Here is a 57671-nt window from a genome sequence, read left to right as displayed (position 1 = left end):
CTGGCCGGACGGATAGTGGAGATAGACCAGGGGATCGGGCCACTGGTCAAGCGGATTGGAGACGCGTGAGCCAAAGCGGAATTTGCGCGGACCGGATTGTCCCTGGATCGAAAACGAAGAAGGACATCCCTCAAACGGATCAGTACAACTGAAACCACTGGCACACGCCTGGGGAATCACCAACAGTCTGCCGGAGGTTACCGTCGCGTTTTCTGTGACCAGGGTCGCGGTGACATAGCCGGAAGGTTCATTGGGGTGTGTCCCACCTAACAGCAGCACGGTTGCGCCCGGCCTTCCGCTTTCGAAGAAATAGATCGGCGTATCGCCGGAGGTCCCCTTCAGGTTCGCGAAATAATCACTCAACATCCCGATGCGAGACAAGCTTTCGGCGGGGCGGATCAGGTCCGGCTCCCTCTGCGCCAGGAAATCAAACGATGCCGCCGTTGCCAGCACTGCGGCGCAGAGCAGGAAGAACACGGCGGATAAGATCTGCTTCCGGGTGATCGGCGATCCGCTGGTCACTTGATCAGCAGGACCCGTAACACGAACGGAATCAGAATCATCGCGTACGCGGCTTGTCGTTTCCATGAGCGCTCCGAAAATATCTCTGTCAGAATGACCACAATCAAATAGACGATGATCGCTATATGTATCCAAAACAACATCAGTATGTCCCCCGACTGACCAGATCCATAACGGCGGCGATCTTCTCAGCGAAGATCACGATCAACAGGCCGACCGTTGCGGCCGCGGCCATCGGAATCAAACTCTGCTTCAGAATGGCGAATGGATTCTTCTCGCCGACGATCTGACCGGCATAGGCGCAGAGAAGCGTAGGGGGGGGCATCAGATCGCCCAGGGCAGCCATCAACGCCAGACCGGCGGTCACGACGATCGCATTCTTTGCCACGAAAACAAAGACCAGCGGTACGCCGATCACCGAGGCAGATGCGTAGGCTGATCCCATGAACGGCATGATCAGCACCGCCAGATACTTGAACTGCTCGGGAAGGTAGAGTGCGCTGGTCGCCAGATATCCGCGCACGCCGGTCAAGGTCATGATCTGAAGGAACATCCCCACTCCCACCAGAATTGCCATGACCGGCATGGCGGAACGAATCCCCTCACGGGAGACGGTCAGGAAATTGAATTTCTTGCCGGTGCCAAATGCGGTCAAGGCGCCGACCATAAATGCGAGCGGAACCCCAAGGTGCGGTATTTTGGCGGGAAAGATCCGTTCGATCACCAGATAACCGACCACGACAACCAGCGGAATAAACAGCTTCCACCCATACTGTGCGTACACCGGCTGGGTAAGCTGAGCCAGTACAGTCTTGATATCAAAATCCTTTAGGTAGCGGTAGCGATAGAAGATCGCCAGGGCGATCGCGAGCGGGAAAGTTGCCAGCATCAGCGGGATCTCGAATCCGATATAGGGCATATCCACGCCGCCGCCGATGATCATGACGGGAATGCAAATAGGCGGGGCAACTTCGCCGAGGACCGCCGCCATGGCGATGAGCGAACCAACCGCAATGCGAGGCATCCCCATCGCGAGCAGACCCGGCGCCACCAGAGCACCCGTGGTCAAAATGCAGGCCGACGACAATCCAGTGAGCATCCCTGGGAACATGACGAAGAATGTGACGACGATCATCAGAAGCGTCGGCCAGCGATAGAGTGATTTGATCAATCCATAGTTGATCGTTCCGAGCGCTCCGGTTGCAGCGACCACCCGCATATAGACCATCGCCGTCGCAATGATCAATATCGCTTCGAGAAAGCCGAATGACCCTTCAACCAGATGCCGGACCGGAAGTCCTTCTCCTCCCACCAACCCACCGACCACTGCTCCCAGCATGAGTGAGATCCCGGCGGGGAGCTTAAAGGCAAAGACCCCGATGGCAAATGTCGCCAGCATCGACAGCAATATGATCAGCTCAAAACTCACTCGGGGTCTTTCTCCGTTTATTCTCGCTCAGTCGCTTAGAATTTCACTTCCAGTTCAGTCATGAAACGGGTTTTGCCGACCCGGTCCTCCGACCAACTGAGCAGACCGCTTTCGTTCAAGTCGCGATCCTCACCGTTGGCGTAGTTCTTGGCGAAACGGAACTGGATCCGCGCCTGTGGGGAAACTTCGTAGTAGAAATTGAGCGCCAGTTCATCATCCATGGTGTTGTAGTCGTCGTTGTCGACATACTCACCGACCATGACATACTGGAGCTGAATTCTCAGTTTGGGGATCTGCCGCGGAACCACATACGCACGAGTATACCAGATGCGGCTTCCTTCGTAGTTGCGACCATCGTACGGGTAATCACCGCCGGCGGCGCCATCCACATATCCGGCTCGACTTCCCCAATAAAAACTGGGATACTCCGGCGAGAATATCTCAACTTTGTCTTTGGTGTCGGCATCATCCCCCTGGTAGGACGCATAGCGCGTCTCAACCTTGACTGAACGGAATGGTCCAACTGACCATCGGTAACCGACACCCGCCATATATCCCATGCCCCCTTTTTCCGGTAGTCCTTCGAGCGTGTGGAATTTCTGGCCAGCCATTTCGGCGAAATAGGTCAGGTGATTGGTCATGAAGTTGCCGCTGATACCGCCGCCAAAGATATTATGGTCATTGAAATCGCCACGCAGCCGATTGTAAACACCGTACCCCATCAGGGTATGATTGCCGAATGCGCGCGACAGGCGAGCGATATACAACTGGTCGCTTCCGGGATCGGGGTACAGTCCACTCGCACTGACAGTCTGGCTGGTGATGGCGCCAAATACCGACAGCGCATACGAGCGATACGCCATATCAAAGCGCACTCCGTCGAATTTGTCGAAATATTCGACTGACTCACCCTGCACCAATCCCTCGCCGAGAGGGAATTGCTGGCGTCCGGCGCGAACCCGCGCGACATCAAACACCAGAAAGTTCGGCGCAGTCAATTCCGCGAATAGCTGACTGATGCCATACTGCATCTTGCCGGTTCCGGCGATATTACGCACCGGGGACAGCGCGTTGCTTTCAGTAAAGACCGCCATCTCGGAAAAGACCGTGGTCAGTTTGTTGACCGGGAAGGTATTCCGAATGCGGGCCCGATAACGCATGTAGTTTTCGGTGCCGCGATTATCCATCGACTCCGAGAATCCATCGCTGTAGAGGCGGACCCGGAAGTCCCCCTCAGTCGTGATCTGTTGAGCGGAAATTCCGCTGGCGGCCAGCAAGAGCAGACCGGCGATCAGGTATCGGACAGACAGTTTATATTGCCAGTTCATGGTCACACCTTACTCCTGCGTAAATGTCAGGCCTGACGGTTGGGCGGCATCGCGATAAGGAACTTCGTAAGTGCGAAGAACCGTACCAGTGGTGGTCACCTGGAAAAGGTAATCGTACACTCCGGTGCTGTTGGCGATCCAGAAGTTGATGCCATCCCAGGCCATGCCGGTGGCAAATCGATTACTCGTTGTCCCGCCCGGTGGGATCGGCACGGCAAACTGAGCCGTCCAGGTCGCATTTCCAAAGTCATACACATAGATCGAATCAAGGTCGCGATCATTGCAGTAGAGGTTGCCATCGGCAAAGACGATACCGCGCGCCTCAATCCCGGGAGTCGCGATCGAATCCAGCTTTGCACCGGTGGCCGAGTTCAGCTTGTAGATCTTGGCCGCAGTACTGTTGCAGGCCCAGAGATCCGAACCATTAAAGGCCAGATCGCGGATCACATCACTGCCGGTGATCGGCGCCGCGATCGTGTTGGACGAGGTCAGCGATGCACCCGACGTATTGAGTTGATAGATGGCGTCATCGGTTCCGCCTGCGCTCATCCAGACTGCCGCACCATCAAAAGCCAGCCCCTGGGCCGAACCACCCGGTGCCAGTCCAAGCGTGCTCCAGCGGGCAACGATTGCGGTATCGCTGATTCGTATCTTGAAGAGCGAATCGGTTTCCGCATCGCACAACCAGAGGAATCCGGCCAGCGGATCGATACTCAGGATGGTGAAGAGCCCGGTTCCGATCGCCACTTGTCCATCCGGGTTGGTGACAGTAACATCGCGGGGGCCGAATACGGCATCATCAGCAATCTCAATATCCACATGAATTGTCGAGCTGTTGACGAAGCTGACCGTCTGGATGACAATCCCCTCGCCCAAGTCAACATCGAGTCCGGCTCCCGGCATAAAGTAGTTGCCGGTGATAGAGACCGTTAGCACACCACCGCGCGCTCCGGTATTTGGGGCTACCCCAAGAACAACTGGCGCCTGGGCAATGCGAATATCTTTGTTGGCCCACACCAATGGGCCGGGAGAGGTGAAAGGAAGTTCAATGCGATTGAGCAGTGCGCCGGTGTAATCCAGTTGAAAGAGGTAATCTCCCAGACTGCTCGAATTGATCAGCCAGAAGTCCCGCCCATCAAAGGTAAGACCGACCGGAAAAATGTAACTTTCACCTGCCGGTGGAAGAGGCGCGGTGAATGCGCCAAGGAAAGTCTTCTTGACTGGAAGAAAGGCGTAGATCGAGTCAAGCGTGACGTCGGAAATATAGAATCCCGGTTCGGCCCCGGAACCGTAGACATCGCCGTTCGGTCCAACATAGCCGAGTCCACGCGGTTCAGGACCAGGGAGCGGGTATTCTTCGATGATCGCTCCATCAGTTGGATTCAATTTATAGAGGGTAGGCGGGATCAGGTAGGTTTCCGATCCGCTATTGATCGCCCAAAGATTGCTGCCATCCCAGGCCAGATCGCGGATCGTCCCGCGAGCCGTAGGCGGGGCATCAAATGAATTCAGCACGACCAGACTGTCGCTGCTCGCATCGAGCCGGAAGATCATGTCGGTCGAACCAGCCACCGAAACCCAGAGATTATCGCCATCAAAGGTGATACCCTGGAAACTGGTGGCGGCGGCCAGAGGGGTGAGCGGCCAGGATTTCAGCACGCGAAGGTTGTGGTCCAACATCTTGAGCGTGTAATCCGTGTTATCGAGACAATAAAAATAGCCGCCCAACTCGGTGATCCCGACTGCGTCGTCACCATCGTCCACGAACAATCTGTCGCACGACGAAACCGACAACAGGGCGACAATTGCCAACCCAAGCATGGTCAGCCGATAAACTACTGAACTCCTATTCAATCCTGCCCTCCAATCGGGTCACATTGCGGAGCGGTCTGTGTAGGTCACACGGGGTGACCGCATCCGGGTTTTACTCGTTCCATGGCCGTCAAAGTCAGACGTTTGTCGGACGGTCCTTCCAGAGTAGACACAATCCGCGTGCCAAAGTGGCGAAACGACCGGTTATGCCCGTAAGCGCAATTAAGGAGTGTGGATATCCCTGTCCAGATATCATTGCATCTGCCGGAAAATGTGCTATATTAGCCCACACGGACGTGCTATTAAAGCCCGACTTTTCGACTTGAAACGGTCCCTCTCTCCACTGGACCAGCGACTTCCGGAGTAGGCATGAATGTTGTTGAGACTGAATTCGTCGACCGCGCCGGGGAAGCAGGGAAGCAGTGCCCCCCTGGCCGTCGTACATTGAACGGCAAACAGTTATGAGCTTTTTTCGGATCCACAGACGTTCTTTGGTTGTAGCCTCGATATTTCTGGGGTTGATCGGGGCTATTCTGGTAGCCACACATTTCTCGCTGGAGAAATGGCGAAATGACATTATCCGATCCAATACATCACTGGCAGTCGTTGTGGCAGAACAACTTCATGGCGCATCGACAGCTACCCTGGACAGTCTGGTCCAATCCGGGCTGTTTGATTCACCGCTCCAGTCTCTGCGGGACAAGCAGGAACTCGACAATAGACTTAAGATGCTGTCTGACAGTATCTTCACTCCGGTAGATGGGATGGAGGGGGGCTTCTATCTCACAGCTTTTGAAGAGTTCTTCGGCTATTCGTACCCGACCTCTCCCCCTCCGATTCCGGTCTACGGGCCGCCTCCGCGATCCTATGCATTGATCAAAAACCAGGTCCAGGAGACGATTGCCGACGGTCGCGGCAAAGTTGATCTGCTGCAATTTGATCCGGCCATTTTCCCGTTGGCGACGGAGCCGATCGAGGTCCAGGGGAAGATCGTGGCAGTGGTCTGGGCGCGAACGCATATCGAACGTGAATTTCCAACCGCCAAGCTCCGCGAAGTCATCAACATAGGCGCACTGGTGGCGTTGCTGGGATTCAGCGTGGCGCTGGTGATCTCGGTGACGCAATATCGTGAAATTCAGCGGATGCGCCGCGACCTCGAACGCGTGCAACATGGCGACGCTGAAACGATCGAAGAAGGAAAAGGGACGCTTGGTGTGATCGCCAGTGCGATCAACATCATGCTTCACACGATGCGACTGGACAACTCCCGTCGTGAACAGTTGGAACGGGAATTGCATCATAAGGAAAAGATGGCATCGCTCGGACGGGTAATCGCAGGTGTGGCGCACGAGGTCAAAACACCGCTCGCGATCATCAAAACGCGGATCCAGATGTGGCAACATTCGCTGCGAGAGCTGTCCGTGACGGATAAAGAGCGAAATGTCATCTCCGATGATTCGCTGCAACTGGTGGTGACCGAAGTGGACCGGCTGGCAGAGCTGGTGAAACGATTGCTCGTTTTCTCCAAACCGCAGCCGCTTAAGATGGAGATGACCGACATCACGTCGGTTCTGCACCAGACGATCGCTTTGCTGGATATGCGCGGTGGGAATCAACAGGTTTCGATGGTCACCGAATTTGCGGAGGATCTCCCCCCGATCCGGGCTGACCGGAGCGCCCTGCAACAGGTTTTTATGAATGTGCTGATGAACTCATATGAAGCGATCCAGGGAGCCGGGAGCATAACAGTGACGACCCGGCATGATGTGGCGCGAAAACTCTGTTGCGTGATGATCCGCGATACCGGAAGCGGCATCCCGGATGAATTAAAGACCAAGGTCTTCGATCCATTCGTGACGACCAAGAAAAAAGGATTTGGACTAGGCCTGTCAATCTCGTACGAGATCGTGGTTTCGCACGGTGGCACGATCCACCTGCACCCGGAAGAGACGGGCGGGACAGTCTGCGTGATCGAGTTTCCGACTCAAACAACAAGGGATTTAAAACATGAGAAGGGCTAAACAGATACTGATCGTCGATGACGAAGTCTCGATGCGCAAAAACCTGGTCGACCTGCTGTCGAGCCGGGGTTATAGTGTGCTCGAGGCTGGCGATGGTCCGGAAGCGCTGAAGCATGTTGCCGATCACCGCTTCGATCTGATCCTGCTCGATCTCAATCTCCCCGGTATGGACGGTATCACTGTTTTGGGCGAGATCCGGAATTCCCAACCCGATCTCCCGGTTATCATCTTCACAGCCTACGGCACCAGCGAACGAGCGATCCGGGCTATGAAGGCCGGAGCATATGACTACATGGAGAAACCGTTTGAGCTGGATGAATTCATGCTGATCGTCCAGCGCGCGGCCGAATATTCCGAATTGCTTTCGGAGGTCCGGGAATTGCGAAGCAAGGTCTCTACGATCACGGATAAATCAAGCGTCCAGATCATCGGCAGCAGCGCGCCGATGAAAGATATCTTCAAGCTGATCGGCCGCGTGTCGGCGACGGATGCCACCGTCTTGATCCAGGGAGGAAGCGGCACCGGGAAGGAACTGATCGCTGACGCAATTCAGCGGCATTCGCTTCGGTCGGAAAAGCCATACGTCAAAGTACACTGCGGTGCGTTTTCGGAGAGCGTCCTGGAGAGCGAGATCTTCGGCCATGAAAAGGGAGCCTTCACCGGCGCAATCTCTCAACACCAGGGGAGATTCGAGTTGGCTGATGGCGGGACGATCTTCCTTGATGAGATCAACACGATGTCGCCGGCTCTGCAGGTTCGCCTCCTGCGCGTGCTGCAGGATAAAATGTTCTACCGGGTCGGCGGAGAAACTTCGGTCAGAGTGGATGTGCGCGTGATCGCGGCGGCCAACAGTGATGTCGGCGAAGAAGTCCGGAAAGGCCGGTTCCGCGAGGATCTCTTTTATCGCCTGAATGTAGTGCAACTCAATATCCCTCCGTTGGCGGAACGCCGCGAAGATATCCCCCTCCTGGTTCGACACTTCCTTCAGAAGTACAGCCCGGAACGGGACCTGGTGGTCACGGAGAAGGACTTGCAGACACTGCAATCGTACTCCTGGCCGGGAAATGTGCGTGAACTGGAAAACACGATCCAGAGCGCGATCGTGCTTGCCCGCGAGAATATGGTCTCCATCGGTCAGTTGCCGGCCCCCAGCCGGGGTGGAAATGCACAGCTACATCCGGAAAAGCAGCTCGAAAACGGGATGTCTTTGAAAGATATTCTGGCCAAAACAGAAGAGAATCTGATCCGCACAGCGCTGATCCGCACTAATTACAATCGCACCAAGGCGGCCGGCTATCTGGGGATCCACCGCCGATTGTTGTACACCAAAATGCAGGAGTACGGGATCTCGGAATAGACGTCACGCATTAGCTGCGTTACCATCTGCGGTCGACTCCGCAGCCCGCGATGGGCTTAGTCACTTCAGGACCATTCCTGCTCAACAACGCTTCTTCTCGTTGGCTCAGAGTTTTCTTGCCGCCTGCTCGCCAATCTTAGCGAAACCTCTACACTGGAGAAATAGACTGGCCGGTCGATAATGTATACTGCCGATAGGCCGCGCATCTTACGCAGCAAAGGAGCAGTATGAGGTTATCGTCAGTTAAGGTGAAGATTTCCGTCTTTGTGTGCATCAGCCTGTTAGTGGTATTCACTGTCATGGCTGTTCTGAACGGCCGGCAACAAGGCAAGGTGATCAAGACCATTTATGCCGGCAACCTGCAGGAACTCAATCAATCGCTGTCGAAGCAGATTGACCAGATCATGACTCACGGTGAAAACGAGAACCTGCAGCCCTTAGCTGAAGAATTCGTCGCGACCGGATCCCTAAGAGAACTGACGATCTTCGATTCCGACCGAACAGTGAAGCGATCGTCTGATCAAAATCAGGTGGGATCGAAGATGACCGACCCTATCTGGGAAGCCGTCACCATTGCCAAGCGCGATACCTCCATCTCTTCGACCATCGATGGAAGACCGGTGCTCGTCACCTACCACGTCTTTACCAATGAAATTGCCTGCACGCAATGCCATGACGCGGCAAATCAGGCCATACTTGGCGGCATGAAGATGGTCAAGTCAACCGAGGCGATTGCTGATGCCACCACCAGTGCTTTCCAGTCAGCAGCCGTGATCTCCATACTTGCACTGCTGGTCATAGTACCCTTCCTCCTGATCTACCTGAATCGCATGTTAGTGCCACTCCGAGAGAGCGTCGCCTTCACCGAACTCCTCGCCAAAGGTGATTTTTCGAAGGATGTCTCTAGTGCATCTCTCCAGAGAAAAGACGAATTCGGAGATCTTGCCCGCGGATTCAATGGAATGGTCAATAACACCCGGTCTCTGCTGCACGATCTCACGCAAGACGTCGAGACCGTAGCATCGGCCGCGACCGAACTTTCTGCGGTCAGTGCGCAGACATCCCAGTCAGTCCAGACGATGTCCGGAAAAGCGATTGCCGTGGCGGCAGCGGCTGAAGAATCCAGTGCGAACACAGTGTCGGTCGCCGCTAGCATGGAACAGGTGACTGTCAACCTGACGACAGTGGCGAGCGCAACCGAAGAGATGAGCGCGACGATCGGCGAGATCGCCACCAATTCCGAACGGGCCCGCGCTATCAGCAACGATGCCGGATCGCAGGCGGCCGCAGTCTCGCTGCTCATGCAGCAACTCGGCATGGCCGCCACAGAGATCGGCAAAGTAACGGGAATGATCACCGAAATCTCATCTCAGACCAACTTGTTGGCGCTGAATGCAACCATCGAATCCGCACGCGCCGGAGCTGCCGGAAAAGGATTCGCCGTCGTGGCCAACGAGATCAAAGAACTTGCTAAACAGACTGCTCTGGCTACCGAAGATATTAAAGCCAAGATCAATGGCGTGCAGGGCTCTGCCAGCAACGCCATTGTTGATATTGAGAAGATCACCGGGGTAATAGCCGAGGTGAACCAACTGGTTGCTTCCATCGCCACGGCGATTGAAGAACAAGCCACCGTGACCAGAGATGTTGCCGGAAATATCGCTCACGCGTCTGCGGGTGTGAAAGAGGTTAACGAACGAGTGGCCCAGACGGCACTGGTCTCCAGATCGACAGCTCAGGACATTGCGGCTGTCAATTCGGCGACTGGCGAAATTCGGTCGGGCGGCGAACAGGTTCGCACCAGCGCCAGCCAACTCTCATCGCTGTCTGAACAGCTTCGCGACCTGGTCGGCCAATTTAAGGTCTGATCGACTGATTATCAACTGGTCGCGGGTGAATCAGACCATGAGGTTTGGATAATAGCATTCCCGGCAGGTGGAGAGTCCATCAGTCGAATTGCCTGGAAGAAATTCATGTGCAAGCAAAATGCGATGCCTTCAGCTGTCTGATATCCCACTTACTCACCGCTTTCTGCCAATCATCTTTCGTTCCCCGTACGCCACCGGCAATTCATCCCATTTCGTCGTGTAATTGGGCGAGCGCAACTCCGCCTGCGAACGCCACCCCGCTTTGGTCCCGGTCGCCGCATAACTGATAGTCCCATACCCCAAATGCGAATTGATCTGATCGACCACATGGCTCAGCTTGTCCTGCCGCTCTTCTTCCTCTCCCGCAAAGATATCTTCTTGACGACTCCCCGCAGGGGTGAGCCGGCCGAGCGTTATCCCCCCTTTAGTATACTCCACACCCTCGCGGTAAAACTTCTCGAGTCCATTGACCGCCGCATGGATCAGATCGCTGTCCCGATCGGTCGCTACCGGCAAATTCATCGTGGAAGTGTTAGAGTCATCTGGCTCCTCTGACTTGTTCCGCACACTGCAATACACCGTCAGCCGCTGGGCCAGCGAGCCGTCACGTCGAAGTTCTCTTCCTGCCTGCGCCGCAAAAGTGGAGACCGCTTCTTTCAGTTCCTGTAGATCTGTCACCCGTTTGCCGAATGAACGCGAACAGGTGATCATCTTGCGCGGTGGATCCTCCCGTTTCAATGATAAGCAAGAGATCCCCTGCAACTCCTTCACCGTTCGCAATCCGGTGACCCCGGCCTTCTTCCCGAACCTATCTTGATCGATCTCCCGCAATTGAAGCGCTGTCATGATGCCGCGCGAACGCAGCCACTCGCCATGTTGCCTTCCTATCCCCCAGATATCATCAACTGGTATTCGCCCAAGAATCCGGTCGCGTTCTTCCGATGTACAGGCAACCAGATCAAAGCATCCGCCGGTCGATTTCTCCTTTTTCGCGTACTCCGCCGCCAATTTCGCCAATGTCTTAGTCTCCGCCACGCCAATGCCGACAGGGACACCCACCCACTGATAGACCGTCCGCCGCATCGTTCTGATCAGGGTATCAATTGCGGCGCTCTCCATCGGCGGGATCGCCATGAAAACTTCATCCACGGAGTACACTTCGACATCGGGGCAGAATTGCCTCAGCGTGTGTACGATGCGGCGGGAGAGATCGCGATACAGGGTGAAATTCGCGGACCGAAGGCTGACCTTGTGCTTGAGGATCACATCGCGGAATTGAAAGACCGGCGCCGCCATCTTGATCCCAAGCGCTTTCGCTTCATTGGATCGCGAAATGATCACGCCATCATTATTGGAAAGCACCAGGACCGGTCTCCCCTCAAGCTGCGGATCAAACACCCGTTCGCAGGAGACGAAGAAATTATTGCAGTCGATCAGGATATACCATGGATGCACCACCGCCGACAACTTCCCCCCCTGTCGGGTAGACTCCTTCTCCTTGTCAGATCTTATGAATGGCATAGGTGATCACGCCCCAAACGGCTGTCTCCGCACTCGCCAGCGGATTCCCCGGTTTTACGCTGGTTCCTCCCTGCCTTTGATCGCTCTCTAATTGACGATACGGGACTATCACCAGCGCGCCATCGATCACCGCCACAACCATACTGTCCGGCGATGGTGTCAGCGCCCGATCGACAATCAGGATATCATCATTGCGTATCGCCCCATGCTCCGGCGAGTCACCTTTGACACGGAGAAAGAAGGTCGCGCTCGGATGTGTCACCAGATGTTCGTTCAGATTGAGGTGCATCTGCGAACTCCAGTCCGTCCCGGCATGGAACGCAATGACATTCGGCAGATCGCCCTGTTTCGCGGAAGTTTGCGGTATCTTCTTGTTTTCCATTCTGTTGACCTCTTCACGCTATATAGCTTCCGGCGCACGCCGTCGCCATCACATTAATTGCGCGTCTGGTGCTGCCGTTTAAACTCCCTCAATATTGACCCCAATTGACATTCCTCTCGAATCAAGCTATTCATAGGTTGAAGAGACCGACAGAAGACCGACCCCTGCGTCTGTAGGAAACCATCTCGCACGTTAAAGGAGCACCGCGATCATGAAATGGCAAGGACGACGTGTTAGCAGTAATGTCGAGGATCGGCGACGGTTCGGTGGCAAAGGGATAGCCATGGGCGGCGGTCTGGGCGGGATCGTTATCGTTGTGCTCTATCTCATGCTCGGCGGAAACCCTGACCAGTTAATGCAGACTCTGCAACCCGGTGGCACTGAGATGTCGACCGGCGCAGAACAACCTCTGAGTGCCCAGCAGGAACAGGAAGGCCAGTTTGTCGGGGTCATTCTCGCCGAAACCGAGGATGTCTGGGGTCAGATTTTCGCCGCAAACGGTGAATCCTACCGCCAGCCGCGCCTGGTACTTTTCTCCAATCAGATTTCGTCTGCGTGTGGACATGCCGGAGCCTCGGCCGGACCCTTTTACTGCCCAACCGACGAGCGCGTATATATCGATCTGGAATTCTTTGCGCAGATGCAGGCGCAACTTGGCGCCCGCGGTGATTTTGCGCTCGCCTATGTGATAGCGCATGAAGTCGGCCATCATATCCAGAACCAGATGGGGACTATGCAACAGGTGCAGTCGCAGCGCGACCAGTTGAGCGAAGCTGAGTATAATCGCCTCTCCGTTCGGCTGGAGCTCCAGGCAGATTTCCTCGCCGGTGTTTGGGCGCATTACGCCGCGCGCACTGCGGGGCTGCTTGAGGAGGGGGATATCGAGGAAGGGATCAATGCTGCCTCCGCGGTCGGCGATGACCGCATCATGAAGCAGACGCAGGGGTATGTTGTGCCGGATGGGTTCACCCATGGAACCTCGGAGCAGCGGGTGCGCTGGTTCTTAAAGGGATATCAGTCGGGTGATGTTAGCCAGGGGGACACCTTCAGCGCGGCAAGCCTCTAAAGTGCCCCGACTTGACAAACATAGGTAATTTGGCTTCCTTTTGTCCAGTATCGCAATCACGCGACCATGCCCGACGAAAGGAGAGCTGACCATGCCAAACACTATCCGTCTTCACCGCGTCCTGCGTGCCACCCCCGAACGGGTCTATCGCGCATTTCTTGATCCCGATGCCATGGTCAAATGGCTCCCGCCGAACGGATTCACCGGCAAAGTCCACCATGTCGACGCCAAAGTCGGCGGCACCTACAAGATGTCCTTCACCAACTTCTCTACCGGAAGCAGTCATTCTTTCGGCGGAAAATATCTTGAGCTTGTCCCCAACGAACGGATCCGCAACACCGATATCTTTGATGATCCAAATCTCCCCGGTGAGATGATCACGACCGTGGTGTTGAAGCAGGTCTCGTGTGGCACTGAGGTTAATATCTCTCAGGAAGGGATCCCTGATATGATCCCGCCGGAGGCTTGTTATCTCGGCTGGCAGGAGTCACTGGTTCTGCTGGCGAAACTAGTCGAAGCGGAGATCCCTGACGGCGCTTGATGCCGGGATCACCCCCCAGTTCCATTCACTTACCTCGCTCACTAAAATAAAACCCGGAGACCGCTTATGCGGCCTCCGGGATATTGCGCGATACACGATACTTCAATTCAACTTAAGCGATTAGTCCAGATCAAAGCGATCGAGATTCATCACCTTGTTCCACGCCGCGACGAAGTCGTGAACGAACTTCTCTTTCGCGTCATCACAGGCATACACTTCGGCTAAAGCCCGCAACTGCGAGTTAGAGCCAAAAACCAGATCGACTCTGGTCCCGGTCCATTTGACCTTGCCGCTCTTCCGATCCTGTCCCTCGAACAGGTTTTCCGAAGTGGAAGACTTCTGCCACTGCGTATTCATGTCGAGGAGATTGACGAAGAAGTCGTTCGACAAAACTCCCGGCTTGGCGGTAAAGACGCCGTGCGGGGACTTCCCTGCATTGGCATTCAGCACACGCAGTCCACCGATAAGGACAGTCATTTCCGGAGCAGTCAATGTCAGCAAATTGGCGCGATCCAAGAGCAGTTCTTCCGCCGCCAATCCACGGCTTTCGCGAAGGTAGTTGCGGAATCCGTCGGCTTTCGGTTCGAGCACGGCGAATGATGCCACGTCGGTCTGTTCCTGCGAGGCATCCATGCGTCCCGGCACAAACGGTACCTTGACATCATAGCCGGCATCCTTTGCCGATTTTTCGACAGCGGCACATCCAGCCAGCACGATCAGGTCGGCCAGCGAGACCTTCTTTTTGCCGGTCTGCGCTTTGTTGAATTCCGCCTGGATAGTCTCCAGAGCCTGCAGCACTTTTGATAACTGCTGCGGCTGGTTGACTTCCCAGTTCTTCTGCGGCGCCAGACGGATGCGCGCGCCATTCGCGCCTCCCCGCATGTCCGAGCCACGGAAGGTCGAGGCTGAGGCCCAGGCCGTTGAAACCAGTTCAGCAACCGAAAGCCCCGATCCCATCACTTTACCTTTGAGAGTGGCAATATCCTGCTCGTTGATCAATTCATGATCCACCGCTGGGATTGGGTCCTGCCAGATCAATTCTTCCTTCGGTACTTCCGGACCAAGGTAGCGCGCACGCGGTCCCATATCGCGGTGCGTCAGCTTAAACCACGCCCGGGCGAATGCATCCGCAAACGCTTCGGGGTTCTTCTGGAAACGACGGGAGATCGGTTCATAGATCGGATCCATCCGCAGCGCAAGGTCCGCCGTCGTCATGATCGGCGCAGTTTTTTTCGATGGATCATGCGCCAGCGGCACCAGATTTTTTGCCGCCGGATCGGTGGGCACCCACTGGAATGCACCGGCCGGGCTCTTCTCCAGATTCCAGTCGTAGCGGAACAGCACCTCGAAATAGCTATAATCCCACTTGGTAGGAGTTGGTGTCCAGGCTCCCTCGATGCCGCTGGTGATCGTATCGCCACCTTTGCCGCTGGCGTAACTGCTCTTCCAGCCAAGCCCCTGCTCTTCGATACCTGCGGCTTCCGGCTCCGGACCAACCTGGGTCGCACTTGAGGCACCATGACATTTGCCGAAAGTATGTCCACCGGCCACCAGCGCGACTGTCTCTTCATCGTTCATCGCCATGCGAGCGAATGTTTCGCGGATATCCCGCCCGGAGGCGACCGCATTCGGTTCACCATTCGGACCCTCGGGATTGACGTATATCAGACCCATCTGGACTGCGGCAAGCGGGTTGTCGAGTTCTCGTTCGCCGGTGTAACGCTTATCGCCCAGCCACTCAGCTTCGGCACCCCAATAGATATCCTCTTCCGGCTCCCACACATCGGCACGACCGCCGGCAAATCCAAAGGTCTTAAAGCCCATCGACTCCAAAGCGCAGTTTCCGGCCAGGATCATCAGGTCGCCCCAAGAGAGCTTCTTGCCGTATTTTTGTTTGATCGGCCAGAGCAACCGACGCGCCTTGTCAAGATTGGCGTTGTCGGGCCAGCTATTCAGCGGCGCAAAACGCTGAGTGCCGGTCCCCGCACCACCGCGACCATCACCGATACGGTAGGTTCCCGCGCTGTGCCAGGCCATCCGGATAAACAGCGGGCCGTAATGACCGTAATCCGCCGGCCACCACTCCTGAGAATTGGTCATCAGGTCATAGAGATCCTTTTTGACTGCCTTCAGGTCAAGGCTCTTGAACTCCTTGGCATAATCAAACTGCTCGCCCATCGGATCAGACAGCGGAGAATGCTGGTGCAGGATCTTGAGATTGAGCTGGTTCGGCCACCAGTCCCGGTTGCTCGTCCCTTTGACGTGCGGGTGAGTCGCCCCCGTGACCGGGCACTTCCCTTCCTTCTTATCACTCATGTTTGCTCCTCGGCACACCCGTGTGCCCTGAATCAAATTGTTACTATGTAAGAAAAATTCGTATTAACACAACCATGTCTTGATCTTATCGAGAGTTCATGATCATCGGCTCGATTTACAGGCGGAACATAATCCGCTGATCACAACATGCTTGACTTCGATCTTATCCCAGTGCGCGATCGATCTTGGCGGTTTCATCCGGTCGAAATCCGGCCAGGTGAAATCCTCTATCTTGTTGCACCTGGTACAGACCAGGTGGTGATGGTTGGAGATATTGATATCAAGGCGCGTGGCATTGTCGATATGATGTACCCGCTTGACCAGGCCGTACTCTTCAAAGGTCGCGATCGTCCGGTAGACCGTATCCAGCGAGATGGTCTTAAGCTGTTTCTGCACCTGGGTGTAGACATCCTCGATAGTCGGATGATCCCGGTTTCCCAGGAGGGCTTTGAAAGTCTCGATCCGCTGGTGGGTGACCCTGAGCCCCTTCGCCCGACAGACAGACTCGAAGCTCTCCATCATCTGGGATATGTTGGCGCGGTCCTGCTTCATTTCGCTTAGAACAACCTTATTGTCGAATAGTTCCTAAGTAGGAATTTACTGACTTCAAGTGGTGACGCAAGCGGAAATCCTGCACTTATGGACTTCTTAGGTCCTGACCCCGGGGATTTGTTCTTCAAGCCGTCTCATCCCGATCAGACTCCCGAACCGCCCCGCGCGTTCCAGAGTCCATGTGAACCACTTCTGAAGTACAGACCACAAACAACATACTTGATATCACGGTCTACATTGCGTAAATTGATTTAATGGTGGGTATAATGGGAGGTCAGTAATGCGTTATTTCTTCTCGGTTCTGTCGATCGCTCTTATCTGTTGTTGGTCTCTGGTGTCGGCTCAACAGTTTCCATCGTCACCCGGTTCTCCGATTCCTTACGAATACTTACTTAATCTGGACGATACAACCTTCCCAGCTTTGGTGAGAGACTCTTTACACCCAATCCCCAGAAGAGACTCCTCTGTTGAGCAAAGAAGCTCCAATGCCCCTGCGGCTGAATTAAATAGTAGCGTTCTAACCTCCGTCGGGACACTCAACTGGCAGGGGCCGATGGACATGTGCGTTCTGAACGGGTTCCTCTATGTAGCGTCAAATCTGGGAGTCCTCGCTTGGGATGTCCGCGACCCTTCCAATCCGACCTTTGTGCGGCAATACGATTGGCCGACAACAATCGGATCGACCTTTGTCATAAAGGGCAAAGGCGACTTCCTTTACCTCCTCAGCACTTACGAGGGAATTTCTATTATTGAAGCATCACATCCTGATGACCTAAGGATTAGGAGCAAAATACCGCTGCCGGTGCAAGAAGAACTGATGGAGATCGGTGGCCACTATTTATACATTCCTAGTCAGTATGACTACTTCTTTGTGATAGATATAGCCGACCCGGATCATCCCAGCATTGTGACGCAATTTCGCTCGTTCGACATATCCTTCGATGGACTTCGCGGAATTGCTATGAGGGAGACCGACTCAATGCCGTTGGTCTATTTCTCGTCTGCAATCGCGAACAGCCCGTTATACATCTATACGATGGACGACTCAATCAACCCCAGACATGTTCGAACATACTGGGGTCCAGCCGATGGCAAGCCCGCCTTTTACGGCCGCCTAATTGCGGTAGGAGACCAATTGCTTGGGTATATGCCAGGTGGAACTTCTTTCCAAATCATGCAAGTAGGTGAGCCCTACTACCCGCAATTCGGTTGTGGACCGGATTTGGGTGTTACGATCAATGACATAGAGATAGTCGACACAATTATGTATGTGACAACGGGCACAGGAGTTAGGACCTACAATGTCGCATCGCTCTGCTCACCAGCTATGATAGGATTCGCACTTCTCGACGGGTTCACAGATGGTACCTCCGGCCAGTGTATTGTGGCGGAACACCATCTTTACAATTACGGTTCGGACGGAACCTCGCATGTTCGTATCGCTAGTTCCGATCTTGCAAATCCATCGAACCCAATCACAAAGACTCTCTACAGTTCTAAATTCGCCAGAAAGCTGTATCTCTCTCAAGATGGTCCGGTCTTGACCGCATCCAATTGGGAACGACAGGTCAGCGAACGGATATTTGACATTACTAATCCCTTTTCCCCAATACCTGGAGCTGACTTTGGCCCAGGAAACAATGCAGAGCACACCAATGGAGCCTGTTTCGAAGGAAACTTCATGTATTGCAGTTCAGACGACGCTTCAAATCCACCTCGGCGTGGCTCTATTTCGAGGTTTGATGTCAGCGAGCCAACAGCTCCCGTCAAGCTCTCACAACTGGTCCTGGGTACGAATGCCGACGCCAGCCACATGAGTTTTCAGGATGCGGCTGTGCTCAACAATTATGCCTACGTTGCCGCTGAGGACTCTGGTCTCTATGTTTATCAGTACTTGTCGCTCCAGTACAACCCAATCCTGCGGTCTCGGTTAAGCCTACCTCCCGGGGCCAGTGCCATCAGGATTCGGGGAAACCGCGCATATGTTGTCTGTCGTGGGGCAAGTGTACAGAGTGGTCTGTTCGGAGGTGCCTATATGGCAATCGTGGATATTTCCAACCCTTTACAACTATCGATTGTCGGTTACCAGGAGCCTTGGGGGCAATATAACATCGAACTTGTTGGGGATGTAGTCGCCACTACATCCTGGATGATTGACCACTGGGCAATCTCTCTTTATCAAGTGGATAGCACCGGCTGGCCCGAATTTGTCGGTTCATATGATCCACCCGACAGGTCAGGTAACCTCATCCTGTTAGAGCTAACAGCACAACACATGTATGTCGATAACGGCGACTTCCTCGATATCGTCGATATAAGCGACCCTACAAATCCTCAATTGGCCGAGCGCCAGTATCGAGTCGAGCACGTGTATGATGTTGCAGTTAAAGGTGAAGCGGTTTACCTGGGTCAGCGGTTTGGTATTCAGGTCTATCGTGGACCGTCTTGTTGTGAAGGTACGAGCGGGAATGTAGATGGAAATGCCGGTATCGACTTATCAGACCTTAGCTGGCTCATAGCCTATATGGTCAGCAGCGGTGGGTTGAATTGCATTGGCGAAGCCGACATCGATCAATCAGGTAATGTCGACTTGTCCGACCTGTCGGCCCTAGTTTATTACCTGGTAAGTGGGGAATATCAATTGCCTGCTTGCCAGTAGTACAGGAACAATCAACTATATGGAGTCTCTCTCATCCCGATCAGACTCCCAAACCGCCCTTCTTTTTCCTGCGTCCCCGTAACTCCCGCCTGAACATGGGAGAAAAACCGGTCTGCCTGACAGACTGTGCAGGATCCCAGATCGCTCACATGGGTTGCTCGCACTCCGGCACTGACCAACTGCCACGTAATGAACTCCGGCAAATGAAAGAACCCATCCTTGTAGTGCTGATTCTCCTCGCCATACAACTCTTTGATAGAGCGCCGCAGCCGCTTCCAGACTCCTGATCGCTCGATATTGTAGTGGCATCCGCGGATCGACGCCAGTATCGCGACCTCAAGTCGACGCGGTTCAACCCCAAACTCGCTCTGCATCAGCGTCACCATCCGGATCGCCAACTGATTGACCGCTCCGACCAAGCCGATATGGGCGATCCCGCAGACCTGGGAACCAGGCGCCCAGAACATCACCGGCGCGCAATCCGCGGTCAGTATCACCGGATACGCATCCTGCACCGCCAGGATCACACCATCGATCCCCCGTTGCCACTCCATATCAAAATCGGCTCTGTCCAAATAGATATCGCCGCGGTGAATCTCCTTTTCCGTGAACTGAAATCGCCGAGGTCCTTCAGGTCGGTTAAGGAATTCTCTGTCTCGGAGTATCACCACATTATTGCTATGCGTCTGGGGAAGACAGAAGATGTGACTGGGGTCGATCTTGAGTTGGTCAGCCAATGCCTGATATCTCTGATCAACCGCCTCCTGAGAATCGGCCCGCGTGGAGAGACTTCCAGACTCGCGGCCAGTATACGCGCAGAGCAATTCATGACTATCGATCCTGATCCGAGATATCGCAACGCTCTTCATCATGTTCCCAGAACCCCGGTTGTCGTGCTCTAACATTTCGCCAGCACTCGCTCGATAGCCAAGACTCTCCGTCTGGTCATCGGATCAGATGGCTTTTTCCTGGCAAGATACCGCTCGCCGACCGATGCCGCATACCGCATCTCCTGTCTGGCCGCTGGGAAATCCATTTCCGAAAGCGCAAGCATCGTCCAGAAATAGGGGAACCGCTGCCACCTCCCTTTACCATCGCGAAATCCCTTCAGCATTTTCATCCCGTTTTCCAGCCATTCTTCTTCACCTTTAAGTCCGCCGGCCGTGATATGCCGCCAGAGCGCCGGGTCGCAGGTACCGCAACAGAACTTCTTTCGCTTCTCCAGCCTGGCACGTTCCAATGCCCCTCTCATCCCAACCGTAGCATCCTCGAGTGCTTTCTGCACTTCTTTGGAACGCGACTGCAGCAGTATTAGCGCACGACACGCCTCCTCGCCGGACACATGCCGCAGCGATGCACTCGGCCCGAGTGCCTCACCCGTGAAAAGGCGAATCCCCTTCCTGGCATCCGATGCAGTCGGCGCAAACATGTTGGCATAGGAGCCTTCCTCGCCCTGCCTTTTGGCGATCCAAAGCGCAACCTCGTCACGCTCGGCCGCGGTCACGGGCATTCCGAAAAAAAACGCTTCGTTAACCGAGTCGACTGTTTTGGCCAGACTGTCACGATAGATCCGCATGATTATTCCCTCAATTGCCGGGTTTTCTGATATGTGATGCCGGACTTGGGTGCGATAAAGCTCTCGTATAACCTATTGATCTCTCGTCCTGTTTACAATCGCTTTCTCACCAGTCACCGGAGCCGCATTTTGCCCGATTCGACCGCCGCCAAGCAATTCGACCCGTTCTCGTAACCGACTACCTGAGTGCAAGATAGCGGACCATTCAATCCTTCCCAATGGATTTCCGCCTCGCTTGACTTTAATCAAAGGATTTTCTTCGTAAGCTGTCGATTCTCCATTCACGACGGAGTCGATGTGACCGCCTCCGCCTTCAAACAAACTGTGAGAAGTAAATAGAAGTATGGGTTCTTCGTTCAGAGTTGAATTTAACGCCTCCAAGCTGTTACTTTGTTTTTGCCGTCGGAGTCATTCGCCGCGGCAAATGATCCTGATCCCGGGCTCTGGGGCTACACAACCTTGACGGTCAACTTTTGAGCGACCTGAGGATGGCACCGTATGACCTTGAGTTTGGAGGATGTCGATGGTTAGACTGACCGGATCGGCACCATTGCAGAAATGGATCGCGGTGATCGCAATCCTCGCCGGGATCCTGATCGGCCTTGGGTTCTTCACCTTCTATTACGCGCACGGCGCGTCATATCTCTCCGATGACCCCACGGTCTGCACCAACTGCCATATTATGCGCGAGCATTTTGATTCCTGGCAGAAAGGGAGCCACCATGGAGTTGCCATCTGCAACGACTGTCATCTGCCGCAAAGTTTCCCCGGCAAATATCTCATCAAAATGGAGAATGGCTGGAGCCACTCCCAAAAATTCACCATGCAGAACTTCAACGAGCCGATCCGCGTTCGCGAACATAATCGTGAGGTGGTCCAGCGCAACTGCCTTCGCTGCCACGCCCAACTGATCTCGGAATCGGTCGGCTCGTTCACCCACGCCGATGAACATCAGAACTGCGTTCGGTGCCACCGCGAGGTCGGCCACGGCGCAGCGCATTGAAAGGATAGATCATGGCTGAGAAGACCACTCCTCCAACCGACGGGCACAACTGATCATCGTCGCCCTCGTCGTGCTGTTGGCCATCGCCACCTTCGCGATGATGATGCTGTATCAGAATATCTCGCAACGCAAAGATGAAGCTAAACAGGTTGTCTTTCAGGTTGCGGATATCAACGAAGAGACGATCGACCCCAAGGTCTGGGGACAGAATTTCCCTCGCCAGTTCGACACGTACAAGCGAACTGTCGATACCGCCCGAACCAAACATGGCGGCAGCGAAGCCTTTCAGAAACTCGATGATGACACACGCTGGCGTGAATTGTTTAACGGCTACGCATTTGGCGTCGACTATCGCGAAGAACGCGGCCATGCATTCATGCTGACCGACCAATTCGACACCGAACGGACCAAGCAGTTCCGTCAACCCGGCGCCTGCCTGCATTGCCATGCAGCCATTATTCCGGCTTACAAGCAGAAGGGGAAAGAAGCCGGCGTGCCGGATTCCGATACGCTCGCCCAGATCATGAAGGGCTTCGAGGTCGTCTGTGCCATGCCCTGGGATAGTGCCAACAAATTGGTCGAACATCCGGTCGTCTGCGCTGATTGTCATGAGCCAAAATCAATGAATCTCCGCGTCACCCGCCCCGGATTCATCAATGGTATCCGGCGCCTCGCCGAAAGTGGAACCTCTATGCCCCACCTCCCCAGCCTCACCCGCCTGGCAGAACGGCCCCAAAACCGAACCGTATGATCCCAATAAGGAAGCTACTCGCCAGGAGATGCGCTCCTACGTCTGCGGACAGTGCCACGTCGAGTATTATTTCAAAGGGAAAGAAAACTCCTCACCTACCCCTGGCACGAAGGTGTGGCTGTGGAAAATATCGAATCATACTACGACTCTGTGAAACATGTCGATTGGATCCACGCTACTTCCGGCGCGCCAGTTCTTAAGGCCCAGCATCCTGAGTTTGAGATGTGGAGCCAGGGAATCCATGCCCGAGCGGCGTCGCCTGTGCCGACTGCCACATGCCGTACTACCGCGAAGGCGCTATCAAGATATCCGATCACCATGTGCGGAGCCCGCTTTTGAATATCGCGCGCTTGCCAGAACTGCCACCGTTACCCTGAGTCGGAGATTCTTGCTCGGGCACAGCGTATTCAGGATAAGACCAAGGACGTGATGATCCGCGCCGAGGAAGCTGTGCTTGACCTGATTGCGGCCATTGACGCCGCCAGGACCGCCGGAGCCGACTCTGTCTCGCTCGCTCCCGCGCGCAATTTCCATCGCAAGGCACAGTTCCGGCTCGATTTTATCGCCGCCGAAAACTCGATGGGATTCCATGCCTCGCAGGAAGCGACCCGTATCCTCGCCGAAGCGATCGACTACGCCCGGCAGGGTTTCAGCGCCCTCCCCGGCGGACCTAAACGCGCTGATCGCTGATCTCTCGTTTCTCCGGGGACAGGTTCCTTGCCAAAAGTACCTGTCCCCCGGTTTACAATCCCCACGTAGCACGAACAATCTCCAGATCTTGCCCGCATCTTGCCGACACTTTCAAGTTTTTCCTTGATTGGCCGACAATAATTATGGGGAAAAAGGAGTTGCATCTCCACTTAGATGCAGGGCAAAACACTCGCCGGATGCAATCCACCCAGCACTAACCCAATCGATAGTTGCACAGAACCGCGTCATTTGGATAGCGTCGATTGATATGAGTCATCCTAAACGGCTGCTTGCCGCACTCATCCTGACGATATTTTTGTCCGAAATGGCGGTCATGTTACTGCTGTCATTTTTTCCACAAGCACGGTGGTGGAACGCGGCTGTTGCCGATGCCTCCCTGGCAACCCTGTGCGCACTTCCATGGCTCTACCTGTTTATCATCAGACCGGCGATGCGTGAATCGGCGCGTCGCCTGACCGCTCAACAACAACTACGCGATGAACGGGACCGCGCACGCCTGCAACTGAATATCTCGGCCGCAATGGTGGTCGAATTGGATCTCAGTGAAAACATCCGCAGTATCAATCGCAAAGGGTGCGAACTTCTTGGCTACACTGAGGAGGAGTTGATCGGCCGGAATTGGTATGACACTTGTATCCCCCAGGAACATCGAGACAGTCTTCGCGAGCACCGCGCGCGTCTGACCACAGGGTCCGCAGAATGTGTTGATGATCACGAGAAACCGATTATCGACCGCGCAGGGAACCTGCTGTTGATCACTTTTCGCTGCACCGTTCTGCGCGACGACAATGGGCGCGTCACCGGCACTCTATCGTCAGGAGTAGACATAACCCAGCACCGTCTCTCCGAGGAATCATTGCGCCTGGAACGGGAACGGATGGCCAATATCATCAGAAGCACCAATGCCGGTACCTGGGAATGGAACCTGCTGACCGAAGAGGTCGTCATAAATGAGCGGTGGGCCGAGATCCTCGGCTATTCGAAAACTGAGCTTACTTCAGTTTCGACCGACACCTGGCGAAAGCTTTGCCATCCCGGCGATCTTGTTCTCTGCGACGAGAATCTGACCCGGCATTGTGATGGAAAACTGGACTACTATGAAGTCGAATTACGCACCAAACATAAGGAAGGTCATTGGGTCTGGGTCCTTGATCGCGGCCAGGTGACCTCGTGGACGCCGAACGGAAAGCCACAACTCATGCAAGGCACCCGTCAGGACATTCACCAGCGCAAGACGGCGGAAGAACGGGCCAAACGCACAGCCCACCTGGACAGCATCCTGCTCAAGATCTACGGCGAATCCATTTCCCTGCCGGACAAGGAATTCTGTACTCACGCCCTCGACGAAGCGGTCAAACTGACCAATAGCGAGATCGGCTTCTTTCATCGTATCTCCGACGACCAGAAGGAGATCATCCTCACCGCCTGGAACGGGACCGCCCTCAAGATGTGCACAGCGGCGTATGACGTTCACTACCCGGTGGAAAAAGCCGGTAACTGGGTCGATTGCCTGCGCTATGGTCAACCCGTGGTCTACAATGATTTCCCACACTCCCCCAATCAAAAGGGGCTACCCGACGGCCATGCGTCGGTTAAACGATTCATGAGCGTTCCGGTCTTCGAAAGCGGAAAATGCAAACTCATCTTCGGTGTCGGCAATAAGTCGGAATCGTATGATGAACTTGATGTCACCCATATGCAGCTTCTGGCCACGGAACTGAACAAGATCCTCCGTCAGCGCGAGAGTGAACAGATCATCCAGACCAGCGGAGAACGCTTCCGCGCCATCAGCGAACATGCTTTAACCGGTATCTGGATAATTCAGGGAGGGCAGATACGGTACACCAATCCGATCCTCGCCAGCCAACTGGGATATACTCCGGCAGAATTGCTTGAGTTGCAGCCTCTCTCGCTGGTGCACCAGGATGATCTGGTGACCTGCTCACATTACTTTGGTGAAAGTGTGATCACTGAGAGTTCGCTTAATCAGACTGCGCTCCGCCTCCGTAATCGCCAGAGCGACTACCTCGACTATGACCTGTTGGTCTCTCCGATCGACTGGGATGGCCAGCCGGCCACACTCTGCAATCTGCTCAATGTCACCGAGGTCAAGCGACTCAAGGAGCAGGAGGCGCGTGCGCAGCGACTGGAAACGATCGGACGCATTGCCGGACAAGTAGCGCATGACTTTAATAACCTCCTTGGCCCGATCATGGCCTACCCGGACCTGATCAAAGAAGAATTGCCCGAAGGCAATATTGCGCGCCAGTACTTGTCTGACATTGAAAACGCTGCCTCGCGAATCGCCGCGATCAATCAGGATCTTCTGACCCTCGGACGCCGCGGACATTATACCGTGGAACCGGTAAATCTCAATTCGATCGTGACCCACGCGCTCAAAGAAGTTGCTCCTCGCCAGGAAGCTGTCACTTGCAACCTTGAACTCGCCGATGATCTGCTCTGTGTGAAGGGTGGCTCGGCACAGCTTTACCGTGCGGTCGCTAATCTCCTGCACAACGCCCTGGACGCGATGGATGGACGAGGTGAACTGCGCCTCAGGACAGAAAACTACTATGCCGAAGAGGTCACCATCGCCTATCAGCGTGTCCCTCGCGGAGAGTACGTCAAACTGACCATCGCCGATACCGGGTGCGGTATACCTGATGACGCTCTTCAACGGATCTTTGATCCGTTCTTCACCACCAAGAAAAGCGATCGCAAGCATGGTTCCGGCCTGGGATTAAGCGTGGTCAACAGCGTACTCAAGGATCATTGCGGATATCTCGATATCCGGACCGAAACCGGGCGAGGGACAACATTTTACATCTACCTTCCCGCATCTCGTGAGATAGGCAGGTGTGAGGCCGCGACGCGGCCGGTGGGCGGAAGCGAACGAATTCTCGTCGTAGACGACGACTCGATCCAGCGGGCGGTCCTTGGCAGCCTCCTCGAAAAGCTCGGCTACCAGGTGACAATCGCCCAATGCGGCGAAGATGCCATAAAGCTGCTTCGCGAAAACAGATTTGATCTGCTGGTTCTCGATATGATCATGCCCGGCGGCATGGATGGTGCCGATACCTATTGCCGTGCAGCGTCCCTCTACCCCGGCCAGAAAGCGATCATCGTCTCTGGATACTCCGACAGCGGCCGAGTCAATATTGCTCAGGAGGCGGGCGCGGGCGCCTTTGTCAAGAAACCGCTCACCCTGCTGTCTATCGCGGGCGCGGTGCGCGGCGAATTGGACAAACATGCCCCGGCGCTAACTGACCGTGCTTTGGTCAGACAATGACCAAGCACTGGGTTGATCAACAAACAATTCCGAATTTGATTGACGTACTCGTGCTCTCTCCTCTACCTTTCTGTCTGCATGCAGTTTCGTTCTTCGATAATAGATCAGCATCAGAGTCGTGCGGGAGCAAGATATGCCTGAGCAACTCAGTGTTCTCAATGCCATCGGCAATACCTCGCTGGTGCCGTTGCGCACAGTCGTCCCTCCGGGGAGTGCCAAGGTCCTCGTCAAACTGGAATGGGAGAATCCAACCGGCTCCATGAAAGATCGCGCCGCCCAGGCCATGATCGCCCGCGCTGAAGAAGATGGCCGCCTCAAACCCGGCTATACCATCGTCGAATATACCGGCGGCTCGACCGGTATCTCTCTCGCCCTGATCGCAGTCGCCAGAGGGTACCATCTGGAGATCGTTTCGTCAGAGGCATTCTCGCAGGATAAGCTGCGCCATATGGCCGCACTCGGCGCGCATCTCACTCTCGTCCCGAGCGAGGGCGGACTCACCACCAAAAAACTGATCCTTGATATGATCGAGGTGGCGCGTGAGATCAGCCTCCGCCCCAATACCTATTGGACAAATCAACTCAGCAACGCTGACAGCATCGCCGGATATTTCTCTTTGGGTGAAGAGATCTGGACGCAAACCAACGGCAAGGTTGACGCTTTCGTTCAGTCGGCCGGAACCGGCGCTTCCTCGCGAGGCGTCGCAACCGCGCTCAAGCGCCACAACTCGAAGGTCAGCGCTGTCGTCGTTGAACCGGCTGAATCTCCCGTACTTTCCGGCGGTCAGCCCGGCCCACACAAGATCGAGGGTGTCGGTATTGGGTATATCCCCCCGCTCTGGGAACCGAGTCTGGTGGATCAGATCATTCCGGTGAAAACCGAGGACGCCAAAGCGATGGCTCGCCGCCTGGCGAAAGAAGAGGGTCTTTTTGCCGGCACCTCCTCCGGCGCCAATGTGATCGCCGCCTTACAAGTGGCCGAACGACTTGGTCCCAACGCAACCGTCGTCACCCTCATGTGCGACACCGGCCTCAAGTACATGAGTACCGATGTCTTCCGCTACTAGCCGAACTAGCCTAACATAGTTACCGGCACTTCTCCTGCCAGTCTCTTGGTTATTCCCCGGTTGTTGGGCTGTTCATGATATTTTCCCTCTTTGATTTTTAGCATTCATCCCTATATTTCTCTATCATAGGTACACGCAATCCATTTATCACTGAACTGACAGACCACCCATTATCTCAAGGGGCTTGATCATGCGCTTCGTTACCCCATTGCTGATCCTCATTCTGGCAACGACAATGTCGACTGAGGCTGCTACACCAACGGCTCTCAATTTCCAGGGACGTCTCACTACTTCCGGTGGATCCGCCGTTCCCGATGGCAGCTACTCTGTCGTCTTCACCATTTACGACGCCGCCTCCGGTGGCACCAGTAAGTGGACTGAGACGCAATCAGTGACAACCTCCGGCGGACTTTTTGCTGTCCTTTTGGGCACAGTCAACCCAGTAACTGACACGGTTTTCAATTCGAGCAATCGGTATTTGGGTGTAAGAGTCGGTGTTGACCCCGAGCTCACCCCGCGTACACGACTCGTTACTATGCCCTACGCATATCGCGTGAGTACTGTCGACGGTTCGACCGGTGGGAGCATTAGCGGGAATATCCTCCTAGATATATCATCAGCCGCGACAGGAAACATTTACAAGGGAGATACGCTTTTTCTCCACAACTACGGTGTAGCGAATACATTTCTTGGATTGAGATCGGGCAACCTCAGCATGACCGGCAATTTCAACACGGCCGACGGGCATAGTGCCCTACGCGCAAATACTACTGGTATGTCAAACGTGGCCATTGGCTCTAGCGCCATGCTGACCAATACCACCGGCTCAGTCAACACCGCTGTTGGATCCAGCGCGTTGCTGCTTAATAGCACAGGTACGAATAATACAGCACTTGGTGGCCTCTCACTCTTCTCTAATGGAACCGGCACCGACAACACTGCGATCGGCGCAAATGCAATGTTCTCCAACGGCACGGGCTACCATAATTCCGCCGGCGGAAGTCTTGCTATGTTCTCGAATGATGACGGCTACCAGAATACTGCATTTGGCTACAAAGCTCTCTACGCAAACAGTTCGGGTTTTGAGAATTCCGCTACTGGTACCTTTGCCCTTGACCACAATACAACGGGTTCTCGAAATACTGCTCACGGCAGGTCGGCCCTGAGCGCAAATACAGATGGTGCCGAAAATACAGCAATTGGTCAAGAAGCTCTCTACCGAAATCAAAGTGGAGGAGACAACACTGCGGCCGGGGTTAACGCGCTCGGTCTCAACTCTAACGGAAACGGTAATACGGGGCTTGGAAGATCTGCGCTCTCAGGCAATGGGAGCGGAAACAATAATACGGGGGTTGGCTTTGTCGCGCTCTCAACCAATTCAACAGGATCATTCAATACCGCAATAGGATATGGCGCAAATGTGTCGACAAGTGGCCTCAACAATGCCACCGCCATTGGCAATGGTGCGATAGTAAACGCCAGCAACAAGATCCGCCTCGGTAATTTTTCGGTCACTGTGCTCGAGTGCCAGGTCGGACTCACGGTCGTCTCCGACAGCTCCGCCAAAGAGAATTTCTTGCCAATTAACGGCACAACCGTCCTCAACAAGCTCGCTGATCTTCCCATCGCCAGTTGGAATTACAAAGGACACGACCCGGAGCAGTTTCGTCACTATGGTCCGGTGGCCCAGGAGTTCTATGAGCGATTTGGACATGATGGCGTCGGCACGATTGGTACTGAGACCACCATCAACTCCCAGGATATTGACGGCATTCTGCTGATCGCAGTCAAAGAGTTGGAGAAACGGACCAAGGATCTCAATCTAATTAAGTCAGAAAACGCGGAACTGAAGGCCCGCCTGGAGAGACTAGAAAAATTGATTGCCAACTAGACGCTTGTCCCCAAACCAAAAATAAGAGGTCTGGCCACGTGTCCGTCTTCGGCTCCCCGACTAACGAAGAAGCCTCGGCTTACACCGAGGCTTCCTTATTGAGGTCAACTCTTTTCAGATCACAATTGCATCCGCATTACATCTTCGGCCAGAGCCACCCGAATATCCCCGCTGTTACCAGCGCAAAGATCAATCCGTCAAACATCACCAGCAGGGTAGTTCCCCACCTTCTCCCGTACCAGATAGAGTTCTGCATCTGGGCGAACGCGTATCCCATAAAGGCGGAACATCCGACAAAGCGGAAGACCTGGAGGTAGTTTCCGCCCGGGCCAACTGCTCGATCACCGATATAAGCTGCAAACAGAGAGACGATCAGGCAGAAAACGAACCAGAGCACCAGGCTTTTCCCCATGCTGAATTGTCCGCTCGGCAAGATCGTCATCAGCCCCACCGGCCCCTTGTTCAGCTTTTCGGTGAACGCCGGGTCTTTCATATCCTTTGAACTGCTGCAGTACGGCATATGGTAGTCGCCCGGCGGAATGCTGAATTTCCGCAATGCCTCCATGATCCCATCTTCGTTGGGGAGTTTCTTGAAATCGGACTTGTGATAGTTGAGGACCATATGAATGATCGAGCTCACCACAAATACCGCCACGGCGGACAGCAGTATCGGCAGCCACAATGAAGCCAGGAATCCCATGACTCTTCCTCCTCGAGTGAACGGTTGATTGCCGCAGACGATCCGTCTGCGCAGAGAATCAATGGCCTAAAATAGATTGCTCAAATCCACGACGCAAGCCTCAGTTTTCATCTGAGGAGTCTGCGCGCAGAATGTGACTCTGGAAGGTGCAGGGAAGTGCTAGGATCCGAGTAGCTCGGTCCGTGACGGGCCAAGCAATTGAATGAATTGCCGAAGCAACGATCGGTCGAATTCTTCGCCGGAATGCGCCATCATTTCAAGCGTCCGGAAAGACCCTTCGGCCTGACGATAAACCCGGTTGGTGGTCATCGCATCAAAGGAATCCGCGATCGCTACAACCTTTCCATACAGGTGAATGCCGTCCCCACCCAGTCGATTTGGATATCCTGACCCGTCTTGACGTTCGTGGTGCTGGGCGATAGGGATATACGCCTCCCGCGGAATAAGGTCAGTCGTCGTCATCAACTCCACGCCCCACTCGGGGTGTTGGCGAATGGTCTGCCATTCCGCCTGACTCAGCGGACCTGGCTTATGGAGTATCTCTTCCGGCACGCGAGCCTTGCCGACATCGTGCAACAATGCGCCGGTGGCCAGCGCCACCAAGTCGCTGGTTTTCTCGATTCCCGACGCATTCCCCAGCGCGAGCGAAAAAGCGCAGACATTTACTGAATGGCTGAACACCGTATAATCAAACGACATCACCTTGAGCAGATTGTGAAAGGCGTTTTTCCCTTCCAGGACATACTGAACAGTTGTCTGAACAAATTCCTGACTCTCACGGATCATCGCACCTTTGGTCGGGTCAGCAAATACATCCTTTACCAATTCTCTGGCGCTGTCATACAGGATCGTGGTTTTGGTGAAATCATCCAGCGACGGATCCACGACTATCTGGCTGATATGCTCCCGCAAATGCTTTTGGTATTCCGATCGCTGTGCCTCGGACACGTAGAGCCGGCTCAAATTTCGCCGAAGCATCTCACTTCGATGTGCCTCTGTCAGCGGGAGTTTGGATGACCGAAAGAGGACCATGTCCCGACCGTCAAATACGTACAGGTCAAACTCCAGTACACAATCGACCGTCAGCGTATGGGTATAGATAGGGATATAACCAGAGGATATATTCCTCGGTTGTGATTGCTCCACCCTTGTCTGCATGTTTATGATTATCGACCGATAAGTCCTCTTTCTTTATCACCGATTGGCGATAAAGGGACCGAAAAAGCAGTCGTAAACGGGACAACAGCAATAGGTTGCGCCGCGGGGGATTAAATGACTAAAAGTGCTTCTCTGCCAATTTGGTCAAGCTGCTGATCGACCGAAACGTGACTGCCCGACCAAGCGCCCGTTCCAGCTTCCCGCCATTAAATTTCGATTCGCTCTGACGCTTGTCGCAGAGCCAGTAGACTTCACGCCCATGCAGATGAAACTGGTCGATCTCGCTGCGGAAACGATCGACTGCTTCCGCATCTTTCTGGCTGAATGGTTGTGCGGTGAATCCAATGTTAAGGGTGGGTGCTTCCGCCAGCATCTTCTCCGGGAATGGCCGATACTTCACCACCGACAAAACTTCATCGCCAGTCCGGAGAAATGTCGCCACGGCAAATCCGAGCGATTGCTCAAGCGCGGCGGCGATTCTCTTCTCCAGCGTCGCCGGAGCTGTCCGGCCGGTCGTGAAGATCACATTGCCGCTGGCCAGAAAGGTCTCGATCTCTTCGAATCCCAGTGACTCAAAGACCGAGATCAACTCCCCTTTGGTGGCGGTCTGTCCACCGACATTGATGGCCCGCAAAAACGCTACATATCGCATAGACCGAATCTAACATCTCGCATCGCCAGACGCAACTCACGGACAGGCCGGCAGAGTCGGGCGTGGCGTAGTCGTCAGATATACAATGAGCAGTGACAGATCGGACAGGTCGATCGAACCAGTCGCGTTCAAGTTCGCTGCATCCGGACAGGGCAATGTCGGGCGTGGTGTGGTCACCAGATAAGCGATCAACAACGAAAGATCCGACAGGTCGATCGAGCCGATCACGTTAACGTTGCCGCGCGTGCCAATACAGCATCCGGTTCCCGAGATCCCGTGCGGCCCGGCACCAGTTGGTGTGACACCGTGACAGACGGCGCACTTGTTCAGTGTTCCAGCGTATCCCTGTAAGGCGATATTCTGCACGTTATCGCGAGCATTGCCGCTAGGCACGATTGCATGTGGCTCACCATGACAGGCACTGCAAAACAGCCCACCATGCCCCCGTGATTCCCTATACAGCTTACCCGGTTCCTCGGAATAGGTCGATCCATGACAGTTCGAGGCTCCGCAGCGCGGTTCTTCCAGCCATGGCTCACGACCGGCAGAGATACTCTCGCCAACCTCGGTCACACTACCGTGGCACGTCTGACAGGTGAACCCATGTTCTGTCTTCATGACATCGCGAAGGCACTGGGTATTGGGGCCAGGATGACATTTGTAGCAGTCATTGGTCTCCTCACCATGCTTTTTATGGATCGCTTCGGACAAAGACGGCACTCCGGGATGGCCGGGAGTCCCCAATGCATTGGAGGAATGACAGCTCGCGCAGAGTATCGGCGTGTTGTTCGGATCGAATCCTCCCTCATCTTCGTGCCGATTCAGGATATCCTGTTCACTGGAGTGACATCCGGAACTTACGCAATTGATCTCGTTTGACACTGGTACCACCGGCTGAGTGGTAGCGATCAGATTGTTCGATCCGTCAAACACGCGCAGTAATCCCAGTTGAAACGGATCTTCGTGGAGCAGATCGGCATCAGAGTATGGCGTGATCGGCACACCGGTCACATCAAAGTGGTCCGCTTGCATCACCATCTCTCCGCTCAGCCGGTTGCCCGTTAATCCCACATCCGGAGGGAGATTCACGCCGAATATCTGATCCTCAAAATCCCAGAAGTTCGTTTTGCCGACTGAAAACGTATTTCCGGGGATCTCATACAGAATGCGAAACCCGGTGGTCATGATCACCGGCAGGTGAGTGCTGTCTCCAACCTGGATCACCTGCGCTCGAACATTATTGAAGGGAGGCAAAACCACTACATTGGTGAAATCCTTGTTGCTGCAATGCATGCCGAGATCGTTCCAGCCAATGACGATCGTCTCCTGGGAGAAAGCAGAAGCGGAGATCATCAGGATGAATAGTGTGCGCGCGATCAGTTTCATTGCATCCTTCTTCCATTGGAGTAGTGTGGAGTTGCTTAAATGTAACCATTTAGTCCATCTTTGCAACTCTTCTTTCCTCTGACCAAGCCTACCTCACGCCGCTTCCGTTCGCCGATATTCCCCGGCTTGTGAATTGCAGTACATCTGTCGACAAAACTAAATCCATGTTAACCATTTTGAACGAAGGAGTAACTCACTTGCTCTGCTCTCGTTAGTATTACCACACTCTTGAGTACACCATCCCATACTCTGCATGCATTCGCACTGTTACCCTCATCACTTACTCACCAAATGTGATTTGTCTGATACGAATGATCTGATTATTTTTTTTCGACCACAAACAAGAGGTGCCCGAATGTATGATCGAGAACTTCTCGCCCACGATTTCACCACCATCCACTCCGGCCGCCCGTGGCATGGTCCATCCCTTAAACTTATTCTCTCGGAAATTACCCCCGCGATGGCCGCCGCTAAAATTGATGGTGCCCATTCCATCTGGGAGCTGATGCTGCATATGCAGGGATGGATGCAGGTGGTGCTGCTTCGCCTCGATGGCCAGTCGGTCGGTGAGCCTCCCGATGGCGACTTCCCATCTCCCCCGGATTCAACCGAACAAAACTGGAAAGCGGCGATCCGCCAGTACGAAGCTACCCAACGGAAACTCTAGGCACGCCTGAAAGCGATCCCGTCCCGCGCCTGGAATCGCCCGGTTACCGGCAAACCGTACACCGTTGCCACCATGGTCAATGGACTGCTCTGGCATAATCTCTACCATGCCGGACAGATCGCGGTGCTCAAACGGATACTCCAGGCTCGCTAACGGCGAGTTTTTTAGTCCTCGATTATCCTGGAAAACCTGTTTGCCAGACGGTGCTCCCTCGGGCAATGCAGTCGCCTGATGCAACCGTCTGCTCATCCTGCGGAATAAACCAGCATACTGCTGACTCCAGTGAATTGTCGTATCTTATTGACAAGTAATACCTTAGTCGTTCGTCGTCGATTCTCCGCCACTTGGCCTGCCGCTTGCACTACCCCCTCCTATAATGAACGGTCGTCCCATACCCAGGAGAATGTCATGACTCGACGTATCCTCATCGGTACCTGCCTGCTCCTGATCGCTTCGCTTCTTTGGATCGCCGGCTGCGACAAGGAGCGGATCGTCAACTCCAAGGAGTATATCTACGAAACCAAGTATGTCGAATCCCCGCCCGATACCATCACGCTCATTGACACCGTGAATATCGGCGACACCATGATCATTAACCGGGTTGACACTATCCGCATCACCGATATCGACACCATCATCCGTACCGTCACTGTTCATGACACCGTCCGGATCACCAGTGTTGTGCATGATACCGTTCGGACTGTCCAGATCAACTGGGACACGGTTGTGGTGCATGATACCATCACCCGCAATCAATGTTTGCCCAATGTCATCACCGCGATCGCGGCAATGGAGGCACAGACCGATCCGTTGATCTACGAATTTATCCTGGGCGAGCTCGGCCTTGATGGCGGCTGGAATTTATACCAGACTCCAAACGAGATGGAGGTCAACCAGGTTTCCTCCACCACCTGGGACATATACAGCTATGTAGATTACTGGGCGCCGGACTGGTCTGGCTATTACCCGCTCGAAGTATACTGGCGCATGACTTATCGCTCGGGTGATCCGGCCGATCCTGACAACTGGCAGATGTCCGACCCGCCCACCGCGGTCGCCGGCCATATTGGCGGCGTCAGCAAGATCACGCGCAAGACCGAGGTTCGCTCACTGCAGTAACCTCGCATCCATTGAAAAGTGTTGGCACACGGGTCAGTACTCTAAGAGAACTGGCCCGTTTTCGATTTGCCTCCGGAGATCATCAACACGGGACGATCAAATTCACTCTTATATCATCCGCTATTTGTCGGTTGGTGCAAACTGAAACTTTCCATAATCAATCCTAATAGTGAAGTGGTAAGGAATCAATTCCCCACCAAACGTGAATTCCGAGAATTAACTCTTCCTGCTCGAAAATAATCCTCCTTCTCACAAATACTGTCGCCGAAATTGCCTCTTTATCAGCATGCGCAAATCATAGACAATTTATGCAATTATTAGCTTGCTCATTCCGTTACTGCCGATAGATTGACGAGGTGAGAGAGGATGCGGTACGCAGGACGGGGAATCGAATCGCGCCATTCCGCAAAGCTATCCGCTCTGAGTTTCTGCTTTCATTTCGCACCAGAAATGTATTCGCACACAAGGGAGTCATCTGACTTCGAAGGAGAGTATATGAAGAACTTCTGCGTAGCGATCTGCGTCACTGGATTGATTCTGGTGACACTAGCTGTTCCGGCTCTGGCGGGTGTATCGGTCGAAGATTCACTTATGATGCCGCAGCTCGATGGTAACGGCGTACCGATCGATCGGTGGCGCGTTTCCGGTGACTTTAATCTCGATGGTCGCGAAGATCTCTTGATCTCCGAAGATATCGCTAAAGCCAACGATAACGGACTTTACTTCGCCATCTATCTGCGCGATTCCACCGGTTCGCTCAGCTTCTATGATTCGTTCTACGATCATCCCAACCGGCTCTGTGTTGAGTCCTGCGGGCAGGCAGTCCGCGTCTGGACGTACGAATATACCGGCAGTGGTACAGGCATTCTCGCCTGGGCCGAGATCACCCAGGCAGGGCTGATCCCCGGCAATCGTGTCGAACTCCACGAGTCCGGACGAGTCAGTCAGGCGATCCTCGGTTCGGTCTTCCGCAACTCCGATGTTAAGTTCAAGGTTCAGCGGAGCCGCGTGGTCGCCGGCAAAGTTCAGTGGGTCGACGACAAAACGATCCTCTCATTCCTCGAGGAATAACCGATCGGTCGCACCATCCCTCCTTCATGAAAGTGAGCCGCCCGGTCACACGCGCATCCCAAAACCGGGCGGTGCACTCGATTCATCATCCGCAGCATTCCTTCGCTTCAGAGAGCGCTTGCTGTTCACCACGATTTTTCTTACTAGTATCCCCTTCCGGCGTTCACCTGAAAGGGATTCATCATGACCTGCTTTGATCTCCAGCAGTCCGACAACCTCGCTATCCTTACCATGACTCGTGGCAAGGTCAACGCCATCAATCCGGACTTCGTCCGAGAACTCGACCTGCTGTTGACGCAGATCGAGCAGGAACCGACCGTCTCAGCAGTCATCCTGACCGGACAGGCGAAGTTTTTCTCATTTGGGCTGGATATCCCTGAACTCTATGACCTCAGTCCCGAAGAGATGACCCGCTTTATCCGCTCATTCTGCGATCTCTATCACCGGCTGTTCCTTTTCCCGAAAGCGATTGTCGGCGCGATCAACGGACATGCCATCGCCGGTGGTTGTATTCTCGCGACGACCTGCGATCGACGGATCATTGCCGATGGCAACGCCAGACTGGCGCTCAACGAAGTTACCTTCGGCGCGTCGCTCTTCGCCGGAGCGGTGGCGATGTTGCAGTTCGCCTGCGGCACACGCAACGCAGAACAGATTCTGCTCACAGGCACTCTGCTCTCTCCCGCGGAAGCTCTCCAGCTTGGGTTGGTACATCAGGTTGTGGATAGCGACCGGCTCCTCTCCCAGTCCACCACCTATGCCACCGAACTGGCCGCCAATGCCGGCCCTCATTTTGCCAGTCTGAAACGCCTTTCCCGCCAGCCGGTCGCCGATGCCTGGCGCATTCGCGAACCGCATTCCATCGACGAGTGGATAAATATCTGGTATTCTGAGAAAACTCGCGAGCAGGCAAAGCGTATCCAGATTCGCCAGTAATACGATGTATCTTCTTTATCTTAAATCACTTACGCATATATTAGACAACTCCAAAACAGGACTATTGCGGCCCCTTTTAGGCTAAATACGTGGATATCTTTAGCCGATATTTTAGCTACCATGCAACATCACTCAAGAGGGGAAAACGTGAATCGCAAACCGCTGAAACAGTGTCCGGGATGCAAACAGTGGTTGACCTTACATGACCTGCTGTATGATCGCACGATCAGTCCACAAGGAATTCAGATCGATCCGCGAGATCCATCTCAATGTTATTTCCAATTCAATCATCTGAAGCAGGATTGCCTCTCCACCTTTCTGATCCATTCGCGGGAACTGCGCGAAGCATGCGAACTGCTGGAGGAAGGACATCCGCCGGGGGAATGCATCGGCTGCCACGGCTTCTGCACCGAGATCCATGAACTGGCCGCCTGTACCAATCCATGCACCATGCGCCCCTATCGCCAATTTTTGCTGTCGCTCTGGTGGTCACGATCCGGCCCAACTTCGGCTCCCGGACATCCGGATCATCAGTGCGTTCGCCAAACGCAGCAGACAGAGGCTGAATTGGCCTGAACGTTTCTGCATAGCTATTCTCGATTAGCGCCGGATGCCATGTCCGGCGCCGTAGTCTGTCTCATTCACCGACAAGTCAAGATCCAGGGGGCTGGGCGATCCTGGGAGCGCCTCCCCCACCTCTATGGCCTCTCAAGTAATAATGAAACTTGAGCCGGGTTCGACTGTTTAACTCCGTAAGCATTCCTTCGCCCTCAACCATGGAGTATATGGACCTGCAAAAGCGACTTCTTTGGATGACCTGCCTCTTCGCCCTTGCCCTGACTTTGGCGGCGACTGTTCAGGCGCTCCCGACCCGTGTCGGCCACCTCGAGGTCGAGCTGGTCTCTCCGGTCCGCACCGTGCAACCGGGTCAACCGTTTGAGGTTGGCCTCCATTTCACGCTGGATGACCACTGGCATCTCTACTGGCAAAATCCCGGCGATGCCGGCCTTCCTCCCAAAATGACCTGGTCGCTCCCCGACGGCTTTGTCGTCGAGCCGATCCGATGGCCCATTCCGGAGAAAACCATTACTCCTCCGCTTGCCTCCTATGGCTACTCGCACGAATTGATCGTCCCGCTCCGGATCACTCCCCCGCCCACGCTTGCGGTCGGCCAGACGGTAACCTTGTCTGGCAAAGCTTCCTGGCTGGTTTGCAGGGAAGAATGTGTCCCCGGCGATGCCCAACTCTCCCTGATGCTCGAGGTCGCGGACCACTTACAGCCCGATTCTATCTGGGCGCCGAAATTCGCCGCGATTCAATATCCGTCGGAAGCCGACTTTGCGGTCCAGTCCGACTTTGACGGTACTCATTTTCAGCTTCGCTTTCCACTCCCCGACAAATCAACAGCCGCTCTTGTCTTAGCAGAATTTTACTCCGGTGATCGCGGCGTCATTGACCATATCGCCAGTCAACCAATCTCGATTGTGGATGGATCTGTTCAACTGACAATCCCCAAAAACGAATACCTGATCGACCGCCCCGACAGCCTGCAGGGTCTGCTGGTCTTGACGAACAGCGATTCAACCAAAAGCTATGTCCAGTTTGTTTCCTCTCTCAGTGAGGATCAACCGGTCGCTGTCACCGCGACCACCACGGAAACCAGCTTCTGGCAGGCGATCCTGTTCGCCTTCATTGGCGGACTGATCCTCAATCTAATGCCCTGCGTTTTACCGGTCCTGTCGCTCAAAATCCTTGGCTTTGTGAATCATGCCGATGCTACCCATACCAAACCGCTGCACCACGGTATGATCTTCACCGCCGGTGTACTGGTCTCATTCTGGCTTTTGGCCGGCACACTTCTCTTTCTGAAAGCCGGTGGCGAACAACTGGGTTGGGGATTCCAACTCCAGTCGCCGATCTTCCTGGTCGTCATCACCTCGTTCATTTTTCTGTTTGGTCTGAATCTGCTTGGCCTCTTTGAACTTGGTACATCGTTCGCCTCCGCTGGTGCAGTTGCCGCAGGCAAAACCGGATTTGGTGGTTCTTTCCTCAATGGTGTAACCGCTACTATCGTTGCCACTCCGTGCACCGCTCCATTTATGGGATCCGCGCTCGGCTATTCGCTGGCGCAACCAGCCTGGATCGCCATGCTGATCTTCACCTCAATCGCCCTCGGCATGGCTGCGCCATATCTCGCGCTGTCAGCCTCGCCAAAACTGCTTCGCTATGTCCCGAGACCCGGACGTTGGATGGAGACCTTCAAGCAGTTCCTTGGCTTTGTGCTTCTCGCCACAGTGCTCTGGCTCCTCTGGGTACTCGGTATCCAGATCGGGACCGCCGGACTGATCTTTATCCTGGCCGCCTTGCTCCTTCTGGCCGTTGCCGGATGGATTATCGGTCGATGGGATACGCTTGTTGCTACCACCCGGGCAAAACTACTCGCTCGCGGTTCTGCTCTTGTATTGGCCGCCGCCGCGCTGGTCATCGGTATTAGTGGCGCGTCGTTCGAAAATGTCGCTGTCGCCACCCGTTCGAACGAAAAAGGGGCGATTGCCTGGGAGACCTTCACGCCGGAACGAGTCGAAGAATTGCGTACTGCCGGCAAACCGATCTTTATAGACTTCACCGCCGCCTGGTGCCTCAGTTGTCAGGTGAATGAAAAAGTTGCCTTTAGTTCGGCCGATGTTCAGCAGCGTTTTCTTGATCTCGGAATCGTTCCCCTCAAGGCGGACTGGACCGCGCGCGATCAGGTCATTGCCCAGGCGCTCGCTCGCTTTGGCCGAAACTCTGTCCCCCTCTATGTCCTCTACCACAACTCCGCCACTGAACCGATTCTTTTGCCAGAAATTTTGACTCCGGGAATTGTCCTCGAAGCTTTGAATTCCATAACCGACCTGCCTGCGAACAACTCGCCGACCAGACAGGTAACCATACACGGCGAGGAGCCACTGAAGGAGAGATCATGAAAAAATTACTGTCTATGGCGCTCGGACTGCTGATGTTGTCCACCGCACTGGTTGCATCGGATGCGACCGCTCCTGAAACTGTCCAGACTGCCACTGTCGATAAGGCGGCGCCCAACTTTACGTTGACCGATGTCAACGGCAAAACCCACTCGCTGTCTGACTTCAAAGGGAAATTTGTGGTGTTGGAATGGGTAAACTTCGATTGCCCGTTCGTCAAAAAGCACTACGGCGCAAAGAACATGCAGACGCTTCAGGCCGCTTACACCAAGAAGGAAGTTGTCTGGCTGTCCATCTGCTCCTCCAACAAAGGAAAACAGGGATACTTCGAAGGTAAAGAACTGACCGATCGGATCACCGCCGAAGGACACAGCGCTTCCGCTTATCTGATCGACACCGATGGTAAAGTCGGCAAGTTGTACGGCGCCAAAACCACGCCGAACATGTATGTCATCAACCCGGAAGGCGTTTTGATCTATGCCGGCGCGATCGACAACACGCCGTCGCCGAACCCGGATGACATCAAGACCTCGACCAACTATGTCGCAGCCGCGCTTGATGCCGCCATGGCCGGCAAGCCGGTTGCCGTCAAGACTTCCGCTCCCTATGGTTGCGGCGTGAAGTACTAGTTTCTGCTACCGCCAACTAAGAAAAAGCCCCGCATCAGCGGGGCTTTTTTTATTCTCATGAGCTCAGGTAATTCCTTCTCCCATTGGGAGAAGGTGCCACGAAGTGGCGGATGAGGGTATTATTCCGTTACCAACCCATGCGCATCAGTAACTGGCTGGCCATGCGGCTTAGCTTTCGCATGCTCGGTCACCGGCTCCGATTCCTTGGTGAAGCGCGCGAGCAAGGTATACACCACCGGCACCAGCACCAAAGTCAGGAAGGTCGAGAACAACATTCCACCAACCACCGCGATCCCTAACGGCTGACGTGCTTCTCCGCCTGCACCCAATCCAATGGCGATAGGCAACACGCCGAAGATCGTCGCAAACGACGTCATCAGGATCGGCCGAAGTCGAATCGCCGCCCCTTCCGTGATCGCGTCATAGACCGACTTGCCGGACTCCCGCAACTGGTTGGCATACTCGACTATCAGAATCGAATTTTTGGTCACCAATCCGATCAACATGATCAACCCGATCTGTGAGTAGATATTGATCGTCTGTCCAAACAGGAAGAGCGACACCAGCGCCCCAACCACCGCCAATGGCACCGACAACAGGATCGTCAGCGGATGAATAAAGCTCTCAAACTGCGCCGCCAATACCAGGAAGATAAAGACCACTGCAAACAGGAAGAGGAAGTAGAGCGCGGAGCTTGAATCGCGATACTCGCGCGACTGCCCGTTCAACGCCGTCTTGATCGCTGGCGGCAGATCGGTCGCCGCGATCAGGTCCAGATCATCCAGCGCCTTCCCCAAGGTCATCCCCGGAGCGATATTCGCGCTGATCGTCGCCGAACGCACCCGGTTAAAGTGGTTCAGTTCTTTTGGCGCCACTGTTTCCCGAATATTCACCACGTTCGCCAACTGCACCAGGCCGCCATTGCCGCGCACATACAACTCTGATATCGTCTCCGGCGTTGCCCGATCCGATGGACGCAACTGCGTGATCACATCATACTGCTTGGCTGCGCGCTTGAAGTTGGTCACCACGCGTCCACCCAAATAGGTCTCCAGCGTTGCGCCGATATCGGTCACCGACACTCCCAATCCGGCCGCGCGATCGCGGTCGATCGTAATATCAAGCTGCGGCTTGTTGAGGCGAAGGTCCGTATCCAGGTTGATCAGATACCCAAGCTGCTGCGCTTTGGACATCATGATCCCTACTCCCTGCTGCAACTCCTCATAGCTGTCCCCCTGGAGCACATACTGCACCGGTGATTCAAACCCCTGGCCAAGCGATGGCGGGTTGATCATGAACGCCAGCACACCCGGTATACCCAGCAGTCGGGGAAACATCTCCGCCACAATCTCCTGCTGTGTTCGATTTCTCTCAGCCCGCGGTTTCAGCTCAAGAAAAACAAATCCATTCGTGACGCGTCCCGGTCCGCCAAATCCCAGTCCGGTGGCGGTGAACAGCCCATCTCGCTCCGGCAGCGCAAGCAATTGCTCTTCGACCTGCCGCATATAGCGGTCGGTATATTCAAGCGTCGCCCCTTCCGGCGCCAGCACGATACCAAACGCCACACCGCGGTCCTCGGTCGGTACCAATTCCGACGGGATGAATTTCAACATCGTCGCGCCGATCACGATCAATACAAGCGCAAACGCCGTCGACAGGGCGCGATGGCCCAGCACCCACTTCAATGTCCCACGATAGAACCGATCAAGCCAGTCGAAGAAGGCATCAAACGAACGCGACGCAAAATTCTGCTTTCCGGAATGGAGCGGCTGCAACATCCGCGAGCAAAGCATCGGCGTCAGCGTCAACGCCACAAAACCGGAGATCAACACCGCAACCGCTACGGTCAATCCAAACTCGTTGAATAGTCGCCCGACATTTCCTTCCAGGAATGCCAGCGGCACAAACACCGCCACCAGCGTGATCGTCGTCGCCAATACGGCGAACCCGATCTCCTTGGATCCATCGATTGCTGCCTGCCGGCGGTTCTTCCCCATCTCCATATGACGGTAAACGTTCTCCAGGACCACGATCGCGTCATCCACCACCAGACCGATCGCCAGCACCAATGCCAGCAGCGTCAGGATGTTGATGGTGAATCCAAAAAAGTAGGCCAGCGCAAACGCGCCGATGATCGAGGCCGGGATCGCGAAAGTCGGAATGATCGTCGCGCGAATGCTCTTCAGGAAGAGCAGGATCACCGCCACCACCAACAGGAACGCGATCAGCAACGTCTCAGCCACTTCATCGATCGAATCTTCAATGAAGGTCGCCGAGTTGTATGCCACTTCCAGCGTCATCCCCTCGGGAACCAGTTTGGTCAGTTCGGGTAATTCACTAACGACCACCTCGGCAACGTCGATCGTACTCGCCTTCTGTTGCTTGATGATCCCGAGGCCGATCGCCGGCAATCCGTTGTATCGAACCGCTGTCCGCTCATCCTCAGCACCCAGCTCCACTTGGGCGACATCGCGAAGCCGCACGGTCTCATCCCCCGCCTGACGGACGATGATCGCGCCGAACTCCTCCGCCGTTACCAGATCGCCGCGTGTCCGAACAGAGAACTCACGTCCGCTTCCCTCGACTCGTCCGGCCGGGATCTCGGCGTTCTCGCGACGGATCGCGTTTTCGACATCATTGGCGGTCAATCCACGCGAAGCCATGCGCTGGGCATCCAGCCAGACACGCATCGCATATCTACGCTCTCCACCGAGAAAAACCGAGGCTACCCCCGGCAACCGCTGGATCCGCTCTTTCAGGATTCGATCAGCAACATCCGTCAATTCCAGGTTGGAATGACGTGTACTCGACAGCGCGATCCAGACGATCGGCTGCGCGTTGACATCAACTTTCTCGACAATCGGGTCATCGGCCTCTCGCGGCAATAAGCCGCGCACGCGCGATACACGGTCGCGTACATCGTTGGCCGCTTCATTGACATCTTTACCGAGTTCGAACTCGACTGTAACAACCGACCCCTGCTCCTGGCTCGATGAGGTCAGCGTCTTGACCCCTTCCACCGTCGAGAGTTGCTCTTCCAGTACGTCGGTGATCTCCGTCTCGATCACGTTCGGGCTTGCGCCTCGATAGAAAGTGGTTATCGAAACGATCGGCGGATCGATATCCGGATACTCTCGGACCGGAAGGCGACTGAATGCCACCGCCCCGAGCAAAATAATGACTAAGCTAAAAACCAGCGCCAGAACGGGTCGCTGGATCGATATTTCAGATAACTTCACTGCACGCCTCCCTGCACCTGCGCCGCGCCCGCCGCCTGATGCGGTATTGGCATCACTTTCGCCCCCTCATATAACTTCTGGTGCCCGGCTGAAACTACCATCTGCCCTACTTCCAGCCCTGACAATATCTCCACTGTCCCCGGCTGGCGGCTTCCTATCTTGATCACCGCTCGCCCCACGGTTGAATCCGGCTTCACCACAAAGACCAGCATCTGGTCTCCTTCAGCGAAGATTGCTTCATCCGGCACCAGCAGCGCGTTATCCCGCGTGCTGAGAACCGCCGATATATTGGCCGACATGCCCGGGCGGAACCGGTACTCCGGGTTTTCGATATGCGCTGTGATCATCGCACTGCGCGTCGAGGGATCAACCATCGGCTCGATCACTTCGATCGTCCCCTTCACTGCCTGATCTCGATACGCGCTGGTCGTGACCGTGACCTCTGCCTTCCGTTTCAGCATCGAGAAGAACCGCTCTGGCGCGGAGAATGTCACTTTGAGCTGCGAAAGCTGTACCAGATCAGCAATGGCGCTGCTTGTCCCGAATGAACCACCCGCTCGCAGAAACGTACCAGGGCTTATCTTGCGCGCTCCGATTACACCGTCAAACGGCGCAACAATGCGGGTCTTGTCCAGACGGGCTTTCGCCAGATCAACATCTGCCTCAGCAACTTTCAAATTCGCCAACGCGTTATCATGTTCCTGTGGGGAAACTGCGCCACGGTCCGAGAGTTCTTTCACTCGATCATACGTGACCTTCTGTTGATCGCGGATCGCTTCGGCCCGGGCCAGGTCTGCCTTAAGCTGTGAATCATCCAACTGCACGATCAACTCCCCCTTCTTGATCGATGACCCTTCGTCAAAGGGTACCGCTTTGACCAGTCCATCGATCTCCGAGACGATCGTCACCGAGTTGATCGCCTCGATAGTCCCGACCGCATCAAATCGATCGACCACTGTCTTCGCTTCCACGGTCGCTGTCTCCACCGGCATTGGCGGAGGCGTAAACGCCCCGGCGGTCTGGTCTTTCGAACAGCCGGAGACCCCGAAAAGCATGAGTGAGAATAGACCCAATATCAGGATGACAAATGAGAAGCGAATCACACGATACCTCGTTGCTATATTGTCTTTTGCCGAATTACCCTTCAGGCGGCCATCCGCACCGGGCCGGCTTTCTCCCGACAAAGCCAACCAAAGGTCAGATATACGGTTACTAATACCTATTGTTTCCCAACCATAATCGCAAAATCGGCCGTCTGGTTCCCTAACATAGATGATTTCATACCACAATTAACCGACCCACTATGGGAACAAAATCACATTGAGCACTTTCCTGCACAAAGATGAGACATCGTCAACTCCCTGTCCGCCAAAGTACCGCCGCCATAACTTTGACATTTCCCTCTCGCTATGTTATTATCCTGATGACCCCGCTAACCTAATCGTCACAATTATGAACCAGGCATTATCGGTTGCCTGACCAGAGGAATATGTTGCCCGACGATCCATCGCACTTCCCGACCACGCGGTTCTCCGCCATCAATGGTCTTCGCGACAGCGACCCGGACCGCCGACGCGTCAGTTGGGATGCCGTCATCTCGGTCTACTGGCGACCTGCCTACAAGCATCTGCGCATCCGCTGGAATGTCTCGCCCGAACATGCCCAGGATCTTATCCAGTCATTCTTCCTGGCCGCCTTTGAGAAACAGTACCTCACTGATTACGATCCGTCCAAAGCCCGCTTTCGCACTTTCCTGCGTACCTGCCTCGACCGCTCAGTCATGAAAGCACAGACGGCCTCCGAACGGATCAAGCGAGGCGGCGAATATGAGCACACCTCGCTCGACTTCGCTTCAGCCGAGCGGGAAATCGCTACCATTGCCGCCGGACCGCAATACCAACCGGACCAGATCTTCGACCGCGAATGGGTTCGCTCCATCCTGGTACTGGCAATTCACAAATTCAGGTTGTTGTGCGAAACTGAGGAGAAACAAATACACTTTCAACTCTTCGAAGCTTACGACCTCGCCGACAACAACAGCCTCTCATATGCGGACATGGCTGCACAACACGCGCTCAACGAAGCCACCGTCACCAATTATCTCGCCTGGGCACGGCGCCAATTCCGCCAGACCGTCCTCGATACTATCGCGGAGCTGACCTCCAATGAGCAGGAGTATCGCGAAGAAGTAATGGCTGTACTCGGGATCAAGCTGGCATGAATAACCTCTCCAACAAAAAGCTGGAACATCTTCGCACCCTGGTCGAATCTCCCGATCTGACCGGCACGAAGTATCGTCTGCTCGAAAGAGTAGCCGCCGGCGGGATGGGAACTGTTTTCCTCGTTCACGATACCGAACTTGACCGCAAAGTCGCGCTCAAGCTCCTCACCCTTCCCGATACCTCCGGCCAGTTGGCTGACCGCATGTTGCGCGAAGCCAAGGTCGTCGCTCAACTTGAACACCCGGCGATAGTCCCGATTCACGATGTCGGTCGGCTTGCCGATGGCCGCGTTTTTTATGTAATGAAGTATGTCTCCGGCGAAACACTGGCCCACTATCGCAAAACAGTTACTGCGCCTCCCGAACTCTTGCGCGTCTTTCAGAAAATTGTCGAAGCGATCGCGTTCGTGCATGCCCACGGAATTTTGCACCGCGACCTTAAGCCCGCCAATATCATGGTCGGGCAATTTGGCGAAGTGCTCGTCCTGGATTGGGGTCTTGCAACATCGCTGAAGATGGAGAACACGGTTGGACTCACTCCCCGTCAGGCTTCGCTTCTTAAGAAGGATAACCCCGCCATCACTGACTCTGGTGCCGTTATGGGAACTCCTGCCTACATGTCCCCCGAGCAAGCCAGCGGCGATCCGTCGCTCATTGATCAGCGATCAGACATCTATTCACTCGGCGCCATTCTCTATTTCCTGCTGACAGGCAAACACCCGTTGAAGGACGAAACATCCGGGCGACTTCTTCCCCCCCGCGAGCTGCAGCGATCGATCCCCAAACGGATTGAAGCGGTCTGCCTCAAATCTCTTCGAACCGAAAGATCTGAGCGGTATCAATCAGCCAATGATCTTTCCCGCGATATCGCTCGTTATCTGGACAACGAACCGGTGACCGCCTATAAAGAGTCGATCTGGGAGATCACCTCGCGATGGGCCGGTCGCAACAAAGTGATTTTGTTTATTCTCTTTGGCTATATGTTGGTGCGGTACCTGATTTTTTTCTTCTTGCAGATTTAAAGGAAATTCGCGCCACGCGTAATAGAGCAGTAGAGAAGACAACCACCAATTATTCATTGCAGGAGGAATAACATGTCTAAGCCGTTACTTGGCTTGCTCTTTGGCGCGATACTGGGTGCCCTCGATGGCCTCACCGCGCTCTTCACCCCCGAGGCCGCCCCGATGATCGTCGGCATTGTCATTGGCTCGACCGTCAAAGGGATGATCGCGGGTATAATTATTGGCTATGTCGCAAAGAAATACAACTCACTCCCACTCGGACTGGTCGTTGGCTTTGCGGTTGGCCTCTTCCTCGCTTTCCTTATTGCGGCGATGCCCAATGAAGACGGCAGTCATTACTGGCTGGAGATCATGATCCCGGGTTCTCTGGTCGGACTTATTCTTGGATATATCACTCAGCGGTACGGTCAGGTACGGACCAGAACTGCATAACCGAACGAAACAGTAGAGAAGGAGACACCTTGATGTCAAAACCGGTCGTACATTTCGAAATCGCCGGCCACAACGGCGGCAAACTGCGCGATTTTTATGGCAAACTCTTTGACTGGGAATATCAACTTTTCGGCGAAGGCGGCGACTATGGCATGGTCAGCCCGACCGGCCCAAACTCCATCGGCGGCGGAGTCTCCTCCGTCCCACCCGGCGGACACCCGTATGTGACTATTTATGTCCAGGTCGAGGATCTGCAGGCCAGCCTTAACAAAGCTGAATCGCTCGGCGGGAAAACGATTCTTCCCCCGACTCCCATCCCCGGCATGGGCGCATTCGCCTGGTTCTCCGACCCCGATGGCAACGTCATGGGGATCTTCCGCGCCGGCGAATAACATACCGCTTCCCTCCAAAACATGAAAGGCCGACTTCCGTCGGCCTTTTTGTTTTCCACCTAATCGTCTTTATGCCATATCCCTCTTTGTGACAATTGTACCCAACCTGTCATTGCGAAAAGTCGCGGCCACCGAGCTCGCTCGAGCACAAATCTGACCTCCGTGACTTTGAAGCAACCTCTGCCCCTCTCGGTTGAGAGATAGACTTTTTGATTGAACGTTTCTATGAAGACAATTGAATTGTCAATTGGGCTGAGCGCAGTCGAAGCCCAAAAAAGTATCCCCTCTAGCTCACTATCAACCGGAACCCCTTCCCATGTATCCCCATGATCTCCACTCGCGGATCATCCTTGAAATACTTCCGCAACCGCGACACAAACACATCCATACTCCGCCCGCTGAAATAGTTGTCATCCCCCCAGACCTTTTTCAGCGCCACTTCTCTCTCCAGCGTTTCGTTCATATGCAGACAGAGCAGCTTCAGTAGCTCAGCTTCCTTTGGCGTCAACTTGTATTGCTTCTCCTTGAATCGAAGGAGCTGTCTCGTCGCATCAAACTGATACCCGCCGATCACGAACTGCGAAATAGTTGAGTCATCCCGGCTCTTCCCACCTGCACGTTTCAGGATCGCCTGGATCCGAAGCAACAGCTCTTCAATACTGAACGGCTTGGTCAGGTAATCATCGCATCCGATCTTGAACCCTTCGATCTTATCTTCTTTCAGCGATTTCGCCGTCAGGAAGATCAGCGGCGTCTGGTCATCGGTCGAACGGATCTCCCGGGCGAACGTGAACCCGTCCATCTTCGGCATCATCACATCCACCAGGCAGAGCGCAAAATGCCCCCCGCGATATGCGTTGATCCCGTCGATCCCATTCGTACAGAGCGTCACTCCATACCCCTGCATCTGCAGATGCTCCTGCAGGATCGAACCAAGGTTGGCGTCATCTTCGAGTAACAGGATCTTTTCGTTCATCCGTCCTGCTCCACTGACTCGACCACCGGCAGATATATTTCCACATCCGTCCCTTTTCCGAACTGACTATCTATCCGGATCCGTCCGGAATGCGCCTCCACCATCAACTTGACATACGCCAGCCCGAGACCGAATCCCTTCACATTGTGAATATTCCCCGATGGTACCCGGTAGTATTTGTCGAACACCTGTTTCAGATCTTTCTCCCGGATCCCGATACCGTTATCCGATATCCGCACAAATACGCCGCCATCGCCGTTTCGCGTACTGATCGTTATCTGTGGATGTTCCGGCGAGTACTTGTTGGCATTATCCAGAATATTGCTGATGATGTTGCTCAAATGTACCGGGTCTGCCTTGACGATATGGTGCGGCGCCTCAAGTCGACAATCCACCTTGCCGTCTCGATGCTCTACATGCAGGCTCAGATGCTCCGCCGCTTTCCCGATCACCTGATGCAGGTCAACATCCGATAGGCTCAGTTCAAAATCTCCCTCTTCCAGTACCGCCATCTGCAGGATCTTATCAACTTGATTTCGCATCCGTTGATTTTCATCCAGGATCATCTTGCCGTAGCGCACCGTCTTACTCTCCGCCCCCGGCTCGGACTTCAGCAACGCTTCGGCGGCCAGGTTGACAGTCGAGATCGGCGTCTTGAATTCATGCGTCATGTTATTGATGAAATCCACCGTCAGCTCGGCAAATCTCCTCTGCCGCATGATCGTCCGTATCGTATAGGCAAAGCAAAGCGTGATGATCAGCATGAAAACCATTGTCGCTACCAGTAGCGGCGTCACCTGCTGCCAGATGAAAGACCGTTCCTCCGGGAAATAAACCACCAGCTCGTTCGCGGCCGCAAAAAGATCATTAGGGAATAGCCGCGACCGAAGCGGCGATGCCTGCAGTTCTTCCCGATACTGAGATGGCCGCGCCATGCGCAGTGAGTCATTATTCCCGATCACGCCGAACGCATACGCCAGGTCTATCCCCGACTCACGCAGGGTGATCCCGAGTACGGAATCAAGTTTCGGGTAGTCGACCCGACGTTCGATCGGTTCCATCTCCGCAAAGACCAGATTGTTCACCACCCGACTGACCATCTCGCTCTTTTTCCCCAACTCCAGCGAAGTTGGCGGAAGTTTGCTTTTGAATGTGCTGTCCACATGCAGGAGTATCGAGGATGAATCATTGGCAAACTTGAAAATGTAGCTCTGGGCGGCAAAAGATGAATCCGTCAGTTCGATCCGATAGTCCCCCGGAAGTTTGACCGTATCCACAAGTGTCGTGTCCCGGCCGCTCACCGCCGAAAATGCCACGATCCGGACATGCTGCTTTTCCGGCACGCGATACCGTATCGCCCGCTCCTCCATTTCAACCGGCGGGATCGGCGGATGCACCTCCCGATTGAACAGTCTGGTGTCGCTCTCGACATTCTCCCGCCATGACAAACTATCGGACGTCCAGACCCCGACTGCCGTATGCGCGACCATCGACTCCTGGATTGACAGCATCGATTTGCCGAGTGAATCGACCCCGCTGAACTGTGCCCCCATGGTGATCACGATCCGCCGCGCAGTTTCGCCCGTCTCCAGCTTCTGTGTGGCGGCATTCAACGCGGCCAGGACATTCCGCTGAAAAGCCTGTTCTTCCAATTCGCGGGCATTGCTGAGCAAAAACGACTGCACCATCACCAGGCCGGCGAGGGAGAGTACGATCAACACAATGATCGCGCTGACTATGTGTCGCGAGAGATGCATGCTCTAATATACGTGCTCTCTCAACAAAATCCACAGGCTTAACATCTCTTAACATCCGCTAACAGAAGTTAACTTCGCAACCTGCAACTCGCCCCCTACCTTCTCCCGTAGCTCAAAGCACAACAGGAGGAACTAACATGCTCAAGACAATTGGATGGCTGCTCTTTTCTCTCGCCGTAACGGCTCTAACGACTACCGCCCAAACCAAGGAAGAAAAACAGCCGCGCCACGAAATGCGCATCATGGGTGAACCCGGCCAGCTCTGGATGCTCCCCGAGGTCGGCATGGTGGCCATTGAACGCGAAGGAAAGGTCACTGTCGAGGCTATCTCCCCCGCCCAGTCCCGCCCGAAAGCCTACGCGTCTGTCGACCTGCAGCAGGGAGACATCATCATGATGGCCAACGGCAAAAAGATCGGGTCATCCAAAGAGATCTCCGCTCTGTATGACAGCCTCCAGATCGGCCAGGACCTGAAAATGGGGATCAAGCGCGGCGAGAAAATGATGATGGTCACTGTCAAGAAGGCAGACCCGGAATCACTCCCACAGCGAAAAATGATCGTCTCCGAGGGTGATGCCGGCCAGAATTGGGAAGCGCAAGGCTCCCACTCGATACAAATCGACCCCAGCGTCGAGAATGTCACTGCTGTCGGCGGCACCGGACTGATGATCGGCAACAAGGGTAAGGACATTGTCGTGGCCGGCAAAATGCCCCACGCGAAATCCATCCTTGGCGACGCCGCCATCGGACAAGGTGACATCATCACCCACTTGCAGGATAAGCCAGTCACCACCGTTGCCGAATTTGAATCCGCCTTCGATGCGATCAAGATCGGCGACCCGGTCACCATTACCGTCTTGCATGACGGCAAGGAACTGAAAGCTACTTTCACCAAGCAGGAATCACAATTCCGCACCGTTATCAAGAAGGGCTGAGCCACGCATGAACCGCATCTGCCAGATCCTCTCCATCCTTGTCCTGTCGCTCGTCACCCTGACGCCCGAATCGTTCGGCCAGGCGACCACCGCCTTCAATCAGCGCGATGACCAGTATCGGCTCCTCGGCCTCAAACGGGCCAAGGAGTCCTACGAATTGCTGAAAGCGGAGTACGACCGACAGAAAGATCTCTTCGATCGCCAACTGATCTCCCGGTCGGAACTCGACCAGATCAAGAGCCGCCTCAGCGATGCTGAGGTCAACTACCAGCAGTCGCTGCTGGCCGTGCTCTTCGAAGAGCAGTACATCTCGGTCAAGTCGGCGATCAAGTATTACGCCAAGGATGGCGCGCGCCATGTCAGGATCACGCTGGACAACACCTCCGGAGGCAATGCGGAATTTCAGAAACTGCTTAATATCGATGATGAACTCTTCCGGTCTCTTCAGCCCGATGTCATCCCCAATGTCTATGTCTCCATTCTGAACGACCAGAGCTCCATCATCAGCCAACCCTACGAAGCGAAAATTCCGGAACTGCGCCACGGTTCGCCGCAAACGGTAGATTTCACCCTGTTGCAGGATCTCGATGCTGTCACCGTCTATCTTATCTACGGCAACGGCTCCTCTCGGTCGATGAAGATCTTCCTCCAGAAGGATGCTTCCTCCAACAAGGTCAATGTCCAGTCCGAGCAGTTCTCCCAGGAGGTCGAACTTGGCAAGACCGCGACCTACGACCTGACGCTCGAACTCTTCAGTGGCGTCGGTAATACGTTCAGCCTTGAGGTTGCCAATCTCCCGAAATCTATCAGCCGCTTCTTCAAAGACCCGGCTGGCTCGGCCAGACTCAGTCAGCTCAAGTTCACGGAAAGCACCCACACCAAACGAGCAGCGCTCGAGATCACACTGCCGGATCGTCCCAACGATGCCGTCCTGATGGATCAGCCGATCCCCTTCTATGTAGTGGTTATTCCGCATGACCGCATCGCCGAACTGACCGGCATCCAGGATAAAGAATGGACCGCCGACCAGATCGAGGCCCTCGGAGTTGGGTTTGTCCGCCTCGAACTGGTCCCCCGCGGCAAAGGCAAACTGCTGGTTCGATCGAATCAACTCTTCCACGCGATTCATGCCGATGAATCCGTCACCTTCACGGTCGATTGCGTCAACGAGGGGAGCAATCGCCTCGACAACGTGGAGATCAAAGCGGATGTCCCGCTTAACTGGAGCAAGACGGTCGAACCGGCAGTCTTACAATCATTGGGGATCGGCGAGGAAGGCCGGCTCACTTTTACCTTCACTCCCCCCGAAGATATCGCCGCCGGCAAATACGAAGTTCGCCTGCGAAGTTCCGGTATGTCTTCCGGACAACCGGTCATCAGCGAAGACAAAACGGTCACCATCGAAATCCTCCCGTCGAGCAACATCATCGGCATCACGCTAGTGGTCCTCCTGATCCTCGGCCTGGTCGCGGTGGTGGTCATCTTTGGCATTCGGTTATCACGCAAGTAACGGATAGAGAGGTATAGAATGCAGAACGACTCCGGAACCGCGCCGCTCCTTGAAGCGGTCAACCTGACCAAACGATACGAAGATGGCGTGCTCGCGCTCGACCATGTCTCCTTTGCTGTCCGTCCGGGCGAGATATTTGCCATGCTCGGCGCCAATGGCGCAGGCAAAACCACCACGATAAATCTCTTCCTCAATTTCATCGAGCCGACCGAGGGCGAGGCCCGCATCAACGGCATTGTCACCCACAAAGAGCCGCTCCTCGCCAAACAGCATGTCTCCTACGTCTCCGAAAACGTCATGCTCTATCCCAACTTCACGGCGATCCAGAACCTTGATTACTTTGCCCGACTTGGCGGCAAAACCCACTATACCGAGGATGACTACCGCCGCGTTCTCCTGCGTGTCGGCCTTGCCGAGGAAGCGCATAACAAACGGCTCAAAGGATTCTCCAAAGGGATGCGCCAGAAATCCGGCATCGCTATCGCCATTCTCAAAGATGCCCCCGCCATCCTGCTTGATGAACCAACTTCCGGTCTCGACCCCAAAGCCGGGTTTGAGTTCCAGCAACTGCTCGCCTCTTTGCGCAGCGAAGGGAAGGCGATCCTGATGTCCACTCATGACATCTTCCGCGCCAAGGAGATCTCCGATGTCATCGCCATCATGAACAACGGCCGCATCGTGATGCAGGAACCAGCCGCCAACTTGGTCGGCCAGGACCTCGAACGGCTCTACATGCAATACATGGCCGGACACTCCAACGCCGAAGTGGCAGCTTAGGAGATCGATATGCTGCGAACGATCATTGAAAAAGAGATTCGCGATATTGTCGGCTCAAGTAAGTTCGCCATCTCCTTCGGCGCCTGCGCTGTTCTGATTCTCCTCTGCTTTGTCACTGGCGCACTAAATTTTCAGACCAGCCAGTCCCAGTACGAGGCCGCCAAAACTGAGAACCTCCGCCAGATGGAGGGCCTCACCGACTGGTTCTCCGTCCAGCAACACCGCATCTTTCTCCCACCCCACCCGCTCGCCTCGCTGGTTGGCGGAGTTTCCAACGACATCGGACGAACCACCGAGGTCCGCGGCCGCGGTGAATTGAATGCCCAGGGAAGCCGCTACGGTGATGACCCTGTCTTTGCCGTCTTCCGCTTCCTCGACCTCGAGTTCCTCTTTCAGGTCGTTCTCTCGCTATTGGCGATACTCCTGGGATACGATGCCATTTCCGGCGAGAAAGAACGCGGCACCCTTCGACTATCGTTCAGCAATGGAGTCCCGCGTGCCACCTACATTCTGGGCAAATTGATCGGCGCGTTTTTCGCCCTGACCATCCCTCTCCTGCTGGCCCTCTGCGTTGGGAGTCTGATCTATCCGATCATGGGGATCCCGATGGCCGGCTCCGATTGGCTCCGCCTCGGTATGATCTTCCTGACCGGAATCCTCTTTGTCGGCGCATTCCTCACCCTCTCGGTGATGGTCTCCGCCTTCACCCAGCGAACCTCGAGTTCTTTCCTGATGCTCCTGGTTATCTGGATCGCCTCGGTCCTGATCATTCCACGCGCCTCGGTTCTGCTCGCCGGAAGAATGGTCGAGGTCCCCTCGGTGGATGAGATCAACTCGCAAAAAGCGAAACTCGGCTCGCAACTGATGACCGAGGACCGCACCTCCATGTCGCAGTTCAAACCGACCGGCGCCACGGAGGGTGACCAGTTTGATCCGCAGGCGATGATGGGGCAATTCAATCGTTTTATGGATTCACTCGCCGATGCCCGCGACAAACGATTCTCCGAGTTCGGCAATCGGCTTAACGAGGACCGCTTCAACCGCCAGCAGGTACAACAGGCGCTCAGCTTTGCCATTGCGCGGATCTCCCCCTCTGCCTCGTTCACCCTGGCCGCGTCGTCACTGGCCGGTACAGACATGACGCTCAAAGATGAATACTACCGACAGGCAATGTCCTATCAGACCGACTACGCCAAATTCCTCAAAGAAAAGACCGGCATCAATCCGAGCGGCCGGATCGTCATGATCATGCGCGACGATAATGCGGAAAAACCGAAAGAGATCGACCCTACCGAACTGCCCGGATTCAGCTTCCAACAGCCGGCGCTTGGCGAACTTTTCGGACGCGCGTTTTTTGATATCGGCTTGCTGGCATTCTTCAACCTGATCTTTTTCGCCGGCTCGGTCGTGGCCTTTTTCAGATACGATGTGCGCTAGGAGGTAGCGGATGTTCACTATATTGATGCAAAAAGAACTCAAGTCGATCCTGCTGAGCCCGAAATTCGCAGTGACATTTGGCGTCTGCGCCTTTCTCCTGCTCCTTTCGGTTTTCATCGGGATATCAGAATACAAATCCTCGGTCAAACAATACGAAACCGCCCAGGCGCTGGCCGACCAACAGGTCCGCGAAACCAGCTCCTTCCGGAATATTCAGACCAAAGCATTCCGCACCCCCGACCCGATGCAGATATTTGTCTCGGGATTGACCTACGATATCGGTCGCTGGGCCGGGATCAACCAGGATAACGCCCCCCGCCTGCGCAACAGCGCCTACTCCGAGGACCCGATCTTCGCCGTCTTTCGCTTTGTCGATCTCGCCTTCATTGTCACCGTCGTCCTTTCACTGCTGGCGGTGCTGTTTACCTATGACGCCATCTGCGGTGAACGAGAATCCGGCACCCTGCTGCTCGTTTTCTCGAACGCCGTCCCCCGCGCGCAATATCTCCTTGCGAAGGGAATCGGCGCATGGCTCGGCCTGGTGACACCCATTTTTCTCGCTCTCCTGCTTTCTTTGCTTATGGTCCTGTTGGCTGGTGTCTCGTTGACCACCGAGCACTGGATCAGGATCGGCCTGCTGATGCTCGTGTCTCTCCTCTTTTTCACCACGTTTATCGTGATCGGCCTGCTGATCTCTGCACTCACCCGCAGATCCTCGGTTTCGTTTCTGGTCTCGCTGGTTGTCTGGGTGCTTTTTGTCCTGATCATCCCTCGCGCCGGAGTGTTGGCCGCCGGACAGATGGTCCGTGTCCCCTCAGTCGCCGAAATTCAGGGAGCGCGCGACGCCTTCGCCAAAGATAAATGGCACACCTTCCATCAATCGCTCGACAGCCTCTTCACGAGCAACCGCTCCGAACAGCCTGATTCGATGACCGAGGATGCCATGTGGACTCACCTGCAGGTGCAGGACTCGCTCCGTCAGTTGGTCGAAAACAGCATCAATGAATATGAACTGAAACTCTACGCTGATCTCTCTCAGCGCCGCACCGTCCAGGAACAGCTCGCGTTCTCGCTTTCGCGCGTTTCCCCGGCCTCCGCTTATCAGCTCGCTGCTATGTCTCTGGCCGGAACCGATCTTGATCTGAAGCGACGGTACGAAGATGCGCTTAACACGTATCGCACCGAGTTTGTCGAATACAGCAACACCAAAACCGGCGACACACCGGGCGGGATTTCGATCTCATTCTCCTCGGATAAAGGGATGTCCTTCTCGAGTCCCCGCGACCAGGCAACACTGGACCTCTCCGACATGCCTGCCTTCGTTCATCCCATCCAACAATTGGGAAAAACGATCGAGGGGATTGTCGTCGATTCTGGCTTGCTGATACTCTACAGCCTGCTCGCCTTCGCCGGCGCATTTTTCGCCTTCCTCCGCTACGATGTCCGCTAGCGAGACTCCTTTGATTTTCTTACCGTCGCCCTTCGACTTCGCTCAGGGCGACGGTTTTTCTTTCTTGCAAGTAGAAGTCCACTTCTGCCCGTAAATTCAGGCGCAAGTTCCGTCAGGTCCTGCTTCGCGGCCATTCTCAATCGGCTACTCGATTCATCAGACGATATCTACACCCGACGCGAAGTGTGACCTGACGGCCCAATGCGCGACTCCCCCCACATCTTCATCGCGGTCACATCCTCATTGCTTGCCACATCGTCATTGCGAGAAGGCCGGCCCGACTTTCACATTCATGCACCACCCCACCTCCGGCCTTCGAAGCACCCCCCCACATCCACATCACGGACCACATCGTCATTGCGAGAAGGCCGGCCCGACTTCCACATTCTTTCACCACCCCACCTTCGGCCTTCAAAGCAACTCCCCCCACATCCTCATCACGGGTCACATCGTCATTGCGAGAAGGCCGGCCCGACTTTCACTTACATGCACCACCCTGCCTCCTGCCTTCGAAGCAACTCCCCCCACATCCTCATTGCGGGTCACATCGTCATTGCGAGAAGGCCGGCCCGGCTTTCACT

44 protein-coding genes and 1 pseudogene (1 of these 45 only partly in view) are annotated in these 57671 nt (G+C 54.8%); 27 read left to right on the top strand and 18 right to left on the bottom strand.

The features are described from left to right. From IPH75_10685 to IPH75_10670, 4 genes are all read right to left on the bottom strand, one after another. On the bottom strand, positions 1-588 hold the beginning of the coding sequence (locus IPH75_10685; GenBank protein ID MBK7142535.1) for a succinylglutamate desuccinylase/aspartoacylase family protein. 618 nt of this gene lie to the left of the window's left edge; 588 of the gene's 1206 nt are visible here — the first part of the coding sequence; the start codon lies at positions 586-588; its stop codon lies beyond the left edge, outside the window. Positions 589-664: 76 nt separating this feature from the next. Continuing rightward, positions 665-1951 carry a TRAP transporter large permease gene (locus IPH75_10680; GenBank protein ID MBK7142534.1) on the bottom strand — a complete coding sequence of 429 codons (1287 nt, stop codon included), beginning with the start codon at positions 1949-1951 and terminating at the stop codon, positions 665-667. A 35-nt stretch (positions 1952-1986) separates the two neighbouring features. Continuing rightward, the gene (locus IPH75_10675; protein MBK7142533.1) at positions 1987-3279 is read right to left on the bottom strand and encodes a hypothetical protein; all 1293 of its coding nucleotides are present in this window, start codon (positions 3277-3279) and stop codon (positions 1987-1989) included. A gap of 9 nt (positions 3280-3288) precedes the next feature. After that, entirely contained in the window at positions 3289-5133 is a 1845-nt protein-coding gene (locus tag IPH75_10670) for a hypothetical protein (protein ID MBK7142532.1), read from the bottom strand. A 476-nt stretch (positions 5134-5609) separates the two neighbouring features. On the opposite strand from IPH75_10670, the gene IPH75_10665 reads away from it, so the two are divergent. The 3 genes from IPH75_10665 to IPH75_10655 all read left to right on the top strand — a co-directional run bounded on the left by IPH75_10665 (position 5610) and on the right by IPH75_10655 (position 10337). Next, complete coding sequence (locus tag IPH75_10665) at positions 5610-7112, top strand: hypothetical protein (protein MBK7142531.1); 1503 nt, start codon at positions 5610-5612, stop codon at positions 7110-7112. Further along, entirely contained in the window at positions 7099-8469 is a 1371-nt protein-coding gene (locus IPH75_10660) for a sigma-54-dependent Fis family transcriptional regulator (GenBank protein MBK7142530.1), read from the top strand. The genes IPH75_10665 and IPH75_10660 overlap by 14 nt, the downstream gene beginning before the upstream one ends. A gap of 227 nt (positions 8470-8696) precedes the next feature. Further along, on the top strand, positions 8697-10337 hold the full coding sequence (locus IPH75_10655; GenBank protein ID MBK7142529.1) for a methyl-accepting chemotaxis protein: 1641 nt from the start codon (positions 8697-8699) through the stop codon (positions 10335-10337). 153 nt (positions 10338-10490) lie between these two features. Here the strand turns inward: IPH75_10655 and IPH75_10650 are convergent, their stop codons facing one another. Next, positions 10491-11858 (bottom strand): Y-family DNA polymerase, encoded by a 1368-nt coding sequence (locus tag IPH75_10650; GenBank protein ID MBK7142528.1) that lies wholly within the window; start codon positions 11856-11858, stop codon positions 10491-10493. Further along, the gene (locus IPH75_10645) at positions 11839-12240 is read right to left on the bottom strand and encodes a LexA family transcriptional regulator (protein MBK7142527.1); all 402 of its coding nucleotides are present in this window, start codon (positions 12238-12240) and stop codon (positions 11839-11841) included. Before IPH75_10645 ends, IPH75_10650 begins: the two co-directional genes overlap by 20 nt. Positions 12241-12451: 211 nt before the next feature. On the opposite strand from IPH75_10645, the gene IPH75_10640 reads away from it, so the two are divergent. Then, complete coding sequence (locus tag IPH75_10640) at positions 12452-13306, top strand: zinc metallopeptidase (protein ID MBK7142526.1); 855 nt, start codon at positions 12452-12454, stop codon at positions 13304-13306. 91 nt (positions 13307-13397) lie between these two features. Then, a complete protein-coding gene (locus IPH75_10635) occupies positions 13398-13847 on the top strand; it encodes an SRPBCC family protein (GenBank protein MBK7142525.1) in 450 nt (149 codons plus the stop codon). Between the two features lie 120 nt (positions 13848-13967). Here IPH75_10635 and katG read toward each other — a convergent pair whose 3' ends face one another. Together katG and IPH75_10625 are read right to left on the bottom strand one after the other, a co-directional pair. Beyond that, positions 13968-16163, bottom strand: coding sequence for a catalase/peroxidase HPI (gene katG / locus IPH75_10630; protein MBK7142524.1), 2196 nt, complete (start codon positions 16161-16163; stop codon positions 13968-13970). Positions 16164-16265: 102 nt separating this feature from the next. Further along, positions 16266-16715, bottom strand: coding sequence for a transcriptional repressor (locus IPH75_10625; protein MBK7142523.1), 450 nt, complete (start codon positions 16713-16715; stop codon positions 16266-16268). A 280-nt stretch (positions 16716-16995) separates the two neighbouring features. Here IPH75_10625 and IPH75_10620 point away from each other — a divergent pair, with 280 nt between their 5' ends. Then, a complete protein-coding gene (locus IPH75_10620; GenBank protein ID MBK7142522.1) occupies positions 16996-19374 on the top strand; it encodes a hypothetical protein in 2379 nt (792 codons plus the stop codon). Between the two features lie 11 nt (positions 19375-19385). Here the strand turns inward: IPH75_10620 and IPH75_10615 are convergent, their stop codons facing one another. Together IPH75_10615 and IPH75_10610 are read right to left on the bottom strand one after the other, a co-directional pair. Next, positions 19386-20246 (bottom strand): laccase domain-containing protein, encoded by an 861-nt coding sequence (locus IPH75_10615; GenBank protein MBK7142521.1) that lies wholly within the window; start codon positions 20244-20246, stop codon positions 19386-19388. Between the two features lie 26 nt (positions 20247-20272). Beyond that, a complete protein-coding gene (locus IPH75_10610) occupies positions 20273-20950 on the bottom strand; it encodes a hypothetical protein (protein ID MBK7142520.1) in 678 nt (225 codons plus the stop codon). Between the two features lie 523 nt (positions 20951-21473). On the opposite strand from IPH75_10610, the gene nrfH reads away from it, so the two are divergent. From nrfH to IPH75_10585, 5 genes and pseudogenes are all read left to right on the top strand, one after another. Beyond that, positions 21474-21953 (top strand): cytochrome c nitrite reductase small subunit, encoded by a 480-nt coding sequence (gene nrfH / locus IPH75_10605; protein MBK7142519.1) that lies wholly within the window; start codon positions 21474-21476, stop codon positions 21951-21953. Positions 21954-22050: 97 nt separating this feature from the next. After that, positions 22051-23394 (top strand): annotated as a pseudogene (locus IPH75_10600) (ammonia-forming cytochrome c nitrite reductase subunit c552). A gap of 268 nt (positions 23395-23662) precedes the next feature. Next, a complete protein-coding gene (locus IPH75_10595; GenBank protein ID MBK7142518.1) occupies positions 23663-26704 on the top strand; it encodes a PAS domain S-box protein in 3042 nt (1013 codons plus the stop codon). Positions 26705-26837: 133 nt separating this feature from the next. After that, positions 26838-27770, top strand: coding sequence for a cysteine synthase family protein (locus IPH75_10590; protein MBK7142517.1), 933 nt, complete (start codon positions 26838-26840; stop codon positions 27768-27770). A gap of 190 nt (positions 27771-27960) precedes the next feature. Further along, entirely contained in the window at positions 27961-29661 is a 1701-nt protein-coding gene (locus tag IPH75_10585) for a tail fiber domain-containing protein (protein MBK7142516.1), read from the top strand. A gap of 136 nt (positions 29662-29797) precedes the next feature. On the opposite strand, the gene IPH75_10580 is transcribed toward IPH75_10585, so the two are convergent. The 4 genes from IPH75_10580 to IPH75_10565 form a co-directional block, all read right to left on the bottom strand. Continuing rightward, positions 29798-30361 carry a hypothetical protein gene (locus tag IPH75_10580; GenBank protein MBK7142515.1) on the bottom strand — a complete coding sequence of 188 codons (564 nt, stop codon included), beginning with the start codon at positions 30359-30361 and terminating at the stop codon, positions 29798-29800. Positions 30362-30520: 159 nt separating this feature from the next. Continuing rightward, a complete protein-coding gene (locus IPH75_10575) occupies positions 30521-31519 on the bottom strand; it encodes an HD domain-containing protein (protein MBK7142514.1) in 999 nt (332 codons plus the stop codon). Between the two features lie 118 nt (positions 31520-31637). Beyond that, entirely contained in the window at positions 31638-32171 is a 534-nt protein-coding gene (locus IPH75_10570; protein MBK7142513.1) for a DUF1697 domain-containing protein, read from the bottom strand. A 36-nt stretch (positions 32172-32207) separates the two neighbouring features. Beyond that, complete coding sequence (locus IPH75_10565) at positions 32208-33557, bottom strand: hypothetical protein (protein MBK7142512.1); 1350 nt, start codon at positions 33555-33557, stop codon at positions 32208-32210. Between the two features lie 355 nt (positions 33558-33912). Between IPH75_10565 and IPH75_10560 the strand changes: the two genes are divergently transcribed. From IPH75_10560 to IPH75_10530, 7 genes are all read left to right on the top strand, one after another. Beyond that, positions 33913-34224, top strand: coding sequence for a hypothetical protein (locus IPH75_10560; protein ID MBK7142511.1), 312 nt, complete (start codon positions 33913-33915; stop codon positions 34222-34224). Between the two features lie 408 nt (positions 34225-34632). Continuing rightward, the gene (locus IPH75_10555; GenBank protein ID MBK7142510.1) at positions 34633-35343 is read left to right on the top strand and encodes a hypothetical protein; all 711 of its coding nucleotides are present in this window, start codon (positions 34633-34635) and stop codon (positions 35341-35343) included. A gap of 495 nt (positions 35344-35838) precedes the next feature. Further along, positions 35839-36414, top strand: coding sequence for a hypothetical protein (locus IPH75_10550; protein ID MBK7142509.1), 576 nt, complete (start codon positions 35839-35841; stop codon positions 36412-36414). 183 nt (positions 36415-36597) lie between these two features. Then, entirely contained in the window at positions 36598-37350 is a 753-nt protein-coding gene (locus IPH75_10545) for an enoyl-CoA hydratase/isomerase family protein (GenBank protein ID MBK7142508.1), read from the top strand. Positions 37351-37470: 120 nt separating this feature from the next. After that, positions 37471-37926, top strand: a complete 456-nt coding sequence (locus IPH75_10540) for a hypothetical protein (protein MBK7142507.1) — start codon at positions 37471-37473, stop codon at positions 37924-37926. Between the two features lie 209 nt (positions 37927-38135). Beyond that, complete coding sequence (locus IPH75_10535; GenBank protein ID MBK7142506.1) at positions 38136-40316, top strand: thioredoxin family protein; 2181 nt, start codon at positions 38136-38138, stop codon at positions 40314-40316. Beyond that, positions 40313-40942, top strand: coding sequence for a redoxin domain-containing protein (locus IPH75_10530; protein MBK7142505.1), 630 nt, complete (start codon positions 40313-40315; stop codon positions 40940-40942). The genes IPH75_10535 and IPH75_10530 overlap by 4 nt, the downstream gene beginning before the upstream one ends. A 119-nt stretch (positions 40943-41061) precedes the next feature. Here IPH75_10530 and IPH75_10525 read toward each other — a convergent pair whose 3' ends face one another. Then, the gene (locus IPH75_10525; protein MBK7142504.1) at positions 41062-44181 is read right to left on the bottom strand and encodes an efflux RND transporter permease subunit; all 3120 of its coding nucleotides are present in this window, start codon (positions 44179-44181) and stop codon (positions 41062-41064) included. Then, positions 44178-45236 carry an efflux RND transporter periplasmic adaptor subunit gene (locus IPH75_10520; GenBank protein ID MBK7142503.1) on the bottom strand — a complete coding sequence of 353 codons (1059 nt, stop codon included), beginning with the start codon at positions 45234-45236 and terminating at the stop codon, positions 44178-44180. Before IPH75_10520 ends, IPH75_10525 begins: the two co-directional genes overlap by 4 nt. Before the next feature lie 434 nt (positions 45237-45670). Between IPH75_10520 and IPH75_10515 the strand changes: the two genes are divergently transcribed. The 4 genes from IPH75_10515 to IPH75_10500 all read left to right on the top strand — a co-directional run bounded on the left by IPH75_10515 (position 45671) and on the right by IPH75_10500 (position 48248). Beyond that, on the top strand, positions 45671-46402 hold the full coding sequence (locus tag IPH75_10515) for a sigma-70 family RNA polymerase sigma factor (protein MBK7142502.1): 732 nt from the start codon (positions 45671-45673) through the stop codon (positions 46400-46402). Further along, complete coding sequence (locus IPH75_10510; GenBank protein MBK7142501.1) at positions 46399-47424, top strand: serine/threonine protein kinase; 1026 nt, start codon at positions 46399-46401, stop codon at positions 47422-47424. Before IPH75_10515 ends, IPH75_10510 begins: the two co-directional genes overlap by 4 nt. A gap of 72 nt (positions 47425-47496) precedes the next feature. Further along, complete coding sequence (locus IPH75_10505) at positions 47497-47856, top strand: hypothetical protein (protein ID MBK7142500.1); 360 nt, start codon at positions 47497-47499, stop codon at positions 47854-47856. A gap of 32 nt (positions 47857-47888) precedes the next feature. Further along, positions 47889-48248 carry a VOC family protein gene (locus IPH75_10500; protein ID MBK7142499.1) on the top strand — a complete coding sequence of 120 codons (360 nt, stop codon included), beginning with the start codon at positions 47889-47891 and terminating at the stop codon, positions 48246-48248. Between the two features lie 286 nt (positions 48249-48534). Here IPH75_10500 and IPH75_10495 read toward each other — a convergent pair whose 3' ends face one another. Together IPH75_10495 and IPH75_10490 are read right to left on the bottom strand one after the other, a co-directional pair. Next, positions 48535-49224, bottom strand: a complete 690-nt coding sequence (locus IPH75_10495; GenBank protein MBK7142498.1) for a response regulator transcription factor — start codon at positions 49222-49224, stop codon at positions 48535-48537. After that, positions 49221-50981 (bottom strand): HAMP domain-containing histidine kinase, encoded by a 1761-nt coding sequence (locus IPH75_10490; GenBank protein MBK7142497.1) that lies wholly within the window; start codon positions 50979-50981, stop codon positions 49221-49223. The genes IPH75_10495 and IPH75_10490 overlap by 4 nt, the downstream gene beginning before the upstream one ends. 137 nt (positions 50982-51118) lie before the next feature. On the opposite strand from IPH75_10490, the gene IPH75_10485 reads away from it, so the two are divergent. Genes IPH75_10485 through IPH75_10465 form a run of 5 tightly spaced genes read left to right on the top strand, consistent with a single transcriptional unit; the run spans position 51119 to position 57090 of the window. Continuing rightward, positions 51119-51916, top strand: a complete 798-nt coding sequence (locus IPH75_10485; GenBank protein MBK7142496.1) for a PDZ domain-containing protein — start codon at positions 51119-51121, stop codon at positions 51914-51916. Positions 51917-51923: 7 nt separating this feature from the next. Then, a complete protein-coding gene (locus IPH75_10480; protein MBK7142495.1) occupies positions 51924-53426 on the top strand; it encodes a hypothetical protein in 1503 nt (500 codons plus the stop codon). Positions 53427-53444: 18 nt separating this feature from the next. Next, a complete protein-coding gene (locus IPH75_10475) occupies positions 53445-54203 on the top strand; it encodes an ABC transporter ATP-binding protein (GenBank protein MBK7142494.1) in 759 nt (252 codons plus the stop codon). A 9-nt stretch (positions 54204-54212) separates the two neighbouring features. Beyond that, a complete protein-coding gene (locus IPH75_10470) occupies positions 54213-55640 on the top strand; it encodes an ABC transporter permease (protein MBK7142493.1) in 1428 nt (475 codons plus the stop codon). A 10-nt stretch (positions 55641-55650) separates the two neighbouring features. Next, entirely contained in the window at positions 55651-57090 is a 1440-nt protein-coding gene (locus IPH75_10465; GenBank protein MBK7142492.1) for an ABC transporter permease subunit, read from the top strand. The last annotated feature ends 581 nt before the right edge of the window (positions 57091-57671 follow it).

Source organism: bacterium, assembly GCA_016708025.1.
In the GTDB taxonomy this organism is placed as follows: Bacteria; Zixibacteria; MSB-5A5; order GN15; family FEB-12; genus FEB-12.
Note: the sequence above shows the minus strand (reverse complement) of the source record. Positions and strands in the feature narration are given on the sequence as shown.

Bases quoted from the DNA above. Each gene is read 5' to 3' on its own strand.
- IPH75_10650 (MBK7142528.1), bottom strand. From the start codon at position 11,858: ATGCCATTCATAAGATCTGACAAGGAGAAGGAGTCTACCCGACAGGGG.
- IPH75_10515 (MBK7142502.1), top strand. From the start codon at position 45,671: ATGTTGCCCGACGATCCATCGCACTTCCCGACCACGCGGTTCTCCGCC.
- IPH75_10485 (MBK7142496.1), top strand. From the start codon at position 51,119: ATGCTCAAGACAATTGGATGGCTGCTCTTTTCTCTCGCCGTAACGGCT.
- IPH75_10495 (MBK7142498.1), bottom strand. From the start codon at position 49,224: ATGAACGAAAAGATCCTGTTACTCGAAGATGACGCCAACCTTGGTTCG.
- IPH75_10520 (MBK7142503.1), bottom strand. From the start codon at position 45,236: ATGCTTTTCGGGGTCTCCGGCTGTTCGAAAGACCAGACCGCCGGGGCG.
- IPH75_10595 (MBK7142518.1), top strand. From the start codon at position 23,663: ATGAGTCATCCTAAACGGCTGCTTGCCGCACTCATCCTGACGATATTT.
- IPH75_10465 (MBK7142492.1), top strand. From the start codon at position 55,651: ATGTTCACTATATTGATGCAAAAAGAACTCAAGTCGATCCTGCTGAGC.
- IPH75_10580 (MBK7142515.1), bottom strand. From the start codon at position 30,361: ATGGGATTCCTGGCTTCATTGTGGCTGCCGATACTGCTGTCCGCCGTG.
- IPH75_10640 (MBK7142526.1), top strand. From the start codon at position 12,452: ATGAAATGGCAAGGACGACGTGTTAGCAGTAATGTCGAGGATCGGCGA.
- IPH75_10510 (MBK7142501.1), top strand. From the start codon at position 46,399: ATGAATAACCTCTCCAACAAAAAGCTGGAACATCTTCGCACCCTGGTC.
- IPH75_10565 (MBK7142512.1), bottom strand. From the start codon at position 33,557: ATGAAACTGATCGCGCGCACACTATTCATCCTGATGATCTCCGCTTCT.
- IPH75_10615 (MBK7142521.1), bottom strand. From the start codon at position 20,246: ATGATGAAGAGCGTTGCGATATCTCGGATCAGGATCGATAGTCATGAA.
- IPH75_10535 (MBK7142506.1), top strand. From the start codon at position 38,136: ATGGACCTGCAAAAGCGACTTCTTTGGATGACCTGCCTCTTCGCCCTT.
- katG (MBK7142524.1), bottom strand. From the start codon at position 16,163: ATGAGTGATAAGAAGGAAGGGAAGTGCCCGGTCACGGGGGCGACTCAC.
- IPH75_10575 (MBK7142514.1), bottom strand. From the start codon at position 31,519: ATGCAGACAAGGGTGGAGCAATCACAACCGAGGAATATATCCTCTGGT.
- IPH75_10655 (MBK7142529.1), top strand. From the start codon at position 8,697: ATGAGGTTATCGTCAGTTAAGGTGAAGATTTCCGTCTTTGTGTGCATC.
- IPH75_10490 (MBK7142497.1), bottom strand. From the start codon at position 50,981: ATGCATCTCTCGCGACACATAGTCAGCGCGATCATTGTGTTGATCGTA.
- IPH75_10545 (MBK7142508.1), top strand. From the start codon at position 36,598: ATGACCTGCTTTGATCTCCAGCAGTCCGACAACCTCGCTATCCTTACC.
- IPH75_10470 (MBK7142493.1), top strand. From the start codon at position 54,213: ATGCTGCGAACGATCATTGAAAAAGAGATTCGCGATATTGTCGGCTCA.
- IPH75_10540 (MBK7142507.1), top strand. From the start codon at position 37,471: ATGCAACATCACTCAAGAGGGGAAAACGTGAATCGCAAACCGCTGAAA.
- IPH75_10570 (MBK7142513.1), bottom strand. From the start codon at position 32,171: ATGCGATATGTAGCGTTTTTGCGGGCCATCAATGTCGGTGGACAGACC.
- IPH75_10645 (MBK7142527.1), bottom strand. From the start codon at position 12,240: ATGGAAAACAAGAAGATACCGCAAACTTCCGCGAAACAGGGCGATCTG.
- nrfH (MBK7142519.1), top strand. From the start codon at position 21,474: ATGGTTAGACTGACCGGATCGGCACCATTGCAGAAATGGATCGCGGTG.
- IPH75_10560 (MBK7142511.1), top strand. From the start codon at position 33,913: ATGTATGATCGAGAACTTCTCGCCCACGATTTCACCACCATCCACTCC.
- IPH75_10585 (MBK7142516.1), top strand. From the start codon at position 27,961: ATGCGCTTCGTTACCCCATTGCTGATCCTCATTCTGGCAACGACAATG.
- IPH75_10620 (MBK7142522.1), top strand. From the start codon at position 16,996: ATGCGTTATTTCTTCTCGGTTCTGTCGATCGCTCTTATCTGTTGTTGG.
- IPH75_10625 (MBK7142523.1), bottom strand. From the start codon at position 16,715: ATGAAGCAGGACCGCGCCAACATATCCCAGATGATGGAGAGCTTCGAG.
- IPH75_10500 (MBK7142499.1), top strand. From the start codon at position 47,889: ATGTCAAAACCGGTCGTACATTTCGAAATCGCCGGCCACAACGGCGGC.
- IPH75_10550 (MBK7142509.1), top strand. From the start codon at position 35,839: ATGAAGAACTTCTGCGTAGCGATCTGCGTCACTGGATTGATTCTGGTG.
- IPH75_10635 (MBK7142525.1), top strand. From the start codon at position 13,398: ATGCCAAACACTATCCGTCTTCACCGCGTCCTGCGTGCCACCCCCGAA.
- IPH75_10475 (MBK7142494.1), top strand. From the start codon at position 53,445: ATGCAGAACGACTCCGGAACCGCGCCGCTCCTTGAAGCGGTCAACCTG.
- IPH75_10610 (MBK7142520.1), bottom strand. From the start codon at position 20,950: ATGCGGATCTATCGTGACAGTCTGGCCAAAACAGTCGACTCGGTTAAC.
- IPH75_10675 (MBK7142533.1), bottom strand. From the start codon at position 3,279: ATGAACTGGCAATATAAACTGTCTGTCCGATACCTGATCGCCGGTCTG.
- IPH75_10480 (MBK7142495.1), top strand. From the start codon at position 51,924: ATGAACCGCATCTGCCAGATCCTCTCCATCCTTGTCCTGTCGCTCGTC.
- IPH75_10555 (MBK7142510.1), top strand. From the start codon at position 34,633: ATGACTCGACGTATCCTCATCGGTACCTGCCTGCTCCTGATCGCTTCG.
- IPH75_10590 (MBK7142517.1), top strand. From the start codon at position 26,838: ATGCCTGAGCAACTCAGTGTTCTCAATGCCATCGGCAATACCTCGCTG.
- IPH75_10505 (MBK7142500.1), top strand. From the start codon at position 47,497: ATGTCTAAGCCGTTACTTGGCTTGCTCTTTGGCGCGATACTGGGTGCC.
- IPH75_10530 (MBK7142505.1), top strand. From the start codon at position 40,313: ATGAAAAAATTACTGTCTATGGCGCTCGGACTGCTGATGTTGTCCACC.
- IPH75_10660 (MBK7142530.1), top strand. From the start codon at position 7,099: ATGAGAAGGGCTAAACAGATACTGATCGTCGATGACGAAGTCTCGATG.